Annotated in this window: 59 protein-coding genes and 1 riboswitch (2 of these 60 only partly in view); of the genes, 23 read left to right on the top strand and 36 right to left on the bottom strand. The window is 64.2% G+C overall.

The window, feature by feature from the left end; translation table 11 throughout:
• Positions 1 to 159, top strand: partial view of an HPr family phosphocarrier protein gene (locus AC1DJB_RS14075; protein WP_441433040.1) — the 3' portion only. 120 nt of this gene lie to the left of the window's left edge; the window shows 159 of its 279 coding nt (coding positions 121-279); its start codon lies beyond the left edge, outside the window; its stop codon occupies positions 157 to 159.
• 209 nt (positions 160 to 368) lie between these two features.
• Here the strand turns inward: AC1DJB_RS14075 and AC1DJB_RS14070 are convergent, their stop codons facing one another.
• Positions 369 to 1,625 (bottom strand): acyl-CoA dehydrogenase family protein, encoded by a 1,257-nt coding sequence (locus AC1DJB_RS14070; protein WP_441433054.1) that lies wholly within the window; start codon positions 1,623 to 1,625, stop codon positions 369 to 371.
• Positions 1,626 to 1,738: 113 nt separating this feature from the next.
• Complete coding sequence (locus AC1DJB_RS14065; RefSeq protein WP_476910544.1) at positions 1,739 to 2,515, bottom strand: TetR/AcrR family transcriptional regulator; 777 nt, start codon at positions 2,513 to 2,515, stop codon at positions 1,739 to 1,741.
• A 60-nt stretch (positions 2,516 to 2,575) separates the two neighbouring features.
• Here AC1DJB_RS14065 and AC1DJB_RS14060 point away from each other — a divergent pair, with 60 nt between their 5' ends.
• A complete protein-coding gene (locus AC1DJB_RS14060) occupies positions 2,576 to 2,971 on the top strand; it encodes a helix-turn-helix domain-containing protein (RefSeq protein WP_059388722.1) in 396 nt (131 codons plus the stop codon).
• Between the two features lie 5 nt (positions 2,972 to 2,976).
• Here AC1DJB_RS14060 and AC1DJB_RS14055 read toward each other — a convergent pair whose 3' ends face one another.
• The gene (locus tag AC1DJB_RS14055) at positions 2,977 to 3,597 is read right to left on the bottom strand and encodes a TetR/AcrR family transcriptional regulator (RefSeq protein ID WP_441437720.1); all 621 of its coding nucleotides are present in this window, start codon (positions 3,595 to 3,597) and stop codon (positions 2,977 to 2,979) included.
• 70 nt (positions 3,598 to 3,667) lie between these two features.
• On the opposite strand from AC1DJB_RS14055, the gene AC1DJB_RS14050 reads away from it, so the two are divergent.
• Together AC1DJB_RS14050 and AC1DJB_RS14045 are read left to right on the top strand one after the other, a co-directional pair.
• On the top strand, positions 3,668 to 4,762 hold the full coding sequence (locus AC1DJB_RS14050) for a flavin-containing monooxygenase (RefSeq protein WP_441437719.1): 1,095 nt from the start codon (positions 3,668 to 3,670) through the stop codon (positions 4,760 to 4,762).
• Positions 4,763 to 4,846: 84 nt separating this feature from the next.
• Positions 4,847 to 4,992: riboswitch (cyclic di-AMP (ydaO/yuaA leader) on the top strand.
• A 2-nt stretch (positions 4,993 to 4,994) separates the two neighbouring features.
• On the top strand, positions 4,995 to 6,122 hold the full coding sequence (locus AC1DJB_RS14045; RefSeq protein WP_441437718.1) for a hypothetical protein: 1,128 nt from the start codon (positions 4,995 to 4,997) through the stop codon (positions 6,120 to 6,122).
• A gap of 158 nt (positions 6,123 to 6,280) precedes the next feature.
• Here AC1DJB_RS14045 and AC1DJB_RS14040 read toward each other — a convergent pair whose 3' ends face one another.
• The gene (locus tag AC1DJB_RS14040) at positions 6,281 to 7,495 is read right to left on the bottom strand and encodes a PucR family transcriptional regulator (protein WP_306963614.1); all 1,215 of its coding nucleotides are present in this window, start codon (positions 7,493 to 7,495) and stop codon (positions 6,281 to 6,283) included.
• Between the two features lie 220 nt (positions 7,496 to 7,715).
• Here AC1DJB_RS14040 and ald point away from each other — a divergent pair, with 220 nt between their 5' ends.
• Positions 7,716 to 8,834, top strand: coding sequence for an alanine dehydrogenase (ald, locus tag AC1DJB_RS14035; protein WP_284988959.1), 1,119 nt, complete (start codon positions 7,716 to 7,718; stop codon positions 8,832 to 8,834).
• Positions 8,835 to 9,154: 320 nt separating this feature from the next.
• On the opposite strand, the gene AC1DJB_RS14030 is transcribed toward ald, so the two are convergent.
• The 5 genes from AC1DJB_RS14030 to AC1DJB_RS14010 form a co-directional block, all read right to left on the bottom strand.
• The gene (locus tag AC1DJB_RS14030) at positions 9,155 to 9,883 is read right to left on the bottom strand and encodes a hypothetical protein (RefSeq protein ID WP_306963617.1); all 729 of its coding nucleotides are present in this window, start codon (positions 9,881 to 9,883) and stop codon (positions 9,155 to 9,157) included.
• Positions 9,880 to 10,431, bottom strand: coding sequence for an RNA polymerase sigma factor (locus tag AC1DJB_RS14025; protein ID WP_059388725.1), 552 nt, complete (start codon positions 10,429 to 10,431; stop codon positions 9,880 to 9,882). The genes AC1DJB_RS14030 and AC1DJB_RS14025 overlap by 4 nt, the downstream gene beginning before the upstream one ends.
• 133 nt (positions 10,432 to 10,564) lie before the next feature.
• Positions 10,565 to 11,236: a hypothetical protein gene (locus tag AC1DJB_RS14020; protein WP_059388726.1), complete on the bottom strand. Its 672-nt coding sequence runs from the start codon at positions 11,234 to 11,236 to the stop codon at positions 10,565 to 10,567.
• Positions 11,237 to 11,372: 136 nt separating this feature from the next.
• Positions 11,373 to 12,419, bottom strand: coding sequence for a Gfo/Idh/MocA family protein (locus AC1DJB_RS14015; protein ID WP_476910543.1), 1,047 nt, complete (start codon positions 12,417 to 12,419; stop codon positions 11,373 to 11,375).
• 42 nt (positions 12,420 to 12,461) lie between these two features.
• The gene (locus AC1DJB_RS14010; RefSeq protein ID WP_476910542.1) at positions 12,462 to 13,073 is read right to left on the bottom strand and encodes a TetR/AcrR family transcriptional regulator; all 612 of its coding nucleotides are present in this window, start codon (positions 13,071 to 13,073) and stop codon (positions 12,462 to 12,464) included.
• Between the two features lie 123 nt (positions 13,074 to 13,196).
• On the opposite strand from AC1DJB_RS14010, the gene AC1DJB_RS14005 reads away from it, so the two are divergent.
• The 3 genes from AC1DJB_RS14005 (at position 13,197) to AC1DJB_RS13995 (ending at position 15,112) form a co-directional block, all read left to right on the top strand.
• Entirely contained in the window at positions 13,197 to 13,760 is a 564-nt protein-coding gene (locus AC1DJB_RS14005) for an NAD(P)H-dependent oxidoreductase (protein ID WP_306963624.1), read from the top strand.
• Between the two features lie 80 nt (positions 13,761 to 13,840).
• Positions 13,841 to 14,239, top strand: coding sequence for a DUF1801 domain-containing protein (locus AC1DJB_RS14000; protein ID WP_306963626.1), 399 nt, complete (start codon positions 13,841 to 13,843; stop codon positions 14,237 to 14,239).
• Between the two features lie 486 nt (positions 14,240 to 14,725).
• Positions 14,726 to 15,112 (top strand): GerMN domain-containing protein, encoded by a 387-nt coding sequence (locus AC1DJB_RS13995; RefSeq protein ID WP_441433033.1) that lies wholly within the window; start codon positions 14,726 to 14,728, stop codon positions 15,110 to 15,112.
• Positions 15,113 to 15,121: 9 nt separating this feature from the next.
• On the opposite strand, the gene AC1DJB_RS13990 is transcribed toward AC1DJB_RS13995, so the two are convergent.
• The gene (locus AC1DJB_RS13990) at positions 15,122 to 15,949 is read right to left on the bottom strand and encodes an isocitrate lyase/PEP mutase family protein (protein ID WP_284988951.1); all 828 of its coding nucleotides are present in this window, start codon (positions 15,947 to 15,949) and stop codon (positions 15,122 to 15,124) included.
• A gap of 114 nt (positions 15,950 to 16,063) precedes the next feature.
• Here AC1DJB_RS13990 and AC1DJB_RS13985 point away from each other — a divergent pair, with 114 nt between their 5' ends.
• The 3 genes from AC1DJB_RS13985 (at position 16,064) to AC1DJB_RS13975 (ending at position 18,290) form a co-directional block, all read left to right on the top strand.
• A complete protein-coding gene (locus AC1DJB_RS13985) occupies positions 16,064 to 17,371 on the top strand; it encodes an aminotransferase-like domain-containing protein (RefSeq protein ID WP_441437714.1) in 1,308 nt (435 codons plus the stop codon).
• Positions 17,368 to 17,796 carry a universal stress protein gene (locus AC1DJB_RS13980; RefSeq protein ID WP_059388730.1) on the top strand — a complete coding sequence of 143 codons (429 nt, stop codon included), beginning with the start codon at positions 17,368 to 17,370 and terminating at the stop codon, positions 17,794 to 17,796. Before AC1DJB_RS13985 ends, AC1DJB_RS13980 begins: the two co-directional genes overlap by 4 nt.
• A 155-nt stretch (positions 17,797 to 17,951) precedes the next feature.
• Positions 17,952 to 18,290: a hypothetical protein gene (locus tag AC1DJB_RS13975; protein WP_113990649.1), complete on the top strand. Its 339-nt coding sequence runs from the start codon at positions 17,952 to 17,954 to the stop codon at positions 18,288 to 18,290.
• On the opposite strand, the gene AC1DJB_RS13970 is transcribed toward AC1DJB_RS13975, so the two are convergent.
• The 5 genes from AC1DJB_RS13970 to AC1DJB_RS13950 all read right to left on the bottom strand — a co-directional run bounded on the left by AC1DJB_RS13970 (position 18,287) and on the right by AC1DJB_RS13950 (position 23,859).
• Positions 18,287 to 18,751: a phosphatase PAP2 family protein gene (locus AC1DJB_RS13970; protein WP_441437713.1), complete on the bottom strand. Its 465-nt coding sequence runs from the start codon at positions 18,749 to 18,751 to the stop codon at positions 18,287 to 18,289. The two genes, AC1DJB_RS13975 and AC1DJB_RS13970, sit on opposite strands and share 4 nt — an antisense overlap.
• On the bottom strand, positions 18,744 to 20,351 hold the full coding sequence (locus AC1DJB_RS13965) for a dihydrolipoamide acetyltransferase family protein (protein WP_476910541.1): 1,608 nt from the start codon (positions 20,349 to 20,351) through the stop codon (positions 18,744 to 18,746). Before AC1DJB_RS13965 ends, AC1DJB_RS13970 begins: the two co-directional genes overlap by 8 nt.
• A 57-nt stretch (positions 20,352 to 20,408) precedes the next feature.
• Positions 20,409 to 21,389, bottom strand: coding sequence for an alpha-ketoacid dehydrogenase subunit beta (locus tag AC1DJB_RS13960; protein WP_284988948.1), 981 nt, complete (start codon positions 21,387 to 21,389; stop codon positions 20,409 to 20,411).
• A complete protein-coding gene (gene pdhA, locus AC1DJB_RS13955) occupies positions 21,389 to 22,597 on the bottom strand; it encodes a pyruvate dehydrogenase (acetyl-transferring) E1 component subunit alpha (protein WP_476910540.1) in 1,209 nt (402 codons plus the stop codon). The genes AC1DJB_RS13960 and pdhA overlap by 1 nt, the downstream gene beginning before the upstream one ends.
• Before the next feature lie 143 nt (positions 22,598 to 22,740).
• Positions 22,741 to 23,859: a histidinol-phosphate transaminase gene (locus tag AC1DJB_RS13950; RefSeq protein WP_441437711.1), complete on the bottom strand. Its 1,119-nt coding sequence runs from the start codon at positions 23,857 to 23,859 to the stop codon at positions 22,741 to 22,743.
• Positions 23,860 to 23,979: 120 nt separating this feature from the next.
• Here AC1DJB_RS13950 and AC1DJB_RS13945 point away from each other — a divergent pair, with 120 nt between their 5' ends.
• Complete coding sequence (locus AC1DJB_RS13945) at positions 23,980 to 24,405, top strand: phage holin family protein (protein ID WP_441437710.1); 426 nt, start codon at positions 23,980 to 23,982, stop codon at positions 24,403 to 24,405.
• A 52-nt stretch (positions 24,406 to 24,457) separates the two neighbouring features.
• On the opposite strand, the gene AC1DJB_RS13940 is transcribed toward AC1DJB_RS13945, so the two are convergent.
• Positions 24,458 to 25,828 (bottom strand): hypothetical protein, encoded by a 1,371-nt coding sequence (locus AC1DJB_RS13940; protein WP_441437709.1) that lies wholly within the window; start codon positions 25,826 to 25,828, stop codon positions 24,458 to 24,460.
• Complete coding sequence (locus AC1DJB_RS13935) at positions 25,828 to 26,136, bottom strand: hypothetical protein (RefSeq protein WP_306964618.1); 309 nt, start codon at positions 26,134 to 26,136, stop codon at positions 25,828 to 25,830. Before AC1DJB_RS13935 ends, AC1DJB_RS13940 begins: the two co-directional genes overlap by 1 nt.
• Before the next feature lie 192 nt (positions 26,137 to 26,328).
• On the opposite strand from AC1DJB_RS13935, the gene purB reads away from it, so the two are divergent.
• From purB to AC1DJB_RS13920, 3 genes are all read left to right on the top strand, one after another.
• Complete coding sequence (gene purB / locus AC1DJB_RS13930) at positions 26,329 to 27,771, top strand: adenylosuccinate lyase (RefSeq protein ID WP_284988944.1); 1,443 nt, start codon at positions 26,329 to 26,331, stop codon at positions 27,769 to 27,771.
• Between the two features lie 50 nt (positions 27,772 to 27,821).
• Positions 27,822 to 28,481 (top strand): histidine phosphatase family protein, encoded by a 660-nt coding sequence (locus AC1DJB_RS13925; protein WP_059388738.1) that lies wholly within the window; start codon positions 27,822 to 27,824, stop codon positions 28,479 to 28,481.
• Between the two features lie 124 nt (positions 28,482 to 28,605).
• On the top strand, positions 28,606 to 29,109 hold the full coding sequence (locus tag AC1DJB_RS13920) for a GNAT family N-acetyltransferase (protein WP_059388739.1): 504 nt from the start codon (positions 28,606 to 28,608) through the stop codon (positions 29,107 to 29,109).
• Between the two features lie 33 nt (positions 29,110 to 29,142).
• Here the strand turns inward: AC1DJB_RS13920 and AC1DJB_RS13915 are convergent, their stop codons facing one another.
• Positions 29,143 to 30,036, bottom strand: coding sequence for a cytochrome c oxidase assembly protein (locus tag AC1DJB_RS13915; protein ID WP_332602846.1), 894 nt, complete (start codon positions 30,034 to 30,036; stop codon positions 29,143 to 29,145).
• Positions 30,037 to 30,262: 226 nt separating this feature from the next.
• Here AC1DJB_RS13915 and AC1DJB_RS13910 point away from each other — a divergent pair, with 226 nt between their 5' ends.
• Complete coding sequence (locus AC1DJB_RS13910) at positions 30,263 to 30,697, top strand: acyl-CoA thioesterase (protein ID WP_441437708.1); 435 nt, start codon at positions 30,263 to 30,265, stop codon at positions 30,695 to 30,697.
• Between the two features lie 178 nt (positions 30,698 to 30,875).
• On the opposite strand, the gene AC1DJB_RS13905 is transcribed toward AC1DJB_RS13910, so the two are convergent.
• The 5 genes from AC1DJB_RS13905 to AC1DJB_RS13885 are packed head-to-tail and all read right to left on the bottom strand — an operon-like array spanning position 30,876 to position 35,603.
• Positions 30,876 to 31,625, bottom strand: coding sequence for an SDR family oxidoreductase (locus tag AC1DJB_RS13905; RefSeq protein ID WP_059388741.1), 750 nt, complete (start codon positions 31,623 to 31,625; stop codon positions 30,876 to 30,878).
• A gap of 57 nt (positions 31,626 to 31,682) precedes the next feature.
• Positions 31,683 to 33,023, bottom strand: a complete 1,341-nt coding sequence (locus tag AC1DJB_RS13900) for an MFS transporter (protein WP_441437707.1) — start codon at positions 33,021 to 33,023, stop codon at positions 31,683 to 31,685.
• A gap of 57 nt (positions 33,024 to 33,080) precedes the next feature.
• On the bottom strand, positions 33,081 to 34,094 hold the full coding sequence (locus AC1DJB_RS13895) for a 5-oxoprolinase subunit C family protein (RefSeq protein WP_441437706.1): 1,014 nt from the start codon (positions 34,092 to 34,094) through the stop codon (positions 33,081 to 33,083).
• Entirely contained in the window at positions 34,091 to 34,813 is a 723-nt protein-coding gene (locus tag AC1DJB_RS13890) for a 5-oxoprolinase subunit B family protein (RefSeq protein ID WP_307053205.1), read from the bottom strand. Before AC1DJB_RS13890 ends, AC1DJB_RS13895 begins: the two co-directional genes overlap by 4 nt.
• A 1-nt stretch (position 34,814) precedes the next feature.
• Entirely contained in the window at positions 34,815 to 35,603 is a 789-nt protein-coding gene (locus AC1DJB_RS13885; protein ID WP_059388744.1) for a LamB/YcsF family protein, read from the bottom strand.
• 611 nt (positions 35,604 to 36,214) lie between these two features.
• Between AC1DJB_RS13885 and AC1DJB_RS13880 the strand changes: the two genes are divergently transcribed.
• Both AC1DJB_RS13880 and AC1DJB_RS13875 read left to right on the top strand, forming a co-directional pair.
• A complete protein-coding gene (locus AC1DJB_RS13880; RefSeq protein WP_059388746.1) occupies positions 36,215 to 37,141 on the top strand; it encodes a LysR substrate-binding domain-containing protein in 927 nt (308 codons plus the stop codon).
• 141 nt (positions 37,142 to 37,282) lie between these two features.
• Positions 37,283 to 37,504: a hypothetical protein gene (locus AC1DJB_RS13875; protein WP_059388747.1), complete on the top strand. Its 222-nt coding sequence runs from the start codon at positions 37,283 to 37,285 to the stop codon at positions 37,502 to 37,504.
• A gap of 112 nt (positions 37,505 to 37,616) precedes the next feature.
• Here AC1DJB_RS13875 and AC1DJB_RS13870 read toward each other — a convergent pair whose 3' ends face one another.
• Both AC1DJB_RS13870 and AC1DJB_RS13865 read right to left on the bottom strand, forming a co-directional pair.
• Positions 37,617 to 38,291, bottom strand: coding sequence for a 4-carboxy-4-hydroxy-2-oxoadipate aldolase/oxaloacetate decarboxylase (locus AC1DJB_RS13870; RefSeq protein ID WP_306964606.1), 675 nt, complete (start codon positions 38,289 to 38,291; stop codon positions 37,617 to 37,619).
• A 45-nt stretch (positions 38,292 to 38,336) separates the two neighbouring features.
• Positions 38,337 to 39,545 carry an aspartate transaminase gene (locus AC1DJB_RS13865; RefSeq protein WP_284988939.1) on the bottom strand — a complete coding sequence of 403 codons (1,209 nt, stop codon included), beginning with the start codon at positions 39,543 to 39,545 and terminating at the stop codon, positions 38,337 to 38,339.
• Positions 39,546 to 39,839: 294 nt separating this feature from the next.
• Between AC1DJB_RS13865 and AC1DJB_RS13860 the strand changes: the two genes are divergently transcribed.
• Positions 39,840 to 40,370: a hypothetical protein gene (locus AC1DJB_RS13860; RefSeq protein ID WP_284988938.1), complete on the top strand. Its 531-nt coding sequence runs from the start codon at positions 39,840 to 39,842 to the stop codon at positions 40,368 to 40,370.
• A gap of 1 nt (position 40,371) precedes the next feature.
• On the opposite strand, the gene AC1DJB_RS13855 is transcribed toward AC1DJB_RS13860, so the two are convergent.
• The 7 genes from AC1DJB_RS13855 to AC1DJB_RS13825 form a co-directional block, all read right to left on the bottom strand.
• A complete protein-coding gene (locus AC1DJB_RS13855; RefSeq protein WP_284988937.1) occupies positions 40,372 to 40,806 on the bottom strand; it encodes a hypothetical protein in 435 nt (144 codons plus the stop codon).
• Between the two features lie 117 nt (positions 40,807 to 40,923).
• A complete protein-coding gene (locus AC1DJB_RS13850; RefSeq protein WP_441433024.1) occupies positions 40,924 to 41,760 on the bottom strand; it encodes an HpcH/HpaI aldolase family protein in 837 nt (278 codons plus the stop codon).
• Positions 41,745 to 42,530, bottom strand: a complete 786-nt coding sequence (hpaH, locus tag AC1DJB_RS13845) for a 2-oxo-hept-4-ene-1,7-dioate hydratase (RefSeq protein WP_441433053.1) — start codon at positions 42,528 to 42,530, stop codon at positions 41,745 to 41,747. Before hpaH ends, AC1DJB_RS13850 begins: the two co-directional genes overlap by 16 nt.
• A 53-nt stretch (positions 42,531 to 42,583) precedes the next feature.
• Positions 42,584 to 43,672, bottom strand: coding sequence for a 3,4-dihydroxyphenylacetate 2,3-dioxygenase (gene hpaD, locus AC1DJB_RS13840; protein ID WP_441433023.1), 1,089 nt, complete (start codon positions 43,670 to 43,672; stop codon positions 42,584 to 42,586).
• A 147-nt stretch (positions 43,673 to 43,819) separates the two neighbouring features.
• A complete protein-coding gene (gene hpaE, locus AC1DJB_RS13835; protein ID WP_284988934.1) occupies positions 43,820 to 45,343 on the bottom strand; it encodes a 5-carboxymethyl-2-hydroxymuconate semialdehyde dehydrogenase in 1,524 nt (507 codons plus the stop codon).
• 55 nt (positions 45,344 to 45,398) lie between these two features.
• A complete protein-coding gene (locus AC1DJB_RS13830) occupies positions 45,399 to 46,073 on the bottom strand; it encodes a GntR family transcriptional regulator (protein ID WP_441433022.1) in 675 nt (224 codons plus the stop codon).
• The gene (locus AC1DJB_RS13825) at positions 46,066 to 47,523 is read right to left on the bottom strand and encodes a fumarylacetoacetate hydrolase family protein (protein WP_441433021.1); all 1,458 of its coding nucleotides are present in this window, start codon (positions 47,521 to 47,523) and stop codon (positions 46,066 to 46,068) included. Before AC1DJB_RS13825 ends, AC1DJB_RS13830 begins: the two co-directional genes overlap by 8 nt.
• Before the next feature lie 206 nt (positions 47,524 to 47,729).
• Here AC1DJB_RS13825 and AC1DJB_RS13820 point away from each other — a divergent pair, with 206 nt between their 5' ends.
• Together AC1DJB_RS13820 and AC1DJB_RS13815 are read left to right on the top strand one after the other, a co-directional pair.
• Entirely contained in the window at positions 47,730 to 49,646 is a 1,917-nt protein-coding gene (locus AC1DJB_RS13820; protein WP_441433020.1) for an FAD-binding monooxygenase, read from the top strand.
• Positions 49,647 to 49,720: 74 nt separating this feature from the next.
• Positions 49,721 to 50,425 (top strand): alpha/beta fold hydrolase, encoded by a 705-nt coding sequence (locus AC1DJB_RS13815; protein ID WP_284988930.1) that lies wholly within the window; start codon positions 49,721 to 49,723, stop codon positions 50,423 to 50,425.
• Here the strand turns inward: AC1DJB_RS13815 and AC1DJB_RS13810 are convergent, their stop codons facing one another.
• Positions 50,426 to 51,367, bottom strand: coding sequence for an NAD-dependent epimerase/dehydratase family protein (locus tag AC1DJB_RS13810; RefSeq protein ID WP_441433019.1), 942 nt, complete (start codon positions 51,365 to 51,367; stop codon positions 50,426 to 50,428). It lies immediately after the preceding gene.
• A 177-nt stretch (positions 51,368 to 51,544) separates the two neighbouring features.
• Between AC1DJB_RS13810 and AC1DJB_RS13805 the strand changes: the two genes are divergently transcribed.
• Positions 51,545 to 52,699, top strand: coding sequence for a hypothetical protein (locus tag AC1DJB_RS13805; RefSeq protein ID WP_441433018.1), 1,155 nt, complete (start codon positions 51,545 to 51,547; stop codon positions 52,697 to 52,699).
• A gap of 62 nt (positions 52,700 to 52,761) precedes the next feature.
• Positions 52,762 to 53,205, top strand: coding sequence for a hypothetical protein (locus AC1DJB_RS13800; protein WP_441433017.1), 444 nt, complete (start codon positions 52,762 to 52,764; stop codon positions 53,203 to 53,205).
• A 71-nt stretch (positions 53,206 to 53,276) separates the two neighbouring features.
• Here the strand turns inward: AC1DJB_RS13800 and AC1DJB_RS13795 are convergent, their stop codons facing one another.
• From AC1DJB_RS13795 to AC1DJB_RS13785, 3 genes are all read right to left on the bottom strand, one after another.
• Positions 53,277 to 53,591, bottom strand: coding sequence for a carboxymuconolactone decarboxylase family protein (locus AC1DJB_RS13795; protein WP_307053193.1), 315 nt, complete (start codon positions 53,589 to 53,591; stop codon positions 53,277 to 53,279).
• Positions 53,592 to 53,838: 247 nt separating this feature from the next.
• Positions 53,839 to 54,117, bottom strand: coding sequence for a hypothetical protein (locus AC1DJB_RS13790; RefSeq protein WP_284988926.1), 279 nt, complete (start codon positions 54,115 to 54,117; stop codon positions 53,839 to 53,841).
• Between the two features lie 183 nt (positions 54,118 to 54,300).
• Positions 54,301 to 54,479 carry the 3' portion of a MarR family winged helix-turn-helix transcriptional regulator gene (locus tag AC1DJB_RS13785; RefSeq protein WP_284988925.1) on the bottom strand. 253 nt of this gene lie beyond the right edge of the window, so 179 of the gene's 432 nt are visible here — the last part of the coding sequence; its start codon lies off the right edge, out of view; its stop codon occupies positions 54,301 to 54,303.

The following is a 54,479-nucleotide window of genomic DNA, read 5'->3' as shown; positions in this document are numbered from 1 at the left end:
CCTGACGATGACGCGCTCGACGCCGCCAGCATCCTATCGCTCATGACGCTCGGCGCGGCGAAGGGCGACGTCGTCGTGCTTCGGGCCGAGGGCGACGGCGCCGACGCTGCCCTCGATTCCCTGGTGACACTGTTGGAAACGGACCTCGACGCGGAGTAGGCGCCTCCCGCCAGACGCTCGCTCACATACAGTGGCTTCCGGTCAAACGCTCGCTCACATATGGTGGCCTCCCCTGAAACGCTCGCTCACATACGGTGGCTTCCCGCCAGACGCTCGCTCACCGTTGATTAGCGAGCGAGCGTTACGTCGATTGCGCTCATATCTGAGCGAGCGTCTGGGGGGCCGCGCCGGGGGCGGGGGATACCGCCTTAGGCGAAGGCGGAGATACCCGTGATCGAGCGTCCGATGATCAACGCTTGGACAGTCTCTGTGCCTTCATAGGTATGGATGCCCTCTATGTCGGCGAAGTGCCGGGCCACGCGGTTGGCCAACAAGATCCCGTTGCCACCGAGCAAGTCGCGCGCGTTCGAGGCGATGCTGCGGGCAGTGCGAGTGCAGGTGAACTTCGCGAGCGCCGCCTGCGCGGGAGTCAGCACGCCCTCATCGTCCAGCTTGGTCATCTGCATGACCATGAGCTGCATGGTGGCGAGCTCCGAATGCATCCGGGCAAGTCGCTCCTGCACAATCTGCGAAGCGGCCAGTGGGCGGCCGAACTGCCGGCGTTGGGCCGCGTACTGCACCGCGGTTTCGTAACAGGCAGTGGCGTGCCCGACGGCGGACCAGGCCACTCCCAGCCGGGTCGCCAAGAGCACCCGGGCTGTGTCCTTGAAACTCCGGGCACCCGGGAGCGCGTTTTCCGCCGGGACGAAGACATCCTCAAGGCGGATGTGTGCCTGCCAGATTGCCCTGAGTGACAGCTTGCCTTCAATGGTCGTGGCGGAGTACCCGGGGGAATCCTGGGGGACGAGGTATCCGTGAACCTGCCCGTCGTCGCCACGGGCCCAGACGACGGTCAGCCCGCCGATTGAGCCGTTGCCGATCCATTTCTTTTCACCGTTGAGCACATAGCCGCCATCGACGGCGGTCGCAGTCGTCTCGAGTCCCACCGAATCGGAACCGTGCGCGGGCTCGGTCAAGGCGAAAGCGCCATATTCCTCGGCGCGGGAAAGCACGGGAAGCCAACGGTCCTGCTGCTCTGGGGAACCGCATTCCGCCACGGACCGCAAAGCCAAGCCGCCCTGGACAGCGACCACCGTGCCGATGGAGCCGTCCCCGCGGCTCAGTTCCATGGTGACCAGTCCGGCGGCGGTTTTGCTCATGGCCGGGAACCCGTCGACGTTGATTCCGTCGCGCAGCAGATCAAGTTCACCCAGGCGCTTCACCAGATGGAGCGGATACTCCGCGCGCTCCCAGTACCCCGCGATGACCGGGAGCACGTCGTCCTGGACAAAGGTCCGCGCGCGGTCCCAGTAGGCGCGGTCTTCGCGGCTAACGTCCTTGAAGACGGAGGCCGGGTCCGGGTCCAGGGATTCGTTCAGGACATACTCGGGCTCCATGGTGCCAGCCGGAAAAGCTGCGCCGACCGGGAATATGGCATCCAGTTCCTCGGAAGCGCTGTTGGACATCGTCGTCATGGGGGATCCTCGCTCGGGGTTGCGATCTACGACTCCCAGCATGCGCTGACACTCAGTTTCATGTCAAGGAACTCAGTTCCAACCATGGACTCTGCTGGATCGAACTAAGCCAGCGCGTCCCGAACCGCTTGAATGATCTCTTCCGTACCCGCTGCCGGATCGAGGACAGCAACCACGACGGCGGGACGGCCGCCTTGCGCGGACGCAGCACCGGCTGCGTCGCTACCCGCCTCGCCGGTTGAAACACGGGCGAACGTGTCCGCCAACGCGCCCAATTCACGCCCGAGCCTGGTGGCCAACTCCCCGGCTTCAGCTTCCCGCCCGTCGCGCTCCGCGCCCGTGACGCGCTCCGCATCCGCCTCGCGTTCGCCAGCAGAAACCGCCCGCAGCCATTGGCGCAGGACGCTGTTGTGCACAGCAACCACCGAAGCGGCAAAGGCCACGGCCGTGACCTCGCGGCTTTCGCCCTCGGGCAACGCGGAAAGAAGATGATTCCGGAAAGCCCGTTGATAGCGATGCGTCATGACAAGTTCACGATCACGAAGGGCCGGCACTTGATGCAGAAGCTCGTAGCGGGCGAGGGAGGTTCTCCAGTTGCCCACATGGTGGCCAAAAACCAAGAGCGCGGCATCCACGACGGCACGCAACGGATCCGCCGTCGTCCGCGCAAGGAGGTCCTGGACCCGCGCCAGAATACGGTCGTGATCAGCGAAAACAATGTCCTCTTTGGAGCCGAACTTGCGGAAAAACGTGCTCCGGCTGATCCCTGCGGCATCGGCAAGGTCGTCCACGGAGGTCGCGTCATAGCCTTGCCGCACCAGTAGATCGATTGCCGCGGCCACGGCGAGCGCGGGATCCGGATTGGCGGGGTAGTTGACCATAGGCGTGAATCTAACACGGCGGCGTAACCGCACAGCCTTGAGCGCGACTAGGCTTCTGCCATGGCATTGATAGCTCCCCGCGTGACGCCTGGCTTGCCCGCGGACGACGCCCGTAACCTGGCGCGCTCACTCCAGGACAGCAACGACATCACCGTCTTCGTGGATGGCACGGTCCACCGGCTGCCGGATGAGGCGAGGGACGCCGTCGTCGACCTCCTTGGCAGGCTGGGCCGAGGTGAAGCTGTGACGGTGAGCAGCGTCGAGGAAATGCTCACGACGTCGAGGGCGGCCGAACTCGCGGGAATCTCGCACACCTACCTGCGGAACATGACTGACCGTGGCGAAATCCCGGTGGAATACCGCGGCACGCATCGGCGCATCAGGCTCGCGGACATCATGACGTGGCTGGAAACCCAGAAGAAGACGGCCGCGGCGGAAGAGGAAAGCAACAAGTAGAAAAGCTACGCGAGGGCCGCCTTGAGCGCAGCGTGGACCCAATCCCGGTAGCGGTCCAATCCCCAGGCGAAGTCCAGCACGAGTGACCGGTAGGTGTCCGGATGACCCACCGACCAGATCACGGCAGCGGCTTGCTCGTCGCTCATGCCGGAGCTCAGTGCCCCGCGCCGCCTGAGCGCGGCCGCAGCTTCCGCATAGTTCCGTAGCCGGGTTTCGGCCCGGTCCCGCTCCACTTTTGCGGCTTCGGCGTCGACGGCGGAGGCCTGCCGCATGACGGTGAACAATTGGGTGCTCCGCGGATTCACCTCGGCAAACCAGTCGGCCAACAGCGCCAGGACCGCTCCGGCGTCGGCGGCTGCGGCAGTCCGCTCGCGCATGGTCTCCGGCACGGAACGGGGAGCATCCGGACCCGCCGCCGTCGCGTCGACCACGGCCGAGAGCAGCGCAGCCTTGTTGCCCACGGAGTTGTAGATGGTCTGGACGGCCACACCTGCTTGCTCGGCAACGGCCCCGATAGTGGTGGCCACATACCCTTTGCTCAGAAACAGCTGACGGGCGGCCTCCACCACGGCAGCTTTGGTTGCGACAGCTTGAGCTAAGCGCCTGTCATTGTGCCGGATTTCCACGAAAAAAGAATAGCATTCCAGTGACTGGAATGCTATTCTAATCACCTCGGACACCTCAGGAGGCTTCGCGATGGACAGCAATGAGGCAGTGAACACGGTAATTGTGGGCGCAGGGCAGGCGGGGCTCGCCACCGGATACCACCTGAAGAAACACCTGCAAGATTTCCTCATCCTGGACTCGCAGGCCCGCGTCGGCGACGTGTGGCGGAGCCGATGGGATTCCTTGCGCCTCTTCACCCCGGCGCAGCACGATTCCCTTCCCGGCCTGCCATTTCCAGCCGCCCGGGGGACCTTTCCCGGCAAAGACGCCATGGCCGAATACCTCGAGAATTACGCCACGAACTGGGAACTCCCGGTACGCCATGGCGCCCGCGTCGTCGGCATCGAGCGGGAGGACGGCCGGTTCCGGGTGCAGTCGAGCGCCGGGTCGATCCTGGCGAGAAACGTTGTTGTTGCCACGGGCCCGAATACACAGCCACGGGTCCCGGCGTTCGCCAGGGATCTCGATCCAGGCATCCACCAACTGCACGGAGCGGAATACTCCAACCCGGACTCAATTCCGCCCGGAGATGTCCTGGTGGTCGGCTCCGGCACCTCCGGCGTCGAAATCGCCCTGGAGCTCGCACCCACGCACCGCACCTACATCGCAGGAAACCCTCCGTTCCACATTCCGGGCCCCGTGACGCGATACGCCGGCGGGCTTTGGTGGCTCTTCATCCACAAGGTGCTGAACAGATCCACCCCTATCGGCCGCAAGGTCGCGCTCGGGTTCACCCAGCACGGCGCGCCACTGATCCGGACCTCAACGCGGGAGCTCGACGCCGCGGGAGTCACCCGCCTACCACGCCTGAAGGGCACGCGCGATGGCCAACCCCTGACCGATGAAGGCCACGCGATACCGGTGTCCACGGTCATCTGGGCTACTGGTTACCAACCGGACTTTGGCTGGATCCAAGGACTTCCCACGGATGGGGACGGCTGGCCGCTCACCCTCCGGGGCGCCGTAGAACAACTCCCAGGACTGTTCTTTGCGGGCATGCCCTTCCAATACGGGTTGACCTCCGGCCTCGTGGGCGGGGTCGGCCGCGACGCCGAACACGTCGCGGGACTCATCGCCGGCCAGGCCGGGCAAAAACGGGTCACCGCGCCCGTTATTCAAATGTGACTTTGCATGCCGGCTGTTGTAACGTCGAGGGGCGACCCAGTCCCCAACCGGGCCGCTTCCGGGTTGACGCCGAGCTCTGCCGCAACCCGGAATCCGCCAGACCCGCGGCAGAGACGGGGGACCCAGAGTCTCCGGGCCCACTTCAGGCCCTTGGGGTGAAGCCGCCACGCGCGGCCGGACGGCCTCGTCCGAACCCGACAGCTAACCTCGAAGGCGTTGAGAGGCAATCACCATGTCCCCAACCATGGATCAGCCTCGCCGTGCCCAAGTGGCGGGCGAGAGCACCAAACCAACCGGACGTCGTCGGGCCACAGACAGCGAACCGTTCATCGCTGCGCCGGCTTCCGAACCTTTGAGTTCGACGGCGGCACCCACCACCGCCGCAACCCCGACGACGGCGGCACCCACCACGCGCGCGGCCGCCCGGGCGGCCGAACGGAAGCGGGCCTCAGAAGCCAGCGAAACTGCGGCCATTCAAACAGTGCCTGCCGCGGCGACAGAACCTGCCACCGCGGCCATACCGGCTGTCGCTGCCGAGACCGCGGCTCCTGCGACAGCTGAGCCGGCCACTGCGGCCATACCGACGGTGTCTGCTGCGACCTTGGCTCGCGCGACAGCAGAGTCGGCCAAAACCGAGCACGCAGCCACAACGGCACTTCCCGCGGCAACCCGCGCCGGCGCCGGTCCGGCGACCCTTACCGGTTCCTCCTTCAGCCGTGAACCACACGCCGTCCTCAAGAAGGCCGCCGCCGTCCGGACGATGAGCAACCGAATGGCAGTGGTGACAGGTGCCCTAGGCATCTTGTTGGCCGCCGGCTCCCTGGGACAAGCCCTCGAGTTGCCCTTCTTCGGCCAGGAATCCCGTGCCCAGGACGCTGCCAGCGCAGACAGCCAGGACTCCACGCAATCCGGCGCTCCTTCCACGACGCCAAGCACCTCCCCCAGCGCTGCGGAATCACCTTCGGCAGCTACCCCGAGCGCCAAGTCCGGCCAGGCCGGGGACCCGGCGCAGCATTCGCCGCAAGGACCGGTAGCTGTCGAATCGTCGAGCGTCCCTGCACCGTCGATCTCCGTTCAGGTTCCTGCCCTCCCGTCAGCGCTGCCCCCAAGCCTCACCCCGGCGCCTGTTCCTTCCACCCCGGTTCCGGCCCAGCCTGCGCCGGCTCCCAGCCCCGGTCCGACCGGACCCGCTAGCCCAACCCCGACACCGGATCCGACGGATCCAGCGTCTCCGACTCCCGCACCCACAGGTTCTTGGAAGCCACGGACCCCGGCCAGCCCCACACCGACGCCACCGCCTACCCAACCGGGCGTCGATCTTGGGTCGATTCTGGACGCAGCAACCAAGGCACTGCAGTGAGGATGGGAGGGCATCGAGCATTTGCCGTCGAGTGGCACGGACGATGCTGCCGGAACACCTGGACGCAGATGATTCAGCACCGCCCGGACCGCTGGCGCTGCAGCCTTCAGTTGAGGCAGTTCAACAAGTAGGCCAGCGCGGTTTCCGGTACCTGCGCTTCAAATCCGCGGTCGGCCAGCCCAGCGGCGCGCCTTGAGCGTTGCGTGGAGTTCGAGCCGGGTGGCGCCATTCAGCGGATCCGCTCCGATAAGCTGGCGGACCCTGGCCAGTCGGTTGTAGATGCTGCTGCGGTGCAGGTGGAGCTTCGAGGCCACATCCTGAACGGAGCCGTCGCTGTCGTAAAGCAGTTCGAGCACGGGCAGCAGCTCGCCGTTGCGGTCGGCGTCCTCGATCTCCTGGAAGTGCACGGAACCCGAATCGTCCCACCCCCCGGGCGCCTGTAGCCGTTCGAACAACTGATAGATCCCGGCCGAGCGGCTGTCCACGAGCTCGCCGAGCGGAGGATCGACGGCGGCAGCCTGGGCCGCGAGCTTCGACTGCCGGTACGCCCGGCCCAGTTGGCGAATAGCCGCAAACGGCTCGCTGATGCCAAGAATGACGCGGTCCACTTTTCGGCCGGCGCGCTTGGCGAGTTCCAGCTGATAGTGGACCAGGACCTGGGCATGCTCTGCCCGTCCGCCCGTTTCGCGGAACAACAGGACCGAGTGCGTCTCAGTCCCGGCGCTGAAAAGCACGGAATCGACCCCGATAGTGGCCTGCAGTGCGGCGGAACGGTGTGTCAGGGTCGCCGCGATCGGATCAGAGACACCGCCACTGTCCGCAGCATCGAGCACGGTAACCAGCTGCCACGGTCCCCTGCCTTGGATCTCCTTCCATCCCGCCACGGCCGCCACCGCGTTGGACTCGCCTTGGCATGCAGCGAGGAATTCCTGCTCACGGCGGCGCCGGAACTCCGATTCCGCCGTATTGGAATCGAGCAGCAACCCCGCGAGGAGGTCCAACTCGTCCCGGACACCAGGCAATTCGGCGAGTATCGCCGTCGCGGTCTGCTCGTCAAGGTCCTGCTGGACCCAGAGGTATCCCACACGGAATCCGCGCACCAGCAACGGGACGCAAACCCGCCCGACCATCCCGAGTTCTTCATTGGCGGGTACGACGACGGGACGCACCGCGGTTGCGATGCCGTGCGAGAGCTGCCAGGCGCTGACGTCCACCGGGACACGCTTGCTCAGGAGGAAATTCACGCGCACACGGTCGGCGTGGGACTGGTTGGAACTGTAGGCGAGCAGCACGCCGTCAAGGTCTTCCAAGGAGAGGCCACGGCCCAACTTGAGTGCTACGTCCTCGACGATTTTCTCCACGTCTTGCTGCATGGAGAAAACACTACTTTGCCCCACGAACATCAGGCGACACCTGACGCCCTCAATATCGACAAATGTCGAGTCGAGGGCGGCAAAAACCGCGGAATTCCGGGGAAGTCGGCAACCGTGACGATCGCCTTTCCTGTCGGCTGGCTCACAGCGGATTTATTCTGGAAGCACAGTCCCCCGCAGAGAAAAAGGCCGTTGAAGCCTTTCGAAGATGGAGCCCAAAATGATCATCGGTGTCCCCAAAGAGATCAAGAACAACGAATTCCGCGTTGCCATCACGGCCGCGGGCGTTCACGAGTTCCGCACCCACGGCCACACCGTTCTGGTGGAACGGGGCGCAGGCCTGGGCTCCGGTATCACGGACGAGGAATACTCGGTTGCCGGCGCTGAGATCGTGGCCGAGGCCGACGACGTCTGGGCACGCGCTGACATGGTCATGAAGGTCAAGGAACCGATCAAGGCCGAGTACCACCGCTTCCGCAAGGGCCTGATCCTCTTCACCTACCTGCACTTGGCCGCCGAGGCCGAGCTGACCCAGGAACTCATCAACTCCGGCGTCACGGCCATCGCCTACGAAACCGTCCAGGACGGCCGCGCGCTGCCTCTGTTGGCACCCATGTCCGAGGTTGCCGGCCGCCTGTCGGTCGTCGTCGGCGCTTCCTCCCTCATGGCTCCGGCCGGTGGCAAGGGTGTGCTGCTGGGCGGCGTACCCGGCGTCCGCCCGGCCAAGGTTGTTGTCCTCGGCGCCGGTGTTGCCGGTACCAACGCCGCCGCCATGGCCTTGGGCCTGGGCGCCGACGTCACCATCCTGGACATCAACATCAACCGCCTCCGCGAACTGGACGCCCTCTACCAGGGCCGCCTGAAGACGGTCGCCTCCAACGCATACGAGATCGAGAAGTCCGTGGTCGACGCCGACCTCGTCATCGGTTCCGTGCTGATCCCGGGCGCCAAGGCCCCCAAGCTGGTCACCAACGAGCTGGTTTCCCGCATGAAGCCCGGCTCCGTGCTGGTGGACATCGCAGTGGACCAGGGCGGCTGCTTCGAGGACACGCACCCCACCACGCACCAGGAACCCACGTACAAGGTCCACAACACGATCTTCTACTGCGTCGCCAACATGCCGGGCGCCGTTCCGAACACTTCCACTTACGCCCTGACCAACGTCACCCTGCGCTACGCGGTGTCACTGGCCAACCTGGGCGTCAGGGCTGCATTCGACCGCGACCCCGCACTGGCGGCCGGCCTCAACATCGCGGCAGGCAAGGTCACGCACCGCTCGGTTTCCGAGGCGCACAACCTGCCCCTCGTCGCCGATTGGCACAACCTGGTCTCGGCATAGTTTCCTCTCCGCCCCTCACCGGGGCGGCTTAGCGATCACGACGGCGGGGTGCGGCTTCCACGGGAAGCGGCACCCCGCCGTCGTGGTCCCCACCGACGCTCGCTCACTTTTAGGGCATTTCGGCCCGACGCTCGCTCACTTTTAGGGCAATTTGGCCCGACGCTCGCTCAGATCTTCTGAGCGAGCGTTGAAGGTATCAGGCGTATTGGTGAGCGAGCGTCGGGTGAAAATAGGCCATATCTGCAGGAGCGTCTAATGGAGTACCCCCGGCCGCCTGAGCGGCTCGTCCGAGCACGACGCCGGACACTCCACGACGCCAGTTACGGCTTGACCGGGCTGCCCGGAAGAATCTCGGACGGAACCGGTTGGGGCAACGGCAGCGTGGGGGTTGGGACCTCCGGCGTCGGGATCGTGATCTGTCCCGGGCGGCCCTTGGCGATATCGTGCAATCCATTGCGCGGATCCGACTCGGACCCCGGCGCAGTAGTGCCGGGAGTGGCGTGCGGCGAAGGATGCGCGGTGTTTTGGGCCCCAGGCGCAGAGGACTCCGGAGAGGGCGATCCGGGAACGTTTGTTTCCCGGGTGGGCATAGGGACCGGCTCCTGGCGGGTTCCTTGCTGTTGTGGAGCGTTGCCGCCCGATCCAGGGGTGAGCTGCGAAACAACGGATCCCACCACGGCGCCCAAGTGTTCGATCGTTCCCGGAATGCCGCCGTCGGACGCAGCCGCGGCGGTAGCTCCGGCGGCAAGGGAGGCCGCAACGGCAAGAGCCGCAATGCCGGCGCGGCGCTTACGACGGCGACGAGCGGCCAGTTCATCAACAGGGGTGGCCGCGGCGCGGGCTAGCGGGGTTGTGGCCGCGACAGGAGCAGCCGCAACGCCCGCAGGTGCCATCAAAGCCTGCACAGCCGCCGATGGCTGCGGCCGGGTGCTCGCAAGGGCGCGCAGTTCCAGCAGCTCGGTCCGGATCTCGTACGCTTCGTCGAGCCCGGCTTCAGCAAGCAGGCGGTCAACGCCTTGCTCGCCGAAGGATGCGGATTTTTCGCTCATGATGTGCCATTCCTTAGTAGTGCACGTTCTCTCAGTGCACTCAATGCCCTGCGCTGCAACTGCTTCACGGCTCCTTGGGACTTGCCCATGATGTCCGCTGTTTCTTCCAACGAAAGGTCCGCCACGACCCGTAGTGCCAGGACCTCCCGGTAGTCGGGATTGAGGTCCGCCAGTAGCTCGGTTACACCCAGGCCTGCGCCATGCCCGAATGCCTGGTCCTCGGCCGAAGGCGCGCGCCGCGAATCCAGATCGGATTCATAGGGCGCGGAATCAGGGGTGCGTTCCCGCTTCCGGTAGTGATCCACCATTCGCGCGTGCGCTATGGAGAAGAGGAGGGTCTTGGCTCCCTGGAGACCTCCGCGGAGGGAATCCAGTTTGGGATAGAGGGCCAGGAACACGTCCTGGGTAACTGCTTCCGGATCGTCTACGCCGCGGGCTCGCAGGTATCCAAACACCGGTCCGGAAAATTCGTTGTAGGCAGCCGTGAAGAGCAGGGCGGGATCTTCCTCGTCCGCCTGCAAATATTCGTCAGCCAAAGGGTCAAGCACCCGCGACCCCTCCATCCCACGCAGCACGGTCATCGTCCCTGGCCTAGGAAATGACCACTGCCGCCGTCTGTTGCGTCGCGGGGCTCCTTGTCATTTAGCCAAGGAGCCCCGCCGTTCAAGCGTAGCCGCAGTGTTACGGGCTGACAGAATCGGACGGCACGTGCACCGGTGCGGTCGGCACGTGGGACGGCACAGCCGGGACGGCCGGTACAGCAGGAACGGCCGGTGCAGACGGCACGGCGGGAACAGCCGGTACGGCCGGCACTGCGGCGTTTCCATCGGCGTCGGCCTTGGCGGAAGCAGATCCGTCAGCGTTCAGGCCGGCGGCCTTGCCTTCGCTCACGACGGTGGCGCAGTGTGCGTTGACGTTGGCCTCGCCGCCAGCGGCGACTACCAGTGAGGAGTAACCGGGTACCTTGGCGTCAGCCTTCAGGCCGCCGTTGAGGAGGGCGGTGCAGAGGCCGAATGCCTCAGGCGAGGTGGCTTTGGCTGAAGCGGCTGCCGCTGCGGCCTTGGACTTTGCGTCGTCGACGGCGTCCGTGGCCTTGGACTTGGCATCGGCAGCGGCGTCAGTTGCCTTGGACGTTGCCGTCTGGGACGCGTCGGCAGTCTTGGACAGCGCGGACTCGGCTGCTTTGGACGCTACCGGAGCCGGGGCGCCGAGCAGCTCGTGGGCGCTCTTCTGCAGATCGTTGGGAAGTGCTCCGTTGAAGGCTGCGACGCCGGTTCCGCCGACCGCTACAGCTCCGGCAGCGAGGACGCCGGCGGCGATTTTGCTAGTGGCAAGGACAGTGAACAAGGACATGAAACCCTCCGACAAACGTTTTGGGACTACTCCGGCAGCGGCTTTGTCGCTACTGGATGATCAGTGCGGACGTTGCCCACACTCCCCTTACATCGCTGGCGGTCCCGTCGAAGTTACGCCCTTATCCAAAAAACTTTCAGGCGAGTGTCCGGGCCCGCTCAATCAGCTTGAGTACCTCGACTGGCCCGGCCGGATCCACGGGGAGCGGCAAAGCGGAGGCGGCACCGCCGTCGGCGATCTTCTCCGCAAGGATCCGGTAGAACTCCTGGTAGGCGCCGCGCTCGGTGGGTACCGTGGTCCGCACGCCGTCGATTTCCAGGGTGCCGTAGTGGTGCGGATCGTCGACGCCGTAGGCGCCATCGGTGGGCCGGCCGCCCGCCACGATGAACGGTTCCTGGGGGTCGATTCCGAACTTCACGAATCCACCCTTGCTCCCCAGGATGCGGAAGCGCGGTGCGTGAAGCTGGCTGTTGACGTTCATGGCGACGTGGCTGAGCACTCCGGAAGCGTGTTGAAGGACCAGGAAGACGTCGTCGTCGGCTTTCTCCCGGGGCCTTCGGGCAAGGATTTCGGCATGGATGACTTCGGCGGGACCGAACATCTGGAGGGCAAGGTCAAGCAGGTGGGTTCCCAGGTCGAAGAGCAGCCCACCGCCGTCGTCGGCCGTGGCGCCGGCCTTCCACGCCTTGCTGATTTCGGGCGCCCACCGTTCCATTGACGCCTCGCAGCGCATCACGTCGCCCAGCGTCCCGGCGTCGAGCAGCTTCTTCACGGTGAGGGCGTCGCCGTCCCAGCGGCGGTTTTGATAGACGGTGAGCACACGGCCCAGCTTCGCGGCCAACTCGATCAGCTCCTGCCCCTGCGCGCTGGTCACCGCGAACGGCTTGTCGACGACGACGTCGAGCCCGGCTACCAGCGCGGCTTTCGTGAGCGGGTGATGGGTCGCAGGCGGTGTGCCGAGCACCACGAGGTCGAGGTCACCGGCAAGCGCCAAGACGTCATCCGGACTGTCCACGACCCTCGTGCCGGGATACCGTTCCTGCGCTTTGGCCTTACGGCCCGCGTCCGAAGTGGCGATGACGTCGAGGGAATACGCGGGATTGGCTGCGATAAACGGCGCGTGAAAGACGCTGCCGGAAAGGCCAAAGCCGACGACGGCGGTACGGATCGGTGTGTGGGTCATGCCGCTACGCTACCGGGCGAAGATGGCCCGGCGAAGGTTATGTCAGCAGTCTTTCAGTAGGCGAGTGACGAGCTCGCGCCACGACGCAGCCAGGCGTTCCGGCGCAACTCCGTGAACTCGGAGGGAATGGAGCATGCGCTCGGGATCCAGGGTGGCGCCGAGGGAAAGAGCCAGAAGCCAAGGATCGCTGTCCAGGCCTGCTTCCCGCAACAGCATCTCGATGTGCCGGTGCCACAACACCACCGGCGGGGCGTCGTGCCGATTTTGCGGGGAATGTTCCGCCGCGGCACGGGCCAGCTCGCCGTACTCTTCGACATATTTGATACGCGCTTCGCCGAAGGCGATGAGGCGCTCGAGCGGGGGCGCTCCCGGGCCCAGGGGCGGCGGACCGAAGATGAACTCGCGCTGGAATTCCGCCTCGGCATCGCTCAGGAGGGTCATCATCAGTCCGGCCCTGCTGCCGAAACGGCGGAAGACCGTTCCCTTCCCGACGTCGGCCCGGCACGCGAGCATGTCCATCGTGACGGCGTCCACTCCGTGTTCGGCCACGAGATCCCTGGCAGCTTGAAGGAGCCGTTCGCGGTTACGCGCGGCGTCGCTGCGCTCCGGCTGCGTCCCGAAAGGCGAACCGGGCCGGATGGGGATGAGGCTCACAGAAACATTCTAGCCTTGGGAATATTAAGCGGACCGCAGTCCGTTTAGAATCTACGAAGGCAGCAAAAGCCTCCAAAACCGAGCGCCTGCGGCACCGTCCGCGGCCAGACCCAAGGAGTTCCCATGTCCAAGAACACCGTTCTCGCCCTTGTTGGCAGCCTCCGCGCCGATTCCCACAACCGCAAGCTCGCCGAAGCCATCCAGCTCAACGCCCCGGAAAACGTCGAAGTACAGATCCACGGCTCCCTCGGCAACATCCCGTTCTACAACGAAGACATCGACGTCGAAGGCCAGGTTCCGGCCGAAGCCGCAGCCCTCCGCGCTGCCGCCGCCGAGGCAGACGCCATCCTGCTCGTCACACCGGAGCACAACGGCACCATGCCGGCGTCGCTCAAGAACGCCATCGACTGGCTGTCCCGCCCGTTCGGCGCCGGCGCGCTGGCAGGCAAGCCGACCGCCGTCGTCGGTACCGCCTTTGGCCAGTTTGGTGGCGTCTGGGCACAGGACGAGGCCCGCAAGGCCGCTGGCATCGCCGGCGCCAAGGTCCTCGAGGACGTCAAGCTTGCCGTTCCCGGCTCCATGATCCGCTTCGCTGAACTGCACCCGAAGGACGACGCCGAAGTTGTGGAGCAGATCAAGGGCATCTTCGAGCCGTTGACCGCCGTCCAGGAAGACGTCGCAGCCTAGTTCCCCCGCTCGCCGCGAGAACGCCCCCGTCCAGCCGTTGAGGCGTGGGCGGGGGCGTTCTTTGTCGATACGATGGCGGCATGGCCGATTACAACCGCCATCCCGACGTCGATGCCTACCTTGAGGCCCTCCCGGACTGGCAGCGCGCCATCGGAGAGCAACTACGCGATCTCATCCACGAAGCCGAGCCTGAAATCGTCGAAACGATCAAGCGCCGCACCCGGCCCTACTTCGTCCTCGAGGGCAACGTTTGCGCGTTGCTCGCAGCCAAGGACCACGTCAACCTGTTCCTCTACGACGGTGCGATTGTTCCCGACCCGGACAACATCATCACATCGGGTCACGACAACAAGACCGCCCGCATGATCACCTTCCACCAGCACGGGCCGATTCCCCGCGCGCCCCTCATCACCATGCTGCGGCAGATCGCAGCGAACAACCGTGCCGGCGGTTGGCGGAAGATCAAGGGAACGGACTAGCCGGACCTCGCTTCGGAACGGAAGCGCGTCGCCGCGCCGCTACCATTCCGTGACTGAGCTGAGGCCGAACCGTCATGGACGGAGCGGCCCACACCCGATCGGCCAGCCGTAACGTTGAGTTACAGGCACCAGGAGTGATCAGGGCAAAGCGCGGGGGCTTTCATGCGGGTCGGACGCGGCGTGAAATGCACGACGACGGCGGTCGCCGCGCTGTGCCTATCCCTCGCGCCCTGCCTGGCTGGCTGCGCTTCCCCCGGCGGCACCGATCCGGGCGGCTCACTCTCCACACAACCGGCCTCACCGGGCTCCGTCCAGGTGACGCAGGAGCCGGTAGCTGGCCCGATTCCCATGCCCCTCCCGGCGCCTCCCCCGTATATCAACCCGCCGCCGGCGGCTCCGCGGCCGACCGCTGCGAGCCCGCAGGCGCCCATAGCAGCGCCGGTTCCCGCGCCCCTCCCGACCGCCGGAGAAGCGACTGGGACTTTCGTGTATTTCGTGGCAATCGGCGACGGCGGCAGCCGCGGCGTGCGGTTCGGCTGTGACGACAGCCTCGTGGCCGTCCACGTCACCACCCCTCCCGGCAGCGACCGCTTGGCAGGGGCAATGGCGCAGTTGCTGGCGCCCGACGGCACCGCGTCCCGGGCAGGTTTGTACAACGCGCTCTCGGGTTCCGCGCTGCGCTACGTTTCGGGCTACCTCGACGGCACCACCGCCGTCGTGAACCTGAGCGGTTCACTTCGCCCTGGAGGCGTGTGCGACAACCCGCGGATCGAGACTCAGCTGGCGCAAACCGCGGTGGCGGCTACGGGAGCATCCCAGGCAGCGATCTACATCGACGGGAATGCCCTGGCGGACGTCCTGAGTCTGCGCTGAGGTGGCCAGTCACTCGAAGAGCGCATCCATGTCTGCGTAGCTCCGGCTTCCGGCGAGGCCCGACCAGTTCCCGTCGCCAAGAACTTCCATGGCCAGCCTGGAGACCTTCGCGTAGGCCGCCCTGGCAGTACTGCCGCCGATGCTGATCCGCCGCACGCCGACGTCGTGCAGTTCTCCGGGCGACGGCGAACCCAAGCCGGCCAACGCATTGAGCGGTACGCCGATCCGCCGGGAAAGTTCGTGCAGGACATGGAGGTCCGCCAAGCCGGGCACGAATATTCCGTCCGCCCCTGCCCGCTGATAGGCATCCGCCCGGCGCAGCGTTTCCTCATATGCAGTGTCCGGGAACTTTCCAGACCAATAAGTGTCCGTTCGCGCATTGATGAACAGCCGGACGCCCGCGTCCTCGGCGGTCTGCCTGATCAGCGCGATGCGCCTGGACTGTTCAGTGATCTCGCTCAAGGGCTGGTCCGCCGAGTCCTCGATGTTGATCCCGACGGCGCCCGCGTCCAGCACCGCTCGAACCGTGGCCTGGAGTTCTTCATCTGCGCGTCCGTACCCGGTCTCGATATCCGCGGTCACGGGCAAGCGGGTGGCCTTCGCTATCCGGGCGAGCGCCTCCATTGCGAGGTGCCGCGGAAGGTGGTCACCGTCCCGGTACCCCAGGCTCCAGGAGACAGCCGAGCTGGAAGTCGCCACCGCCGTCGCGCCCGCTTCCTCGACCATCCGCGCAGATGCGGCATCCCACGCATTCACCAGCACCAACGGCGCATGCGGCACGGCATGGAGCTCGTGGAAGCGGAGGGCCTTGGATTCGAGTTCGGGGTGCGTCGTCATTGCTCTATTCCAGCCTTCCTCTGTCCGGACGTAAAGCGCTTCGCACCGCGAATCCAAAAAATGGGATGAAACATCCGTTGCCCAATTGGCAACTCCGGGGAGTATCCTTTCCATGTGACCCACGAAACATTGGACGCCGGGCCTGAATTGCCCGCGGAAGCAATCGACGCAATAGAGCGAGCAGCAACTGCCGCACACCGCCACGAGGAACTTTTCTCGGAGCGCGCCGCCAACATCAAGCAGTCCGCTGTGCGTGACGTCTTCGACATTTCAATGCGGCCGGGACTCGTGTCCCTCGCTGGCGGAAACCCCTATCTGCAGTCCCTGCCCCTCGAGAAGCTCGGCCAGACCGCGGCCCGCATCATCGCGGAAGAAGGCATGACGGCACTGCAGTACGGCGGCGGTCAGGGCACCGAGGAACTGCGTACCCAGATCTGCGAGATCATGGCCGCGGAGGGCATCATGGACGCCCGCCCGGAGAACGTGGTGATCACCGCCGGTTCCCAGTCGGCCCAGGATGTCGCCACGAAAGTCTTCTGCAATCCTGGCGACGTCGTCCTCGTGGAAAACCCCACCTACGTGGGTGCCCTGAACACCTTCGAGGCCTACCAGGTCCAGGTTGAGGCCGTGGACATGGACGACGACGGCTTGGTTCCGGAGCTCCTCGAAGCCAAGATCGCTGAGCTTCAGGCCGAGGGCAAGACCATCAAGTTCCTCTACACGATCCCCAACTTCAACAACCCCTCCGGCATCACGCTTGCTCCGGCGAGGCGTCAGCGCATTGTCGATATATGCCGCAATGCGAATATTCTGGTGCTCGAAGACAACCCTTACGGTCTTTTGCGCTTCGACGGCAAGCCGTTGGAACCAATGCGTGCCGCGAATGAGCACGACGTCATCTACATGGGCTCGTTCTCCAAGATCTTTGCCCCGGGACTGCGCATCGGGTGGGCCCTTGTACCCGAGCACTTGCAGCGGCGCTTCTACCTGGCTTCGGAAGCCGTGACCCTATGCCCTCCCACCCTGAACCAGATGATCATCTCCGCATATCTTCGGGACTACGACTGGCGCGGGCAGATTGACACCTACCGGGCCCTGTACGAGGAACGCTGCAATGCCCTGCTGGTGGCGCTGGAAGAGCACATGCCTTCCGGGCTCAGCTGGACCAGGCCCGAGGGCGGCTTCTTCGTCTGGGTCACTTTGCCCGACGGCGTCGACACGTATCCGTTGCTCAAGAGGGCAATCGCCGCGGGGGTCGTGTTCATCCCCGGCGCGGCGTTCACGCACTCGGACGAACCATCCAACAAACTGAGGTTGGCTTTCAGCGCAGTGCCACCGGAGTCCATCGCCGAAGGTGTCCGCCGATTGGCGCCGGTTTTGCAAGAAGCCATTGATGTCATCAGCAAAGGAGCAGATATATGAGCGGAATAGTCCTCGTCGGAGTCGACGGCAGCGTAACAGCGAGAAGGGCCGCCGATTCGGCAAAGAATTTGGCGACCGCACTGGGCGCGGAACTCCGCGTCATCACCGCTTTTGAAGGCGCCCACGTGGAGGTCGTCGAAAGCGGAGGGGACAAGTGGATTCTCTCCGACGCCGACGCCGCGGAGAAGGTCGCCAGCAAAGTCGCCGCAGAACTCGCCTCCGAGCAATTGACCACCAGCTACGGGGCCGTCTTCGGCAAAGCCGGAGAGGCCTTGGTCAAGGAAGCCGAACGAGTGGGTGCCCAAGTGATCGTGGTCGGTAACCGCCGTATGCAGGGACTGGCAAGGGTTCTCGGCAGCGTTGCGAACACGGTGGCGCACAACGCGCCGTGCGACGTCTACATTGCCAAGACGGACGAACCGTAGGGAACACGCCGACCCCTGGACTTTGACGGGGATCACGCGTTGTGGTGGGCGGTCTCACCCCGATTTTGGCCGAGCGGCTAGGATGCCGCCGATAAAATTGAAGTGGCCCCCAAGGGCGCGAGCCGCCCATCACATCAACCCGTAGGGGATCCCTTTTGCTTACTCTGCAGCCGCGCCAACGCGTCGGACACGACATTCTGCTCGCCCGCCATGGCAACCACATCAGTTCCATGCGCTTCGACCGGGCGAATGACCGCATCGTGGCACTTCTCGACGACGGCTCGGTGGACAGTGCCCCGAACATGATCTCCCCGTTGCTCCAGATGCCGGAGACCTTCCGCAGCATCCTTCGTTCCGACTGGAAATTGTTGCTTGTGGTTGCTTCCGCGATGCTCGCCGTCGGAGCCCTGGCGATGGTGCTGTCATTCGGAATGATCGGCAGCATGAGCGATCAGCAATTGCGCGACCTCGCGCTCAGCTACACGTCCTACTAGCCCGCGGAAATTGCCGAGGCATGGCCGCTGATTTTCCACGCGAGGCTGACCGCGGCCAACACCGTGATGCCGCCAATCAGTGCAAGGATCATCGCTGAGACGCTCGTCGGGGCGTGGATGAGATTGAGGACCACCAGCCCCACGACCACGGACACGAGCGCAAGCATCAGCAACGGCGCCCGCTCCTTGCGATCACTGACGTGGTGGTCGCTGAGTTTGCCGAGCCACACCATGAGCAGGACGTAGGCCAGCGGCAGCACGCAGACAAAGAGCGCCGCCAGGACACCGAACCATATCGTGCCCGGGAAGCCTGGTTCCACCGCAGGGCTCAGGAGCAGCAGGACGGATACGACGGCGGGCGGCTGGAAGACTTCCGTCAGGACCCTGGCAACGCGGTGCCGCTCTCCCCTAACGCCGCGCTGCCCGCGCCGCCCGTCCTTGATGCCGCGATGCTCAGTCAAGCAGCAGGGCAGGTTCTTCGAGGATGGATGCTACGTCGGCCATGAAACGGGCAGAGAGGTCGCCGTCCACCACGCGGTGGTCGAACGAACCGCCAAGCGTTGTGATCCAGCGGGGGATGACCTCGCCGTCGAGCACCCACGGCTTTTGCTTGATGGTGCCGAACGCGACGATTGCCACCTCACCGGGGTTGATAATAGGCGTTCCGGTGTCGATGCCCAGGGCGCCGATGTTCGTGATGGTCAGCGAGCCGCCCTGCATCTGCGACGGCTGGGTCTTGCCGGCGCGTGCCGTGCTGGCAAGCTCATTGAGGGCGAGGGCCAGTTCCTTGAGGGAAAGATCCTGGGCATCCTTGATGTTCGGAACCATAAGCCCTCGGGGCGTCGCCGCGGCAATACCCAGGTTCATGTAGTGCTTGACGTGGATCTCCGCGTTTCCGTTGCCATCGGCGTTCTCCACCCAGGTCGCGTTAACGCTCGGATTGCGCGCCGCGGCCCAAATCACAGCCTTCGAGAGGATCAGCAGCGGCGATACTTTGATTCCCTCAAAGTCCCTGGAGGCCTTGAGCCGCTTGACGAATTCCATGGTGCGGCTGGCATCCACGTCAACGAAGATACTCACGTGCGGCGCCGTGAACGCCGACTCCACCATGGCCTTGGCAGTGGCCTTGCGGACGCCCTTGACCGGGATCCGTTCCACTCGCTGATCCTGCGGCTTCTTGGACGCACCCCAGAACTTGTCTGCTTGGTCCACCTCGGCATCGCGCTGCGACTGGTAGCTGACCAGATCCTCACGGGTCACTTCGCCGCGGGCTCCGGTGGGAACGACGTCGGCCAGGTCAATCCCAAGTTCACGGGCGATCTTGCGCACGGGCGGCTTGGCCAGCACCCGGTTGACGAGGCCACTGACCGTTGCACCGATGCCGGTGAGACCCGGCGCCTGGTTTGCGGATGTCTGGCTTGCGGATGTCTGGCTTGCGGATGTCTGGCTTGCGGTTGCGGGCTGTTGTGCGGCAACGGGCGGCAGGGCCGGAGCGCTGGGCTCTGCCACTCGCTCGACGGCGGTCTCGACGGCGGCGGGTGCCGCGCTCGGCGCCGCGGCGGGTACCGAAGCAGCACCTTCCGGGCGCTTGCGCGGGCGGCGCTTGACCGCGTCGGCCTTGGGACCGGAGCCAACCAGCGGGCCGCCGGCCGGACCGCCGTCGGACGTTCCGGCGTCGTCGGGCAACTTGCCGTACATCGAGGCTTCGAAGACCTGTTCCGCTGCAGGCGCGGCGGCGGGCGTCGCGGCGGCGGTCGGAGCCGCAGGCTGCTCGGCGAGCGGCGCACCGGGCGCTGACGCGGGCGCGGTGTCACCCGGCGCATTGTCCGAAATTCCGATAATCGCGGTCCCTACTTCAACCGTGATGCCTTCGGCAACGAGCAATTCCGCCACGGTGCCGGCATACGGGGACGGCAATTCCACGAGGGACTTGGCGGTCTCGATCTCGCAGATGACGTCGTTGATGGCCACGGTATCGCCGGGCTTGACCTTCCAGGAGACGATTTCCGCCTCGGTCAGGCCTTCGCCGACATCCGGCAGGTTGAATTTCTTAACAGTCACTTAGGTCCTCGATCTCGGCTGGCCCGTCCGCGTGGCGGCGGGTGCAATCAGGGGCGGCTAGTAGGCCAGGGAACGGTCCAGGGCTTCGAGGATCTTGTCGATGTCCGGCAAGTAGTCCTCTTCCACCTTCGCCACGGGATATGGCATGTGGAAACCGCCCACGCGGATGACCGGAGCCTCCAGGTGCAGGAAAGCACGCTCACTGATCCGCGCAGCGATCTCGCCGCCGATCCCTCCGAACGTCGGTGCCTCGTGGGCAACGATCAAGCGGCCGGTCTTCTTGACGGAAGCCGTGACGGTGTCGAAGTCGATGGGGGAAATCGAGCGCAGGTCGATCACTTCGATGCTGTGCCCGTCCTCTTCCGCGGCCGCTGCTGCGGCCAGCGCGACCGGTACCAGCGGCCCGTACGCCACGATGGTGGCGTCGGAACCTTCGCGCAGGACGTGCGCTTGGAAGGGGTCCGAAGCCAATCCGGCGTTCTCGGTATCCACCTCGCCCTTGAGCCAGTAGCGGCGCTTGGGCTCGAAGAAGATGACCGGGTCCGTGCAGTCAACGGCCTGCTGGATCATCCAGTAGGCGTCGTGGGCGTTGGACGGGGTGATGATGCGCAAGCCGGCGGTGTGGGCGAACAGTGCTTCCGGTGATTCCGAGTGATGTTCGATCGAGCCGATGCCGCCACCGTAAGGAATGCGGATGACTACGGGGACAGTCAACTTGCCGCCGCTGCGGGAGTGCATCTTGGCCAATTGGGTGGTGATCTGGTTGAACCCGGGGAACACAAAACCGTCGAACTGGATTTCGCAGATGGGACGGTAGCCGCGCAAGGCGAGGCCAATAGCCGTGCCGACGATGCCGGACTCAGCCAGTGGGGTATCCACCACCCGGTCTGCGCCGAACTCCCTGATGAGTCCGTCGGTCACGCGATAGACGCCGCCCAGCGGGCCGATGTCTTCGCCCATGAGCAAGGACTTCGGGTTATTGGTGAGCGAGGCACGCAGGCCTTCGTTGATGGCCTTGGCAATGGTCATAGTGGTCATCAGTTGCCTGCCCCCTCTTCCTCGTTGCCTTCGAATCCGGCGGAGTATTCCTCGAACCAAGCAAGTTCCTCGGCCACCAAGGGGTGCGGCTCGGCATAGACACCCGCGAATGACTCGCGGAAGTTGGGACCCTGCAGGCCTTGCGTGGTGCTGCGGACGTGAGCGGCGAGCTTGTCGCCGTCGACCCTGACTTGCTCAAAGAAAGCTTCGTCGGCGAGGCCCTCGTTGCGGAGGTACTTCTCAAGACGATCCAAGGGATCCTTGCCCCGCCATGAAATCTCCTCGGCGGATTCGCGGTACTTGGTGGGGTCGTCCGCCGTCGTGTGGGCACCAACGCGATACGTGTATGCCTCAATGAGCACCGGGCCGCGGCCTTCCCGTGCGTGCCCAAGCGCCCACTCGGTGACCGCATGGACTGCGATGACATCGTTGCCGTCAACGCGGATGCCCGGGAAGCCGTATCCCTTGGCCCGGTTGAACAGCGGAACCTTGGTCTGGACCTCGGTAGGGACGGAGATGGCCCAGTGGTTGTTCTGGCAGAAGAACACCACGGGAGCATTGTAGGAAGCCGCGAAGACCATGGATTCGTGGACGTCGCCTTCGGAGCTGGCACCGTCGCCGAAGTAGGCCACCACAGCAGCCTTCGGGTCGTTGGAACCATTGGCTTCCGCAAGCTTCTGGTCGCGCTGGATTCCCATGGCGTAACCGACGGAGTGCAGCGTCTGGGCCGCAAGGACGAGGGTATAGAGATGGAAGTTGTTCTCGGTGGGATCCCAGCCACCATTCGAAATTCCGCGGAACAACTTGAGGAGTTCCGCCAGGTCCACATCGCGGGTCAATGCGACGCCGTGTTCCCGGTACGTGGGAAAAATGTAGTCCTGCCGTTGGGTAGCCCGCCCGGAACCGATCTGGGCGGCCTCCTGGCCGGTGAGGGGAACCCAAAGTGCCAGCTCGCCTTGGCGCTGGAGTGCAGTGGCCTCCTGGTCGAAGCGGCGGACCTTGGCCATGTCGGCATAGAAGCCCCGGAGTTGCTCAGGATCAAGGCGCTTGGCGTAGTCCGAGAAGACTGGATCTGTCCCTAGCTTGCCGTCCGGCCCCAGCAGCTGGATCATCTCGGCAGCGGGATCGCTTGAAGCGCCTCCCGCAGGAGACTGCTGATCCAGTCCCGTTCCGTTGATCCCGGGGGTGGGCAATTGAGTTGCGCCCATTCCGTCTCCTTGCCTGCCACAGCCGATGCTGAGCAATATTCGCTGATATATGCCGATTCCGGAATGCATTCCGGAATCGGCATATCTTGGCTTTCGTCCCTTACTTTATCCGCAGTAAGGGACGCAGGGGCATTTGTTAACCGCTAGGAAGGCAGCGGCGCTTTTGTATAGGACGCACAGAGTTCCAGGAATCGAGTATTGGCCTCGACCTCTCCAATGCTGACCCGGACACCTTCGTTGCCGAAGGCCCGCACGGACAACGCCCGCTCGCCTGCCAGTCCGGCAAATTCGGCGCTATTCTCGCCAAGATTCAGCCATACGAAGTTGCCTTGGGCCTCGGGCACGAACCATCCGAGCTCGCGAAGTCCCGCGGTAACCCGGTCCCGCTCGTCCACCAGGCTTTGTACCCTTTCAACAACTTGGTCGAAATTCTCCAACGAAGTAATGGCGGCGCGTTCCGCAATCTGCGAGACAGCAAATGGGGTGGCAGCGACGCGCAGGTGCTGGGTGAGATCCGGACCGGAGACGCTGTATCCAACGCGCAGCCCGGCAAGGCCGTGAGCCTTGGAAAAGGTACGGAGGACCACGACGTTAGGGTACTTGCGGTACAACTTGATGCCGTCCACGGCGTTCTCGTCCCTGACGAACTCCTGGTAGGCCTCATCGATGACCACGACGACGCCCGCCGGAACCGACTGGATGAACCGTTCAGTTTCCTCGGCCGTGAGGATGGGACCCGTGGGATTGTTCGGCGTGCAAAGCAAGATCACCTTGGTGCGGAGGGTCACGGCGGCCGCCATGGCCTCGAGATCGTGACGCCCATCGGAAAGCAACGGGATCTGGACGCTCTCGGCACCGGCCAGTCCTACGGAAATGGGGTAGGCCTCGAAGGAACGCCAGGCGTAGATGACCTCATCAGACTTGCCGTCGTGGTTCTGTCCGGCAAAGGTGGACAAGATTTGGTTGAGGGCCCCGAGGCTTCCGGCCCCGGTGACGACGTCGTCAGCGGGAATTCCCAGGAAGTCAGCGAGCGCCGTGCGCAGCTTGGTGGACAGCGGGTCCGGATACCGGTTGATGTCCGACTGATCAGCGATCGCCTCGAGTACGGCGGGGATCGGGGGTAGCGGGTTTTCATTGGACGACAGTTTGTAACTGGTCAGGCCCTCAATCGCGGCGGGCGGCTTGCCTGCGGCATATTTGGGGAGCCTGTCCACCACCGGGCGGGGACGCACGCCCTCCGGTGCGTTGTCAGAAGAATTCATGGCACCAGCCTACTTGCAGGGCTTCGGGCCATGCTCGAAGCCCCTTGGCCTGTGCACATGAAAACCGGCGCATGTGAAAACGATCGCGTGTGAAACCGGCGCGTGTGAAAGCATGGGCGTATGGGTTCATTCATTGTGCGTGTCCTGATCAACGGACTGGCCCTCTGGGTTGCCAGTTGGATTCTGCCCGGGATGGATATTTCCACGTCGGCAACTACCAATGCGGTAAGCAACGCGGGGGTCACTCAAGGGGGCGACACTTTGGGCGTGGTTCTTGCCTATCTCTTCATAGGGCTCATTTTTGGCATCGTCAACGCCTTCGTGCGGCCTCTGGTCAAGCTGCTCTCCCTTCCGATCACGATCCTCACCCTCGGCTTGTTCACGATTGTCATCAACGCGGCCATGCTGTCCCTGACAGCCTGGCTCAGTAGCTACACGCCGGTACACCTCACCATCGACCGTTTCCTCTGGACCGCAGTTCTCGCGGCGATCATCATCAGCCTGATCTCCATGGTGGCCAGCTGGATTCCAGGCGGTAGGCGGTAACAGGCCGTGAGAGGCCGTAAGTGGCCTTCGCCAGCATGTTCCTCGGCTTTCCTCACCGCCCTCCCCGAGGGGCCGGGGGCGCTTCGCGGTTCAGCTTGAACCGGCTCACCTTGGCCACTCCTCCGGCGCCCAGTATCCCGCCCAGAGCGGCAGTGGAAGCGGCCAGTGAAGGATCGGAACTGAGCTGCACCAGCTTCGCCCCTTCCTCATAGCGTGAGAGCTTGTGTGCCGGCCCAATGCCTGGGTCCTCACCGGGTTCCAGGATCACCGGACTGGTCATGGTGACCGTGACTCTGTCCTTGGTGTCCGGATTCGCTTTGCCTTCCGCGCCGGGTACCCAATCCTGTTCGTGCTCCAAGTGCAGGCTCCCGATGCGGGCCTGCGGGGTAATCCCGCCGACGGGCGATCCAGCTGTCACCACAAACTTGAGGTCATACTCGGCGAGGAACGCTTTGTCCTTGCTCAGGTTCATGGCGTGGATTCCGCCTTGGCTGTGGCCGACTGCCACCACCGTTTCGCCGGCCGCGGCGCCAGCCTCGAGCAACGCCTGACGGATGGCCTTGCTGGTTTCCATCGAGTTGTAACCCAGCGCTTCGGCAATCCCGGCCTCGTCCAATGGATTTCCCCCTCCCGGCGGGTTGCCTGGCTGGGTGCCCGGAATCAGCACCACCCACGCCCGTTCGCCGCCCTTATCTACCTGCATCACTTCAATTTCGCCCTCCGACGTGGCGCCGACGTGATCCAGTTCCCTGAGCATTCCTGCTGCCGACAGGTCCACGCTCTTGGTGGTTGCCTCTCCCCGGCTGACCGTAATGGGACGTGGCTTGAGGAAAGCCAATGCGGGAATCGCGACGATCGCTCTCAGGACTGCACCGACATCAGTGGGCCCGACGATTGCCCCTGCAAGGTTGGCCGCGGCCGGCGGTATCCCCACCAGCAGCTCCAATATCCGGGTCAGGTCCCGCACGGCTCCTTCGGTGGCGCCCCTCAAGCCAACGTCGAGGGGAGCAGGACCAGTCGCAGGACCTGGCATTCCCAATCCCATCCGCAACCTGATCGCCGCATGTGATTCCGCAAACTCGTATTCACGATGGCTCGCCCTGACCCCGTTGCCGATCCGCTGAAGCTGTTCGCGGACGCGTCCAATGTCCCGGCCGCTCTCACCAACGGCGATGATTGCGTTGCTGCCGCTCGCGTAGGACGAGGCCTGGTGCGGGAAGAGAGCCACCCTCACCGCTTCAGCCTCCACTTCAATGGCCTGCAGTTGGAGCACCAGTGCGTCCAGCGCGGCGGCGCCAGCAAGCAGCTCTTCGAATTGGAAATGGATTCCCCCGACTCCGCCGCGTATCCGCAATGTGCCATCCGGCTCGGGTGCTCGGGGGTGGGGTGTTCCGCCCGCGCCGATAGGAGCGACCTCGGCCATCAGAAGCCAGGCTGGAGTTTCGTAGCCACATTTTGGGCATGGCGAAGGGTCGCTTCAGCTGCCTCATGCAAGGCATCACGCCCCCTTCGAAGGGAGGCGGCCTGCAAAGCCAGCGTGGTCCGGTAGGCACGGCCGGCCGGCGACTCCCATTGCTCGAGTTGCAACTGAGCAAGCCTTGCAAGAACGGCATCGGCTTGGTCGGCGCAGATCCTCATCCGCCATCCGAGCCTCTGGATCTCCGCGCCTCGTGAAATACACTGCTGCGAATCCAGATCCGTTCCTCCGGCCGCCATAAGAATGCCGCTCAAGACGTTGCCCTCCTCCGTGTCCATTGATGTTGTGGCACCGACGCTACGTTGTGCCCCGACGGCTCGGAACCGCCGTGATGGGCTATGTGGATAACCTGTAGGAAACGTGGTCGGGGAGGGGAAGCTGCGACGCTATTCACATAGAGAAGTCCGGCTTAAGGGCGCGAGCCGAGTTCATGAAAGAATTGCCCCATGCCTGAAACCGTCGCCGCCGCTGTTACCCGTACGCCCTCTGGACGCCTGGCCCTCGCCGCGTCGCCGGAGCCGATCGCCCTGGGCCCGCTGGACGGCCGGTACCAGTCCGCCGTCGCTCCCCTGGTCGACTACTTGTCCGAGGCCGCGCTGAACCGCGACCGCGTTGCCGTCGAGGTCGAGTGGCTCATCCACCTGACCAGCAACAACGTACTTCCCGGCGCCGGACCCCTCACCGCCGAGCAGCAGGAGAAGCTGCGCGCCATCGTCACCGAGTTCGACGCCGCTTCGGTCACGGAACTCGCTGAAATCGAAGCCGTCACGGTCCACGACGTCAAGGCAGTCGAGTACTACATCGGCCGCCGCCTCCCGGCGATCGGTATCGAGAAGCTGACCGCGATGGTGCACTTCGGCTGCACGTCGGAAGACATCAACAACCTTTCCTACGCCCTGGGCGTCAAGGGCGCCGTGGAAGATGTCTGGCTCCCTGCAGCCCGCGCCTTGGTGAAGCAGATCGAGGCAATGGCCGAGGAGAACCGCGCCGTCCCGATGCTTTCCCGCACGCATGGCCAGCCGGCCACTCCCACTACCCTTGGCAAGGAACTGGCCGTCATCACGCATCGCCTGAGCCGCCAGCTGGACCGCGTTTCCAAGACCCAGTACCTGGGCAAGATCAACGGCGCTACCGGCACGTATGCTGCGCATGTCGCTTCCGTTCCCGGCGCCGATTGGCAGGCCGTAGCGCAGTCCTTCGTTGAGGGACTGGGGCTGACGTGGAACCCGCTGACCACCCAGATCGAGAGCCACGACTGGCAGGCCGAGCTCTACGCGGACGTCGCCCGCTTCAACCGCATCCTGCACAACGTCTGCACGGATATCTGGAGCTACATCTCGATTGGCTACTTCCGCCAGATCCCGGTAGCAGGCGCCACCGGCTCCTCCACCATGCCGCACAAGGTCAACCCGATCCGCTTCGAAAATGCCGAGGCCAACCTGGAGATTTCCAACGGCCTGTTGGACACCCTGGGCGCCACGCTGGTTACCTCCCGCTGGCAGCGAGACCTGACCGACTCTTCTTCGCAACGCAACATCGGCGTCGCATTCGGACACTCGCTCCTTGCGATCTCGAATGTCGCCAAGGGGCTGAAGGCCCTGGACGTTGCCGAGGACGTACTGGCGGCCGACCTCGACACCAACTGGGAAGTCCTGGGCGAAGCGATCCAGATGGTCATGCGCGCCGAGGCCATCGCCGGGGTCGCTGGAATGGAAAACCCGTACGAGCGGCTCAAGGATCTCACCCGCGGCCAGCGCGTCGATGCCGTCCGCATGCAGGAGTTCGTCTCGAGCCTGGGATTGTCTCCCGAAGCCGAGGCACGCCTCCTGGCGCTTACTCCAGGCAAGTACACGGGCATCGCGGACCAGTTGGTGGACCACCTGAAGTAGCGGCCACATGGGCCCTGCGTTTCCGAATCGACGTAAGGAATTGTGTCAGCATGAGGCTCTTGCTTATCCGCCACGGGCAAACCCCTGGAAACGTCTTGGGGCAGTTGGACACGGCGTTTCCCGGTCCGGGACTGACTGAACTTGGCGAACGCCAGGCCGCTGCGCTCCCGGAGTCCCTCGCCAACGAAGACATCACGGCCATCTATGCATCCACGCTGGTCCGCACCCAGCTGACCGCCGCCCCGCTTGCAAAAGCCCTCGGGCTCGAGGCCACTGTATTGGACGGCCTGCAGGAGATTGAGGCCGGGGCCCTGGAGAAACTCACCGACCACGAGTCGCACCACCGGTACATGAGCACCGTTTTCGACTGGACCGACGGGGAACTCGACGTCCGCATGCCGGGAGCTGGTGATGGACACGAGTTCTTCGCCCGCTACGACGCTGCCATTGCCAAAGTGGCAGCGTCGGGCGACGAAACCGCCGTCGTGGTCAGCCATGGTGCCGCGATCCGCTGTTGGGCAGGCCGCCGTGCCGTGGATGTTGGCCGTGAGTTCGCCGCCACCCACCAACTGCAGAACACCGGAATCGTGGTGCTCGAAGGCGATCCGGAGACCGGGTGGCGGCTGCTGCACTGGGACCAAAGCCCCGTAGGCGGACTTGCCGTGGCCGACCGGACGGTCGAGGATCCCACCGGCGACGCCGTCGAATAGGGGCTGGTTGGGGTCAGTTCCGCCTCACCGGTATTTCTCCGGACGCTTACGCGGAGGAAACACCGCGGTAACCCCCGCTTCTTAGGCTTGATAGGCATAACCCCCTTCGGCGAAAGAGGTTCCGATGCAGACAAATCCGCGGCTCAACATCAGACAGGTCACCTGGGCAAACCCGGTGGGTGCGGACCTCCGCGCAGCGCAGCAAGCGGAACTGGACGCACGTTTCGGCAACTCGGACCACGAGCCCGGACCCGCGCCGTCGGAAGCAGATACCGCCGTCTTCGTTGTAGCCTACGAAAAGTGTTCCGGCCAGCCCCTGGGTTGCGGAGGGCTAAGGATCCTGGATGCCGAGACGGCCGAAATCAAGCGGCTATACGTCGTCCCGTACGCCAGGGGTTCAGGAGTGGCCAGTTCAATCCTTGCCGCGTTGGAGGCGCAGGCACATGCCCACGGTTTCAGCATGATCACCGCGGAAGCGGGCTCGGCCCAATCGGACGGCCGCAGCTTCTACGAAAGCGCCGGGTTCGCTGCGGTGCCAAATTTCGGCCCCTACATCGGTGTCACCCACTCGCAGTGCTACGCCAAGCCGATCGATTCGCACAGCGCATCGCACACCGCAATGGCGTGAGGCACAGGGGGATGGCCTAAGGACGGGACCGGATCAATCCAGGCTGCGTCCGCCTTGGCCCAGATGCGCCCGATTCAGAGCTTCGATTTCTTCGTCGCTCAGGTCGTCGAAGCTCTTGGCCTCGTGTTTGTCGCTCCGGGAGAAGCGGACAAACATCAGGATGATGAGGGGAAGATCCACAATCTCTGCGAGGAACCACATCAGGTCTCCCGCGAGTTGCTGGTCGCGCAAGGGTGAGGGGAACCAGCCTGGCTGATTGCCCAAAACTGACGTGGCGCCGTCGAGAATTTCCGGGCTGAGCCGCATCAGGACCCCAGGCACTGCGTCGGCAAGTAGCTCAATGAATACAAAGATGAACTCGACCACAATGAGCGATGAGGTGCGTCCTGCGCCGTCTTCCATGATCGGTACGGTCATGAGGAGGCCCATGACGGGCACGAGCAACGTCAGGATGACGTCGGCGGCGGGGTTGGTCCGCAGCACGTAGAAAAACGGGGTCAGGAACACTGTGAACATTGCGAGCCCCAGAAGCGCCGCCACGAGCGTGTTGCTGAGCATGCGAACGAGCCGGTGCCCAAGCACAGCTTCCACCCTCGCCGCACCCGCGGGGCCAAGGGTCTGCCTGGCAAGGGTTAGCGGCTTGCCCAGGCCAACCAACAGCGGGACCACAAACAGATAGGACGTCACTTTGAGGGTGAATGCCCACCTCAGGTCGTGGCTGTAGGTTCCCGGGAATCCAAAGCTCAGTGCCGCGAAGCTGCCCAGGCCGAGGGCGAAGAAGGCAAAGGAGTTCCACAGGGGCCAGCGGATATCACGGCGCTTGGCAGCAATCAGGCCCTTTGAATACAGGGCGACTGCGGCAATAAGAATGACCAGGGCAGGCCAGTTCATGGACCAGGCGCCCAATACAGCGTCCAACGGTGGCATGGTCAGTGATCCAAGGCGGAAGGCCGGGCGCTCAGCCAGGCGCTACGGCGGGTTTTGTCGATCTTCATGGTGTTCCTCCAGCGCGTTCCCGGTGTACCGCATGGTGCGCGAATCGGCGTGTCGTGTTGTGCCCTGAACCGGGTGCACCGTATCCATGTTACGGAGTCGCGCCAAGCATGGCACGCCGCAGGAGACGCAGGCGCCCGGCCTCGGCTAATCTCGCATTATGGAAAAGGCTGACATCACGTTCCGGACGCGCAAGTGGATACGCCCGGAGGACCTCAACGCCAACGGCACGCTGTTCGGTGGAAGCCTGCTGAAATGGATCGACGAGGAAGCGGCAATCTACGCAATCCTCCAGCTTGGAAACGGCCGCGCCGTCACCAAGTACATCTCCGAGATCAACTTTGTCAGCTCGGCCGTCCAAGGCGATCTGGTGGAGATGGGCCTGACGGCGGTCCGTTTCGGCCGGACGTCACTGACCATGCGCGCGGAGGTGCGCAACATGATCACCCGCGACAGCATCCTGACCATCGAGGAAATCGTGTTCGTCAATCTCGGCCACGACGGCCGCCCGGAACCGCACGGCTACACGGAAATCACCTATGACCGTGACCGCATCCCCACGCACCATCTGACGCAAGCCCTCAACGAGGACTGAGCGCCCGACGTCGGGCCCTCCCTAGCGGGCGGGCCCGCACCAAAGCTCCTTTCCCCGGAAACGGGTGCTGGCGGCCGCGAAATTCGCGGCCGCCAGCTTGTATTTCCAGCAACGGGAGTGATGTCACTGGAACTTCGGGGCGCCCAGACGGGCGCGACGCCTCAAGGGAGGCGGGGGGTCAGCGCCTGTCGAAGGTGAGACCACCGGGGACCTGGAACGTCGGCATAAGTTCCAGCATGCCCACATTGACGTGGCGCGGGGTTTCGATGGCGTAATCGAGCGCGTTGACGATGTCGTCAGTGGTCAACGACTCGTAGCCTTCGTAGTACGTCTTCCATGCTTCTTCCATGGCTTCAGGCGTGCCGCCCATGTTCCGGCCGAAGATCTCGGTTTCCACACGCCCCGGGCAGATCTCGGTCACGCGGATGCGCTTGCCGACCGTATCGTTCCTGAGCTGGCGGGAGATCTGGTGCACGGCGGCTTTCGTGGCGTGGTACACCGTGTGGCCATAGAAGTTGTAGACGCCTGCGATCGAGCTGATGTTGATGACGTGGCCAAGGTCGCGCTCCACCATGCCCGGCAGGACCAGCCGCGTGAGCTGAAGCAGGCCGCGAAGGTTGACGTCGATGAGCTCGTCGATGTCCTGCTCGGACGAGTCCAGGAGGTTCCCGGGCCGGGAAACTCCGGCGCAGTTGACCAGGACGTCGACCTTCAGCTCGCTCACGACGGCGGTCAGGGCAGCTGTGTCGGTCAGGTCAACTACGTGCGGGATGGCACCCGTACGATCGGCCAGTTCGCTGAGGCGTTCCTCGTTGCGGGCCACGGCGTGAACGGTCAGGCCCCTTTTGGCCAGGCGCTCCGTGATCGCGGCACCCATACCGGTTGACGCTCCGGTGACGAGGGCGGTGGTGTAGTCGGAAAAAGACATCGGTTCTCCAAAGAGTGGAAATGGAAGGCACGAAGTGTGCCCGGAGGTCAGCGGCGCCTAAGCGTCGCGCAGGGGTTCGTGTGCCCGGTCCTTGACCGTGCTCACGGCTGCGAGCGTGCCGAGTGCCGTGACGACTGCGTAGAAGGCCGGCATGTAGATGTTGCCGGTGCTGCTGATAAGCCAGGTCATCAGCAACGGAGCGGTTCCGCCGAAGAGCGCGGAGGAGATGTTGTAGCCGAGGCCGTAGGCGGAGTACCGAACCCGGGTGGGGAACAGCTCAACGATCAGGATGTGGATGACTGCCGTGTGGCCGGCGAAGACGATGGCCATGATCGAGGCGCCAAGGATAGCCAGGCCCATGTTTCCCGTTGCGATGAGGGCGTAGGACGGAATGCCCAGGATGGTCATGGCGATGGCGGAGCCGGCGATGACTTTCTTGCGGCCGATGCGGTCGGAGAGGGCACCCATGAAAGGAATGGCGATGCAGATGACAACCAGGCTGCAGGCGGTGATGAACAGTGCCTCGCCGATGGTGAAGTTGAGCTGCTTGCCTTTGAGGAACGTAGGCATGTAGGAGAACAGGACGTAGTAGCCGGAGCCGTTCATGAGCGGGATGAAGAGGGCAAGAACCATGGCCCGGCGGTGCTCAGCGGACTGGAAGGCTTCCTTGAGCGGGTTCTTGGAAAGGCCGCCTTCTTCCTTGAGCTTGGTGAAGTTGGGGGTGTCCGCGATGGCCTTGCGGATGTACCAGCCGATGACGCCCATGGGAACGGCGACCAGGAAAGGAATGCGCCATGCGAAGGAGCCGAAGCCACCGCCGTCGATCGCGGCCTGGGTGAGCCACGGAGACATGGAGAACGCCACAAGGGTGCCGGTGAGGAGGGCTGCGAACGAAGCGATCTGCGCGTAGGAAGTGATGATGCCGCGCTTGCCCTCGGGGGCATGTTCAGCGAGGAAGGTCATGGCGCCGGCGGCTTCGCCGCCGACCGAGAAGCCCTGCAGGAGCCGCAGTAGGACGAGCAGGATGGGAGCCGCAATGCCGATGGCCGCGTACGTGGGCAGGATTCCGATACCGGCTGTGGCGACGCTGATCAGCAGAATGACGAAGACCAGTAGCTTTTGTCTGCCGATCCGGTCGCCCAGGTAGCCGCAAACAACCGCGCCGAGGGGCCGGACGAAGAACGAGACGGCGTAGCCGGCGAAGACGAACAACAAGGCGTTGTCCGGGTTACCGGGGGCGAGGAATACCAAGGCAAGTGTTCCGGCCATAAACGCGAAGATGCCGTTGTCATAAAGTTCCACGAAGATGCCAACGCAGCCTGCGGTGACAACCTTGCGCGTTTGACGGCCTGTGAGCCGTTCATGCTGCACTTGTGCAGCGTTGGTGTTAGCGGTCATGACATTTCCTTCTTGATGTTGAGCGTAGCAACGCCTATTGGTTTTGACGACAGGTTTTTAGCTGCATGCCGCAACCGGGAGGTCCTGCCACTGGGGTCGGCATCCAATGCCAAGTAGTCCGAAGACTGTGTTGACGGATTCGCGGAGGGTTTCAAGCTGCGCCCGCGAGCGCCGGTGGGCGGAAGTTGCCTCCGCCACTGTTGTTTTCCTGAAGCGGACCTTGTCGCCCGGGCGGGCTTGGGCAAGGACGTCCAGGCCATTACTGGTGACCACGGCGAGGACTGGATATCCGGCGGTGACGCCGCGTCCCCGGTGCAGTACCAGCAACTCTTCCCGGGAAGGAACCTCGACGGCGCCCACTGGGACCCCGCGTGAAAGCACTTCACCGTTTGAGGTTCTTTCCGGAAGTTCGCCGCCAAGCCTCAGGCCGATGTGATTGCTCCGGCCACTTACGGCGTATTCCGAGGTGAAGAGCAGCTCGGCGGAATCGCCAAACTCGGCGACATCCGGACCGTCAGTCACATCGACCATCAATTCCTGCCCCATGTCCGGCCGTTCAAGTCCAAGCCGGAAGAGCGGAAGGTCGAAGTACGGTTGGCGAACAGGGCCCACGCTGCGGCGGGTCAGGAGGGTGGTTCCTTCCTTGAGCTGCAGGCCGAAGCCCACAACGGTGTCCGGGGCACAACTACCCAGCAGCGTCGGTGCCTCCACGGAGCCGTGGACGGCCAGGTAGGCACGGAGGCCCCGGTTGATTCCCCGGATGGCCACCGTCTCGCCCGCTCGGACCGAAACCGGTTCCCATTGGCTGCACGGACGCCCGCCGACGGTGAGCGTCAGCGGAGCCCCCGTGACTGCGATCAGGATGTCGGAGTGCGCCTTCATCCTGAAGTCGAGGGCCGTGATCTCCACGAGGGGATCGTTGTCCAGATTGCCGGCCAGGATGTTGGCGGCCCGGGCCGAATACTGGTCCAAGGCGCCGTTGACAGGCAATCCAAAGCGAGGTCCACGGAACCGGCCAAGGTCTGTGACCACGGCGTTGCCGGGTTGCTGAATGAGGATGTGCCCGCTCATGGCCTTGGTTCCAGTTCCTTGCCGACGTAAGAGCCGAACTCTCCGGCCTCGATGCGACGGAAACGGAGAATGTCTCCTGGCTTGTAAGGGACAAGTGGTTCACGGCGAATGTTCAGGACAGTCAAAGGGGTCTGACCGATGACGCACCAACCACCCGGTGCGGAAGCGGGAGCGATGACGGCTTGGCGTCCGGCCACGGCCACTGCCCCGGCCGGGACGCTGAGCCGCGGATCCTTGAGGCGGGGCACAGGCTTGGGGAAGGCGGGACCGTCCATCATGGGCGAGCCGGCAGGAGCACCCAGGCAGCGGACGGTGTAAGTCTTCTCGGTGTGGACGCGGATGACTTCCTCGGTGGAGATGCCCTGGTATTCGGCTACTTTCTCCAGGTCGGGACCGTATTCGCCGCCATAGACCACCGGAACATCAAATTCACGGGGTGCCTTTGCGGCACCGGCGGACCGGCCCATTTCGAGGAGTCCCAGCTTGACGAACGCGCGCACCTGACGGGCCGACACCAGGACGGGGTCGAATTCCACCAGCACGGAATCGTAGGTGGGTACCGCGCCGTGAAGGCCCTCGGCGCCACAGCTCTCCAGCCAGTCGGCAAGACGGTGGACCGTGAGCCAGTTGTCCTCGCTTGCTTCGGCAAGGGCGACGACGCGCAATGCGGAGTCTCCTGATTCGTAGATCTCGGTGGGAGCCGCCATGAGAACGGACATGTCAGGCCGCCTTCCTCTTGGCATCCATGACTTCGGTCAACGGGGCAATGCGGACGCCGGCCGAAACGAGCTCCGAACGGATCAGCCGGGCGAGCTCGACGGCGCCGGGGTTGTCCCCGTGAAGCAGGACGGTGTCCGCGGAGATGTCGATGTCAGTGCCGTTGGCGCATCGGATCTTGCCCTCGCACACCATGCGGACGGTTCGCTCGACAATAGCCGAGGGATCGTGCAGCACGGCGCCCGGCTGGCTGCGCGGGACCAGGGTCCCGTCTTCCTGGTAGGCACGATCGACAATGCCCACAATCGCCACGTCCAGGCCGGCGGAACGTGCCGCCTTGGCCAACTCGCCCTCCTGCGCGACCACGATCAGTTCGTTGTCCACGCGGGCAGCGGCCTCAGCCACGGCCTCCGCGTAATCCGCCCGGACGGCGACGAGATTTCCCAGCCGGCCGTGCGGCGCGATGTGGGTCACCTTGGTTCCGTGGAAGGCAGCGAAGCCGTTCAGGGCGCCCAGTTGGTAGAGCACATCCGCACGCACTTCGTTGGCAGTCAGGCCCATGTCCCGGCGGCCGAAACCACGCAGGTCCGGGAAGCTCGGGTGGGCTCCGATTCCCACTCCGCGGCGAACGCATTCGGCGACCGTGGCGTCCATGATGTCCGGATCGCCCGCGTGGAACCCGCAAGCGATATTGGCACTTGAAACGATCTCCAGAAGATCGGTGTCGCTGCCTATGGTGTAGGCACCGAATCCCTCTCCAAGATCCGCTACAAGATCAATTGTCGGGTTCACGTGGTTCTCTTTCCGTGGTTCTGCATTGGGGTCCGGCAATTCCGCTCGAACGGCTGGAATATCCGGTAAACTCAGTCGCCTTTTCGATTGAAAGTGTTTAGCTAAAATTCTTCAATCCGGGGAACTGTCGGTAATTCTTTGGTGATAGAAGTCTCGCACCCACGAACTTCGGGCACAAAGACCTATTCCCTATCACGGGATAGCTCCCGGTTATGACCTACGGCACACATGCTGGTGGCGGAGACGGCATGCTGCCGGGCCGCCGTCGTCGTCCTCCGTGCTGAAGGTCGACGACGGCGGGCGGCGGCGCGCGCGGTGGACCTGCCGCTGTTGCCGGAGGGCGATGTGCCCGAAAGTCTCATGGGGTGCTCTTTGCATGACGATCGATTTGTGAGGCAGCGTCCCGAATGCGTCTATATTTGGGTATCGGGACAATTCGGATGATGGGGAGTCAACGAACTGTCAGTAAATGGTTGGGAAACGCCACCATGGGGATGTGGATCTCAAATTAGTCGCTGAGAGACAGGTCACACAAAGACGGATTGTGTGTCCCTACATAGAATTTCCTTATGGCATCCAGGCCCCAAGTGGACTTGGAGGAAGGCAGACCGATGGATACGCGGAAGCTCTCATATTTTGTAAAGATCGTCGATTCGGGGAGCATCACCAAGGCCGCTGCAGCGCTCCACGTCGCCCAGCCTGCCCTCAGCCAGCAGGTGTCGGCACTGGAAAGCGATTTGAAGCAGCGCCTGCTGATCCGCAGTAAGCAAGGTGTCGAGCCGACCGCCGCGGGGCACACACTCTACCGCCATGCCCAGACCATCCTGCGGCTTGTTGAACAAGCGCGGCAGGACGTAGCGACATCCGGGGCCGCACCATCGGGCAGGGTGTCCATCGCCATCGCACCGTACAGCATGGCCTCCAGCCTCACACCGCAGATCATCCGGGAGGTCGGCCGGCGATACCCGGACATCGTGGTGCATTTGACCGAGATCTTCGGGGGCGTGCTGAGCGAAGCAATTAAGAACGGGCGCCTCGACATGGCCCTGATCTACGAGCCGGGGAAGATCCGCGGGGTTCAGTTCACCACCATGATCGTGGAAGACCTGCACCTGGTCACCCACGAAGACGTCGATGTTGCCCAGGGCCGCACTACTGTCACTCTTGAAGAAGCCAGCACCCTTGGACTGTTCCTCCCCGAAAAGAACCACACCCTGCGCCAGATCATCGAAAAGGGACTGGCCGAGCACGGGTTGCCCCTGCGGCTCGTAGGAGAAGTGGAGTCGGTTCCGTCGCTTGTCCGGCTCATCCGCGCAAACCTCGGGGCCACCGTGCTGCCGAAATCGGCTGCCGATGCGCTCTTCCCTGATGAGAACTTCAAGGTCCTGCGGATCGTCGAACCGGCCCTGCAGAGCAAGATCGCCCTGTGCACCCCCGACCACGAACCGCTGTCAGAGGCCGCCTCTGCCGTGCTCATCCTGGTCAAGGAGATGCTGCAGCAACAGTTGATCAGCAAGTACGCGGCCGATCCATCCTAGGGTTGATCCATCCATAACATTGCCTTATCCGGACAGACATCTTTGGTCTTATTCACGGGCATTTTTATTTCCTATTATCGAATTAGCAAGTAATTCGAAAGCGGCTCGCGGATTCCGTGAACCCAATCAAAGGAAACAGCGGTGAAAAAGATCAGCCAGACCCGGTGGGTTTCGAATCCAACCCTCGGAACGATCAGCGCACGGACCGGATTCCACTGCCCTAGGAACGGTTTCTGGCGTCCTTTGGGCGGCGTGGGCGAGCCCCTCTTCGTCTTCGAAGGAAGCCTCATGCCGCCCCATGCCGGACACAGCATCGAGTGGTACCTGGTCGACGCACGGCCAGGACACCCCGGACTGGACTGACTCGACTAACCACCCAAGGCGCCTTGCCCCAGGCAAGGCGCCTTCTTCGTGCCCGGAAACGGGCGCGCAAAAGGCCGGCCACCGCATTCGGTGACCGGCCCCAGCGTGACAATCAGTCTTCGACCAGCAGTCCCTTGGCCTTCAGCTTTTCCGTTAGTCCGCACAACTCGATGGTGGTGCCTCCGGCGTGGTAGGCCTTGATGAGGTCGCGTTCGGCGTCGTCCCGGGCCTGGGAGAGCGCGATGACCTCCTCCGCTTCCTCACGGCGGACGACAACGACGCCGTCAGCGTCACCGCGGAGGATGTCTCCGGGGTAGATGATCTCATCGCCGAACACCAGGGGGTGGTTGATGGGTCCGAGGGTTTCCTTGACCGTGCCTTTGATGCAGACGCTGCCCGAGAATACCGGCAGGCCCAATTCAATGAGGTCCTGGGTGTCCCGCACGCCGGAATCCGTCACCATCGCCGCAATGCCCTTGGCTTTCATGGCATTGCCCAAGACGTCGCCGAACGTTCCGGCGTCGGAAAATTCCTGGGCACCGACCAGGACCACGTCGCCGGCCTGGGCGTAGTGGATGGCAACCTGCAGCATGAGGTTGTCCTGCGGGGCACAGGCCACGGTCACGGCCGGGCCGCAGAAGGACATCGAGCGGTCGATCGGCTTGATCTTGGAGCTCAGGGCGCCGCGGCGGCCCTGGGCTTCGTGGATGGTCGCGGAGGAGAACGCCGCGAGGCGGCTGACGACGTCGGCGTCGGGCCTCTGGAACTTGGTCTTGACGTGGATCATTTCCTGAATCTTTCTCTTGGCTGGCTTCTGGGGTGCCCGTGGGGCTTAGTTGAGGGCGCTGACTGCCTTGCGGATCGAGTCCACGCCGGCGTTGATGGTCTCCAGCGATGTGGCGAAGGAGATCCGGAAGTAGGGGCCAAGGCCGTAGGCCGAGCCCTGGATGACGGCGACCGCAGCCGCGTTGAGGAGGTACAGCGTGAAGTCCTGGTCGTTCTCAATGACCGTGCCGTCCGGAGCGGTCTTGCCGATGACGCCGCTGCAATTCACGTAAGCGTAGAAGGCACCCTCGGCCGGCGCGACGGAAAGTCCGTCTATGGCGTTGAGGCCTTCGACGGCGACGTCCCGGCGCTTGCGGTACACCTCCACGCTGTCCCGGACGAACGACTGGTCGCCGTTCAGGGCGGCCGCCGCAGCTGCCTGGCTGACCGAGGACGGGCAGGATGAGGTCTGCGACTGCAGCTTGTTCATCGCTGCGATCAAAGGCGCTGGACCTACGCCGTAGCCAAGGCGCCAACCGGTCATTGCGTAGGCCTTGGAGACTCCGTTGACCAGGAGGATGCGGTCGCGGAGGGTCGGAACGGCAGTGACGAGGCTGGTCACCCGGCCGTCGCCGAAGTGGATTTCGTCGTAGATCTCGTCCGTGAGGATGTAGACATGCGGGAATTCCTCAAGGACGGCACCCAGGGCCTGGAGTTCTTCGCGTGTGTACACGGCTCCCGTCGGGTTGGACGGAGCGTTGAGGATGAGCCATTTCGTCTTGGGCGTGATGGCTTCGCGGAGGGCGGCTGGTGTGAGCTTGAAGCCGGTGTCTTCTCCGCAAGCGACGATCACGGGCGTGCCGTCGTTGGCGAGGACCATGTCCGGGTAGGACACCCAGTACGGTGCGGGGACGATGACCTCGTCGCCCTCGTTGAGCGAAGCCATGAGTGCTACGTAGAGGACTTGCTTGGCACCGCCGCCGATGGTCAGCTGGTTCGCTTCGTAGCGCACGCCGGTGTGGCTTTCAATCCGGCGGAGGATGGCGGTCTGCAGTTCCGGCGTTCCAGTCACCGAGGTGTACTTGGTCTGGCCGGCGTTGATCGCTTCGATCGCTGCCGCCTTGATGTGGCCGGGGGTGTCGAAGTCCGGCTCGCCGACGGTCAGGTCGATGATCGGGATGCCTTCGGCTCGTAGTTCACGGACGCGGGCGGCGGCCGCAACGCTCGCTGAGGACTTGATGCGTGTGACCCTCGACGCCGGCAGGTACTCGGACATTTGTCTTCTCCAGAATCGTGAAACTCAGGATTCGGGTGTCGAATCCCCAATTTCGAGACTAGGCACTGCCGGGCGCCGTGGATAAGACCTAATGTGCGTGGATCAATAAGAGGCCCTTATGACCACCTGATCTATATAGGGATTCTGTGGTCGTTTAGGGACATTTCAACCCCATATGGGAATCTTCCATGCACTTCGCTTATGGGTTCACGCGGTATTGGTATTTCCGCGGCTCTGCGAACACCGCCTAGATTTCATAGATCAGAAGTTCGCGAAGAGTCCGAAAGGGATCCAATGCCAGCCCAATCCGGGTCCCTTCCGGGCCCGTCAACCACCGGCAGGTATACCTACCGGGCCAAGGTTCCAGCCCGGTCCCAAACCGTGGCCAAAGGAGAGCGTGCCAAGCTCACGCACGCCCTCGCGGCGCACAGGCAACTCCTGTCCCATGCTTCGAGCGCCATCCGCACATTGACCGCTGCCCGCAACGAGATGATCGCCCAGGCCCTTGAAGACGGGCTCACGTTGGCCACAATTTCGGCGGTGACCGGGGAAAACATTCGGGCTGTCCGAACCATCGGTTTGGCTTATGACGACCTTCACCCGAGCGGGCTCACGCGAGGCGCGCATGTGGATGGCCTGAGGGCGAAAAGCGAGCAACTCAAAGCAGCCGAAAGGCATCGCGACCGGATCGTTAATCAGCGGGAAGCGTTGATTGTCACGGCGCTCCGCACCCAAGCCTGCGATGACCTTGAACTTGCCTCGCTGACCGGTCTCACACCCGAGCATATCCGCCGGTCAACGCGGGGCATCGCGCGCTCCGCCTAGCTTACTTCGTTGCGTCTTTCTTTTCCGGGGGCGTCCTGCAGCTAAACAGTTCCTGTGTTCCCGTTTTCCTCGCGATGAGCACCGTTAATGCGCGGGCCGACGTCGAGATCGGTTCAAAATGCTGGATCGACCGCGCACCAACGTTCCAAATGCGCTTCACGCCCAGCACCCGGTCGTGCTCATCCGTCGCAACCAAGGGCGGACTTCCCTGCCCTGCCATGGGCCTGCGTTTCCAGCACAGACTGACTACCGTCGCGTGCTCCCAGAATTCCACGGCGGTTACAAAGAATTCGCGCCCCTCATCGTCCAGGAACAGCCCGGACTGCGGGACGTAAACAGCCCGCAGATCGTACTCCACGGGGCCTGGACGCCGTGCAGCCGGCGATTCGGCGATGGCTGCGGCTTGTTGAGGATTGAGATCTGGTTGCGGGACCACGGCATGCTCCATTGAAATTGCGGCCGACCCCCTCCTCGACCGCCCCCGAGCGGCCTCGGGATATCCAATGTAGCTCCGTCCAAGGACCTCCGGAAGAGTACCGACTACCTACCTAGTTCAGTAGCTCGACGGGGCGTCACCTGTCCCGCCTAAGGCCGCTCCGCCGTCGGGGTTTGTTGGGATGAACTTGTCGGCGAGGGCTTCGGTGCCGCGCGCTAGGAGCGCGACGTCGGCGCCGACCAGCAGGAACGAGGCACCGGCGTCCATGTAAGCACGGGCCGTGGCCTCGCCGAAGGCGTTGACGCCGGCCGGTTTGCCCGCGGTCTTTGCCGCGGCGAGGCAGTGCTCGACGGCGGCGCGCACCGTGGGGTGTTCCTGTTCGCCGAGGAGGCCCATGGACGCCGCGAGGTCCGAGGGGCCGAGGAAGATGGCATCGACGCCGTCGACCGCGAGGATCTCCTCGACGGCGGCGACGGCGGCCCCGGTTTCGATCTGGACGGTGACGCTGATGGTTTCGGCGGCGCGGGCGAGGTAGTCCGGGATGCGGTTCCAGCGCGAGGCGCGGGCCAGGGCGGAGCCGACGCCGCGGACCCCGTGCGGCGGGTAGCGGACGGCGGCGATGGCGGCCTGTGCCTCCGCGGCGGAGTTGACCATGGGGATGAGCAGGTCCTGCACGCCCAGGTCCAGGTATTGCTTGAGGAGCACGGTGTCGTTGACCGGCGGGCGGACCACGGCTTGGACGGGGTAGCCGCGGACGGCCTGGAGCTGGGCGAGGATGGATTCGAGGCCGTTGGGGCTGTGTTCGGCGTCGATCAGGAGCCAGTCCAGCCCGGCCCCGGCGCACAGTTCGGCGATGAGCGGGCTGCCGGAACACACCCACATCCCGGCGAGTGGCCTGTCCGCGGCGGCCAGGGCTTGACGGAACGTGCGGTCTGGTTCTACTCGAACCGGCATGTGACAACTCCCAAGGGACCGTAGTCGGCGTGGACGGTATCGCCTTTGTATACCCAGAGGGGGCGGGTGAAGGAGCCGGCGAGGATGATCTCCCCGGCCTTCAGCCCGTCACCGTGCGGGGCGATCTTGTTAACGAGCCAGTGCACGCCGTTGGCGGGGTGGTCCAGGACGCCGGCGGCGACGCCAGTTTCCTCCACCACCTGGTTTTTGTACAGGATCGCCGATACCCAGCGGAGGTCGATGGCGTCCGGGCGAACCGGGCGTCCGCCGACCACCATGGCACCCATGGCCGCGTTGTCCGAGATGGTGTCCACGACGGTCCGGCCCTCCATCTCGATCCTGGAATCCAGGATCTCAAGGGCCGGAACCACGTAGTCGGTGGCGTTCAGGACGTCGAAGATGCTGCAGCCGGGCCCGGAGAGGTCCTTCTTGAGCACGAACGCCAGTTCCACCTCGACCCGGGGGTGGGTGTACTGGTCCCACGCCACCGAGCACCCGGTGTCCAGGACCATGTCATCGAAAATCGCGCCATAGTCCGGTTCCGTGATGCCCGTGGCGGCCTGCATCGCCTTGGACGTCAGCCCGATCTTGCGGCCCACCAGCTTCCGGCCGGCGTCCTCGTTCCGGCGCCGCCATAACTGCTGCACGGCGTAGGAATCCTCCACCGTCATCTCCGGGTAGCGGGCGGTCAGGCGCGGAACCGGGGTCCGGCTCCGGCCTGCTTCTACTAGTTCGTCGGCAATGATTTCTATCGTCTTCGGGTCAAGCATCTCCACACTCCGTTCGGCCATCCTGCGGTCAGCATACGTTGAGGGCCGCCGGCCTAGAGCTGCGAGCCGACCTTGAAGCCCTTCTTTTCCCCCGCGGGGCCGTCCTCGGGCTGGCGCGTGTACGAGAAGCCGTCGGCACCCACGGTGACCGCCATTTCGCTCTTTTCCTCGCGGACGGCGACCGGCTGCGGGTTGCCGTCCAGGTCCAGGACGAGGGAGGCCTCGGTGTACCAGGACGGGACCACGGGGTTGCCCCACCAGTCGCGGCGCTGGTTGTCGTGGACGTCCCAGGTGACCGTGGGGTTGTCCGGGTCACCGGTGTAGTAGTCCTGGGTGTAGATCTCGATGCGGTGCCCGTCCGGGTCCAGGATGTACAGGTAGAACGCGTTGGACACGCCGTGCCGGCCCGGGCCTCGTTCGATCCGGTCGCTGATGCGCAGGGCGCCCATCTTGTCGCAGATCTGGATGATGTTGTGCTTCTCGTGCGTGGAGAAGGCGATGTGGTGCAGGCGCGGGCCGTTGCCCCCGGTCAGGGCGGTGTCGTGCACGGTCTGCTTGCGGTGCATCCACGCGGCGTACGTGACGCCGTCGGAATCCTTGATGTCCTCGGACACGCGGAAGCCCAGGTCCTCCAGGTAGGCCCGGCCGCGGGGAACGTCCGGGGTGACCTGGTTGAAGTGGTCCAGGCGGACCAGCTCACCGGCGGAGTAGAGGTCGTAGCGCTGGGTGAGGCGTTCGACGTGCTCCACCTCGTAGAAGAACTCGTACGGGAAACCCAGCGGGTCCTCGACGCGGACGGAGTCGCCGACGCCCTTGGTGAAGCCGTCCTTGCGGCGCTCCACCCGGCAGCCCAATTCGCGGTAGTAGGCCTCGGCGGCGTCGACTTCGGCAGGGGACTTCACCCGGTACGCGAACGCTGCCGCGGCGGCGACGGGTCCCTTGCGCAGGACCAGGTTGTGGTGGATGAACTCCTCGAAGGAGCGCAGGTAGATGGTGTTCTCGTCTTCCTCGGTGACGTGCAGGCCGAGCAGGTCCACGTAGAACTCGCGGGACTTGGCGAGGTCCGTGACCACGAGTTCAAGGTAGGCGCAGCGGACGATATCCGGCGCCGGGACGGTGGGGGTCGGGACGAAGTTGCTCATGGGGTTCTCTCTTCTTTGAAAGGGTCTGTGGTGTTCGACGGCGGGATGCTCGCCTTTGGTGCCGGGTGCCGCCCAACTGACTCGCAGTAAGTGTCGTTTTGGAGCCCCATAACGACAACAAGTGCGAGGTAGTTGGGCTGGGCGGGGTCAGGCGCCGAACTTCGGGGTGTGCACAGCGCCGAGGGTGATGTGCACGGCTTGCTGGTCGGTGTAGAAATCGATGGAGCGGTAGCCGCCTTCGTGGCCCAGGCCCGAGGCCTTGACCCCGCCAAAGGGGGTGCGTAGGTCCCGGACGTTGTGGCTGTTGAGCCACACCATGCCAGCCTCGACGTTCTGCGCGAAGTTGTGCGCGCGGGTCAGGTTCTGGGTCCAGATGTAGGCCGCCAGGCCGTATTTGGTGTTGTTCGCCAGGGCGAGGGCTTCGTCGTCGTTCTCGAACGGGGTGATCGCGACGACAGGACCGAAGATCTCCTCCTGGAAGATCCGGGCGTCGGGCGCGACGTCGGCGAACACCGTCGGCGCGATGTAGTTGCTGTTGTTGAGCCCTGCGGGCAAGTCTTCCGGGCGTCCCCCGCCGGCGAGCAGCCGGCCTTCGGACTTGCCGATCTCCACGTACGAGGCGACCTTTTCGTAGTGCTCGGGGTGGACGAGTGCGCCGACCTGGGTCTTGGGGTCGTGCGGGTCGCCGACGACGATATTCTTCGCGCGGGCGGCGTACTTCTCGCAGAACTCGTCATAGATCGCGCGTTCGACGAGGATCCGCGAACCGGCGGTGCAGCGTTCTCCGTTGAGGGAGAAGACCCCGAATAGTGCCGAATCGATCGCGGCGTCCAGGTCGGCGTCGGCGAACACGACGCACGGGGACTTCCCGCCCAGCTCCATGGACAGGCCCTTGAGGTTGGCGGCGGCGTTGCGGAAGATCGTCTGGCCCGTGGTGGTCTCACCCGTGAAGGAGATCAGAGGCACGTCCGGGTGCTTGACGAGGGCGTCACCGGCTTCCTCGCCGAGCCCGTTGACCAAGTTGAACACGCCGTCGGGCAGGCCTGCGTCCTTGAAGATCTGCGCCCAGAGCGAGGCCGAGAGCGGGGTGAACTCGGCCGGCTTCAGGACCACGGTGTTGCCGGTGGCCAGGGCGGGGGCGAGTTTCCAGGACTCGAGCATGAACGGGGTGTTCCACGGCGTGATCAGGCCCGCGACGCCGATCGGCTTGCGGTTCACGTAGTTGATCTGGGAGCCCGGGACCTTCATGGCGTCGTCGAACTGGGCCACGATCAGGTCCGCGAAGAAGCGGAAGTTCTCCGCCGCACGCAACGCCTGGCCCTTGGCCTGGGTGATCGGCAGGCCGGTGTCGAAGGTCTCCAGTTCGGCGAGGCGCTCCTCCTGGGCTTCGACGGCGTCGGCGATCCTGTTCAGGACGCGGGCACGTTCGCGCGGCTTCATCTTCGGCCACGGGCCGTTCACGAAGGCTTCGCGGGCCGCGGCAACGGCGAGGTCGATGTCTTCCTTCTGCCCGGCCGCTGCGGTGGCGTAGTTGGTGTTGGAGACCGGGTCCAGGACGTCGAAGGTCTTCCCGCTGACCGAGTCAACGAATTCGCCGTTGATGAAGTGCTGGATGTGGGTGGGAAGGTCCTTCGGGACGTAATGGGTGGTTTCTGGTGCAGTGAACGTCATTGTTTTCTCCTTTGCTATTGGAACGCGGGGTCACTTACGGCCCATGTTGGGCCCTCTAATGGGCGCTAAGTGACCCCGCGTTGGTCTGTGCGAGGTATGCGTCGAGGGTGGCGCTGCGGTGGCGGCGGGCGGCTTGTTCGATGGTGTCGGCGTCGGCGTTGCTTTCGATGAGCTGAAGCAGCGCCTCGTGCTCTTTGACGGATTCCTGCGCACGGCCAGGGACGAAGCGGAATGTCGAGGCCCGGATCGAGGCCAGCCGGTTCCAACCCCGGTGCACGAGGTCCAGGATGTGCGGATTGGGGCAGTGTTCAAAGAGCACGCTGTGGAAATCCTGGTTCAGCGCCGTGAAGCGGACCGGATCGAAATGCTCCAGGCAGTCGCGCATCTCGGCATTGACCGCACGGGCCCGGGCAATGGCCACGGAGTCGATCAAAGGTGCAGACAGCGCTGTGGCCGCGCCCTCGATGATGCTCAGGGTCTGCATCGTGTACAGGTACTCGGTCGGATCGATCCCGGAGACCGTGGCGCCGACGTTGCGCTCGAACGTCACGAGCCCCTCGGCCTCCAGGCGGCGGATCGCCTCCCGGACCGGAACCACGCTCACGCCGAGGTCCTCGGCGATCTTGGCCAGCACCAGCCGGTATCCCGGCGTGTAGGTGCCCTCCACGATGCGCGCCTTCACGGCGGCATAGGCCTGCTCGGACTTGCTCCCGACGGCGGTTTCAGTCACCTTGGGCTCCTTCCCACTCCTGGTAACGGGCACGCCACTGGGCGTTCATCGGGTACAGACCGTCCACGCTGTTGCCCTGCTTGACCATCTCGAAGATGAAGGCCTCTTCCTTCTCCTGCGCGATGCACTCGTCCACCAGTTCGTCGGCGATGGCCGGCGGAATCACGAGGATCCCGTCCGAATCGGCCACGATGATGTCCCCGGGCTGGACCGTGGCCCCGCCGCAGGCGATGGTGATGTCCGTGTCCCACGGGATGTGCCGGCGGCCCAGGACGGCGGGGTGCGGGTTGGCGAAGTAGGTGGGCATGTCCAGCCCCGCCACCGCGGAATAGTCGCGCACGCCGCCGTCGGTGATGATCGCGGCGGCGCCGCGCATCTGGGCACGCAGCGCCAGGATGTCTCCGACGGTCCCGGTGCCTTTTTCGCCGCGGGCTTCCATGACCAGGATTTCGCCTTCGTTGACGGAGTCGATGGCGCGTTTCTGGGCGTTGAATCCTCCGCCGTGGGTCGTGAAGAGGTCCTCGCGGTTGGGGACATAGCGCAGCGTCCGGGCGAGCCCGACGACGCGGCGGTCCGGGCGGGTGGCCTGCAGGCCGTCGATGCTCACGTTGTTCAGCCCGCGCTTGCGCAACTGGCTGGACAACGTCGCGGTCGCCACGCTTTCGAGCTTCTTCTTCAGCTCCGGGGTCAGGACAGGCACGACGGCGGGAAGCCCCGCTGCTTCCCGAGAACCGTATGCTTCCTCCCGCTGCGTGTCGTCGGATTTGGGCCGAGCGCCGAAGTCCGCGAACGCCGTCGTACCTTCCGTCACGGTGGTGGCCAAGCGACCGCTGCTGAAGTCGCCAGCGGTGACTTCAACCTCGACGACGTCGCCGGGTTGGGCGACGGAAGCGCCGGCCGGGGTGCCGGTCAGGATGATGTCCCCGGTTTCGAGGGTGAGGAGCTGGGACAGATCGGCGACGAGGCGCGCGAAGGGGAACAGCAGGTCTTCGGTGGTGTCGTCCTGGACGAGTTCGCCGTTGTGCCAGGTGCGGATCCGCAGCCCGGAGGGGTCGACGTCGGCGGCCGGAATGAGCGCGGGGCCTACCGGGGTGAAGCCGTCGCCGCCCTTGGACCGGAGGTTGGAGCCCTTGTCCGCGTAGCGGAGGTCGTAGACGCCGAGGTCGTTGCTGGCCGTGACCCATTGGACGTGGCTCCAGGCGTCTTCCAGACCCACGCGGCGGGCGGGCGTGCCGATGACCAGCGCGATCTCGCCCTCGTAGCCGAGGAGTTCACAGCCAGCCGGACGCTCCACCGTTGAGCCGCTGAGTGCCAGGGAGGACGACGGCTTCAGGAAGTACGACGGCTGCTCCGGCGTACGGCCGCGCTGGGCTGCCCGGCTGGGGTAGTTGATATGCACCGCGATGACCTTGCGGGCCGCGGCCAGGGTGTGGTCGGTGACCTGTTCCAAGTTTCACTCCTCATCGAGTACGAAATCGTATACGATAACTATGACCCTGGAGTTTCGGGACGTCAACCCCCTGCATCCCCGGACGGATCGTGAGGCCCTTGTAGCCCCCGTCACGCCTGCCGTACAGTATGAATCCAAACAAAGGTTCAAATAAAGAATTCACAGTTCTATAATTGAACAACCGCACAATGAAGTGAGGAAAGCCCATGCAGTTCCACCACCACGGTTATGTATCCGGCGACCCGCGTGTCCAGGCGGCCGCCGGCGTCGGCATCAACAGACCCACTGATCTTCCCGACGAGATCGACGTACTCATCGTCGGCAGCGGGCCCGCCGGCATGCTCGCCGCCGCGCAGTTGTCCCAGTTCCCGGGCGTCACAACCCGTATCGTGGAGCGTCGCCCCGGCAGGCTCGCGATCGGGCAGGCCGACGGAATCCAGGCCCGGAGCGTGGAGACATTCCAAGCCTTCGGATTCGCCGAGCGGATCATTGCCGAGGCGTACCGGATCACCGAGATGGCGTTCTGGAAGCCGGACCCGTCAGACCCTTCACTCATCATCCGTACCGCGCGGGCCCTCGACGATCCGACCGGGGATATCAGCGAATTCCCGCACCTGATCGTCAACCAGGCGCGCGTGCTGGACTACTTCGCCGAGTACATGGCGAACTCCCCCACCCGCATGACCCCCGACTACGGATACGAGTTCCGCGGCCTCGAGGTCACCAACGATGGCGACTACCCCGTCACCGTCACGCTCCTCCACACCGCCGGACCCAAGGAAGGCCAGGAGCGCATTGTCCGGGCCAAGTACGTCGTGGGCGCGGATGGGGCGCGGAGCAAGGTGCGCGAGTCGATCGGCTGCACCCTCGCCGGCGACCAGGCCAACCACGCGTGGGGCGTCATGGACGTCCTTGCCGTCACGGACTTCCCCGACATCCGCACGAAGTGCGCCATCCAGTCCGGCACGGGCGGCAGCATCCTCCTGATCCCGCGCGAAGGCGGCCATCTCTTCCGCATGTACGTCGACCTTGGCGAGGTGGATCGGAACGACAACCGCTCCGTGCGGAACACCACCATCGAGGAGATCATCTCCAAGGCCAACGACATCCTCCATCCCTACACGCTCGATGTGCGTAACGTCGCCTGGCACAGCGTGTACGAAGTGGGCCACCGCCTCACGGACAGGTTCGACGACGTCCTGCCGGACGAGCGCGGCACGCGCACACCGCGCGTGTTCATTGCCGGCGACGCATGCCACACCCACAGCGCGAAGGCCGGACAGGGAATGAACGTCTCCATGCAGGACGGCTTCAACCTGGCATGGAAGCTCGGACACGTACTCGAAGGCCGCAGCCCGGAGAGCCTCCTCTCCACGTACTCCGCCGAGCGCCAAGTCATTGCCAAGAACCTCATCGACTTCGACAAAGAGTGGTCCACGCTCATGGCGAAGAAGCCCGAGGAATTTGAGGACCCCACCGAGCTGGAGAACTTCTACGTGAGCACCGCAGAGTTCCCTGCCGGCTTCATGACCCATTACGCTCCCTCGCCGCTGATCGCCGAGCCAACACATCAAGGCCTGGCCACGGGATTCACGATCGGTAAGCGTTTCAAGTCCGCGCCCGTGGTGCGCGTCTGCGATACCAACCCGCTACAGCTCGGCCACCAGGCCAAGGCTGACGGACGGTGGCGCATCTACGTCTTCGCGGACGCTGCGGGTGCGGGAACGGCACAGGGGGGAGCGTCCGCCGTCGCCGACTTTGCCGAGTGGATCGCGAACTCGCCGGACTCGCCGCTGGCCGCAACGCCGTCGGGCGCTGACCGGGACGCGTGGTTCGACGTGAAGGTGATCTACCAGCAGGAGCACACGAGCGTCGACATCGGAGCGGTGCCGGAAGCATTCAAGCCGGAGGTCGGACCGTTCAAGCTCACCTACCTTGAGAACGTCTACGGCACCGATCCTTCGGCAGACATCTTCGAGCTGCGTGGCCTCGACCGCGACGGCGTCGTGGTGGTGGTGCGGCCGGACCAGTACGTGGCGAACGTCTTGCCCTTGACCGCGACGGCGGAACTGGCCGCGTTCTTCGCGCCCCTCCTTCGATCGGGACGGACCGCAGCGGTCTGAGCTGTTGGCGCGTTCCGGCGTGCGGGACCAACGCAAGGGTTCATTCTGTCGGTGGCCCGTCGTAGGGTACCGGCATGGACATCATCATGGTTCCCGGATTCTGGTTGGACGCTTCTTCGTGGTCGGAGGTCACGCCGCCGCTCGTTGCTGCGGGCCACACGGTCCACCCGCTCACGCTGCCTGGGCTGGAGGCAATTGACGCCCCGAGGTCCGGTATCGGCCTCAGGGATCACATCGAGGCAGTAGTGGCAGCCGTCGACGCCGTTGGCAGTCCTGTTGTACTGGTCGGCCACTCCGGTGGAGGTGCCATCATCCACGGAGCCGTCGACGCCCGCCCGGACCGGGTGGTCCGGGCGGTCTACGTGGACAGCGGACCGCTTGGCGAGGGCGGCGTCATCAACGACGAACTGCCTGTCGAGGGCGATGCCGTGCCCTTGCCGCCATGGGAGCTGTTCGAAAACGAGGACCTCGTGGACCTCAACGAGGAGCTGCGGGCCGCGTTCCGGGCACGCGCCATCCCGGAGCCAAAGAACGTGACCACAGATAAGCAGCGCTTGCACGATGTGCGCCGCTACGACGTCCCCGCCACCATCATCGCGTGCGAGTTCCCCTCCAGCCTGCTCGGCGAGTGGATCGAGTCCGGCCACCCCTTCGTAGCTGAGCTCGCGCGCATCAACGACGTGGAATTCATGGATCTGCCCACCGGACACTGGCCCCAGTTCACGAAGCCCCATGAACTCGGCGAGGCCATCCTTGCGGCGGTTGAGCGGACGGGTTAGTCACCGCACCGAATGGCTCGTTTCGGGCTTGCGGTAGCTGTCCACAGTGACCTCCAGTGCTTGGTCCCACGATGTTGCCTTAACACCCAGCATCTTCCGCGTCTCCTCGGAGTCGATCACGAAGGGCATCGTGAATTGGTAGCTGGAAGCTGAGATCTCGCGCATGATCGGAATGACGGTGCCGAGGGCTTTAAGTGACCACTGCGGGATCGGGGCCACCCGGCCATTCACGCCCCAACGCTCATTCACCTGCCGCGCGATTTCCGAGCGCGGGACGGATGCACTCGGCACATGCCAGGCCCGTCCCCATTCGCCCGGGTGGTCTGCGGCCGCGATAAGTGTCGCGGCGATATCGGGCAGGAAGCTCCAACTGTGCTCCAGTGCGGGGTCCCCCACGACACGCGCCGTTTTGGAGGCCAGGAGTGGTTGAAAAAAGCCGCCGCCAAGATGCGTCGACATCCCCGCCGCCCCAGGACCGAAGTAGTCGCTCGCCCGAACCTCCACGGCCCGGATTTCACCGCGTTCGTGCGCGGCAAGGACTTTCTCCCAACCCGCTTTGCGCACGAGGCCCTTCTTCTCGGTGGTGGCGAGCTGTGAATGCTCGGTCATCGGACCGTCCGGCGGGCCGTACGCATAGAGGTTGCCCATGAGCACAAGACCGGCCCCGGAGTCACGCGCCGACTTGATCACGGCGTCGAAGATCGGAGGCCAATCGGCTACCCAATTGGTGTAGGGCGGATTGGTGCAAACGAAGATCGTGTCGGCTCCACGCGCAGCCCGTGTCACGTCGGCCGGGTTGCTCGCGTCCAGTTTCACGGGAGTCGCCCCGGGGACCGTAGTGCCGCTGCGCGTGCCGAGAGTTACCTGGTCTCCACGGGCGGAGAGCTGCCTCGCGAGCGTCCCGCCTACGAGTCCGGCGCCGAGGATAAGATGGCGTGCCACGATGGTTACTCCCTAACTCTCCGGCGATGCTTTGCTAGTGACGTCGCACCGAAGTACGGCGCAGCCGCTTACCCTTGACAAGATCCGAGGGTGGAATGAATGATACGAGCCTCATCAGCTTTGTACCTACCGATGGTCAATAGCTGAATTGGTGTCTAATAATGTCGAAAGAGCACATTGACTGTATTCGTGTGGGCATGTTTTTCAGTCGGGTTGCTTGCGTTGCTCCTGAACTGGATGAGCGTGATCGGAACGCTGATCGTGCCACGCCCGCTGCACAGCAACCTTTCACGGATGACCCATTTGGTCACTGCGAAAATCTTCTTTGTCATCACTAAGCCCGTCTCCTCGTACGAAGTACGTGATCGGATCCTTGCCTGGCAGTCCCCCATGGCGCTGTTCGTCCGGCTGCTGGTTTGGGTGATCGTGTTCGACTTGTCGTTCAGTCTCCTGCTTCTTCCCTTCGTCGACGGTGACCTCTGGCAAGCCGCAAGCGAGGCTGGCTCCGCGATGTTCACTCTTGGCTACGCTGCTCCATCGAATGTCGGCAACACCGTGTTGGTTTACGTCGCCGCCTATACCGGGTTGATCGTGATCGCTCTGCAGATCGGTTATCTGCCAACGCTGTATGCAGCTTTCAACAGGCGGGAGGCGGAGGTGACCCTCCTCGTATCGAGGGCAGGCTCACCCTCATGGGGACCCGAGCTTCTGGTGCGCACACGGTTTGGGATGGCCGCCCAAACCAGCACCAGCGAGCTCAGCGAGCTTTACCAAAGGTGGGAGCGATGGGCCGCGGATGTCGCCGAATCACACAGCACCTACCTGACGCTGGTATGGTTCCGTTCGCCTTCACCGCAATCGAACTGGCTCAACTCCCTCCTCAGCGTCATGGACGCGGCCGCGTTGCAGCTTTCCCTGAGTCCGGGGTCCGCCCCGAGCACCCGGGCTCGGCTGGTCATTCGGATGGGATTCACCTGCCTGAACCAAGTGGCCCGGGCCATCCGGATCCCGGTCGACGAAGACCCCGATCCCGATTCCGAACTCGATGTGACCTTTGAAGACTTTCAAGCGGCCGTGGAACTCATGCGGACCGTCGATTACCCGATTGAGGTAACGGCGGAGCAAGCATGGCCACATTTCAGGGGCTGGCGCGTCAACTACGAAAGGGTCGCATACGCCCTTGCCTACGCGATCGATGCCCCTCCATCAATGTGGAGCGGCCCGCGACGCTTCGCATCCGAACCGATCATGCCGCACAGGCCGAAGAACCGCACTTCCAAGGACGTCAAGCCGGACGATCCGCAAATGATTGCCCAGAGGAAGACACGGTGACAGCAAGGTGCAAGGATGGCAACGCACATGACGGTTGAACTGCATCGAAGAGGAGAAGCACCATGCCCATGATCGACGTGTACGCCACCGCAGGGACTTTCGCAGACAAACACCAGCTCGCGATTGACCTGGCGTCGACGGTGATGCGTGTGGAGCAGGTGCCGGATATCCCGATGTTCCGCAAGAACACGGCGGCATTCATCCATGAATTCCCGGCGGGGGATCTGTCGAATGTCGACGGCGACAGCAATTACGTGCGCGTCCAGGTGCTCACGAACGCGGGCGCGCTGAACCGCGAAAAGCAGCTCGCCGTTGTCGAACGACTCACCGCGCTCGTCGCGACGGCGGCCGCGGACCCGACGCTGCCTGATCGAACCTGGGTCCTGCTCACGGAAGCGCCCGACGGCGGCTGGGGCCTCAACGGCCACGCCAACACTAACGAGGAACTCATCGCAGCCGCGCGTGCACAGATTGCCTCACTCCAGGGGCACACCCCGCAGGCCTGACTTCCGGCAGCAAACCGGGCTAGGGGCGCCAAGCGCCCCTGACGCGGACTTGGCTACTCGCGCGGACTTGGCTACTCGGCAAACACCTGCTTGGCGACCGCCATGGCGGACATCGCCTTGGGCCAGCCCGCATAGAACGCCAGGTGCGTAATAGCCTCGCTCAATTCAGTTTCGCTGAGTCCGTTTGCCTTCGCGAGACGCAGGTGGCCAAAAAGCTGTTCAGTGCTGCCGCTTGTCACGAGACAGGCAACAGTAATGAGGCTCCGGTCCCGCTTGGCCAATTCGGGGCGCTCCCAGACGTCAGCGAAGAGAACGTCGTCGGTGAGTGAGGCAAGTTTGGGCGAGATGTCTCCGACGAGTTGCTGGGCACGGGATGGTTCGGTCATGGGGTTCTCCTTGTTAGTGAAAGCTTGTCGACTTGCTTTCAATCCTAGGAATGGCCACCGGAATGAGGCAGGGTCCGCTATTACCTGTTTCCCGATGAACTCCGCGGGCCGGGGTTAGAGCGGCGGATATCTTCTGAGGCCTACCACTCCGCCTGCGGCGATGAGGGTTCCGCCGAAGGCCAACAGGATTCCAGCCACTGAAACGCTTGGAGCAATGGGATGGTCACTCTGGGCGGGGGCGCCCGGGTCAATCCGGGTAGCGGTCGCCGCAGAGGTTGAATTTTGCGTCGAGGGGCTCGGGCTGGAAACGATCGGCGAAGGCACTGTAGCTGTGGTTGCCGCCGGTGGCGCGGCCTGAGTTGGGTCCGCCCGCACGGTCACCGCCGTCGAAGGCGTTGAAGCGCCACCGGACGGAACCGCGACGCCGGGATCCGGCTGGGGTTGCGGTTGTACAGGCGGGATAGCCGTGGCCGACGGAGTGGGTTTTTCCGATGGCCGGGGAGATGGGGAGTTGGCGGGAGAGCACATGCCAACCACCCCCAGAAGCCCTTGCGAATCGCAGTTTGCGGCCCCCGCTCTCTCTGCTGGCGCAAGTGCGATCAGGCACAACGCGAAAGGGAGCGCGACGAGGGCAACTGGAACCTTCCGGCGAGTCATGGCTTCGACTCTACCTACTCTGCGGCAACTTGGCAGGCGGGCGGCGTTCGCTTCAGTCCCCGAGCTGACCCAGAATCCGGGCCAATTCGGCGCGATCTTCTGCGCTGAGCCGGGCAAAGTACTCGGAAGACTTGCCACGCCTTTCAGCGCTGATCTTCGCAAAGAGTTGCTGCCCGTCCCTGGTGGCGGCGACGAGGGTGGCGCGCCGGTCCGTGGGGTCCGGATCGCGGC

The organism is Arthrobacter sp. 01T428 (assembly GCF_056398685.1).
The sequence above is the reverse complement of the archived record's forward strand: the minus strand, read 5'-3'. Positions and strand labels throughout refer to the sequence as shown.

Bases quoted from the DNA above. Each gene is read 5' to 3' on its own strand.
- AC1DJB_RS13890 (WP_307053205.1), bottom strand. From the start codon at position 34,813: ATGTCCGTTCTCATGGCGGCTCCCACCGAGATCTACGAATCAGGAGAC.
- AC1DJB_RS14000 (WP_306963626.1), top strand. From the start codon at position 13,841: ATGGCCGATTACAACCGCCATCCCGACGTCGATGCCTACCTTGAGGCC.
- AC1DJB_RS14070 (WP_441433054.1), bottom strand. From the start codon at position 1,625: ATGTCCAACAGCGCTTCCGAGGAACTGGATGCCATATTCCCGGTCGGC.
- AC1DJB_RS13945 (WP_441437710.1), top strand. From the start codon at position 23,980: ATGGGTTCATTCATTGTGCGTGTCCTGATCAACGGACTGGCCCTCTGG.
- AC1DJB_RS14045 (WP_441437718.1), top strand. From the start codon at position 4,995: ATGTCCCCAACCATGGATCAGCCTCGCCGTGCCCAAGTGGCGGGCGAG.
- hpaD (WP_441433023.1), bottom strand. From the start codon at position 43,672: ATGAGCAACTTCGTCCCGACCCCCACCGTCCCGGCGCCGGATATCGTC.
- AC1DJB_RS13900 (WP_441437707.1), bottom strand. From the start codon at position 33,023: ATGACCGCTAACACCAACGCTGCACAAGTGCAGCATGAACGGCTCACA.
- AC1DJB_RS13950 (WP_441437711.1), bottom strand. From the start codon at position 23,859: ATGAATTCTTCTGACAACGCACCGGAGGGCGTGCGTCCCCGCCCGGTG.
- AC1DJB_RS13850 (WP_441433024.1), bottom strand. From the start codon at position 41,760: ATGCCGGTTCGAGTAGAACCAGACCGCACGTTCCGTCAAGCCCTGGCC.
- AC1DJB_RS14040 (WP_306963614.1), bottom strand. From the start codon at position 7,495: ATGCAGCAAGACGTGGAGAAAATCGTCGAGGACGTAGCACTCAAGTTG.
- AC1DJB_RS13795 (WP_307053193.1), bottom strand. From the start codon at position 53,591: ATGACCGAACCATCCCGTGCCCAGCAACTCGTCGGAGACATCTCGCCC.
- AC1DJB_RS13870 (WP_306964606.1), bottom strand. From the start codon at position 38,291: ATGATCCACGTCAAGACCAAGTTCCAGAGGCCCGACGCCGACGTCGTC.
- AC1DJB_RS14065 (WP_476910544.1), bottom strand. From the start codon at position 2,515: ATGGTCAACTACCCCGCCAATCCGGATCCCGCGCTCGCCGTGGCCGCG.
- AC1DJB_RS13980 (WP_059388730.1), top strand. From the start codon at position 17,368: ATGAGCGGAATAGTCCTCGTCGGAGTCGACGGCAGCGTAACAGCGAGA.
- AC1DJB_RS13920 (WP_059388739.1), top strand. From the start codon at position 28,606: ATGCAGACAAATCCGCGGCTCAACATCAGACAGGTCACCTGGGCAAAC.
- AC1DJB_RS14020 (WP_059388726.1), bottom strand. From the start codon at position 11,236: ATGTCCTTGTTCACTGTCCTTGCCACTAGCAAAATCGCCGCCGGCGTC.
- AC1DJB_RS13905 (WP_059388741.1), bottom strand. From the start codon at position 31,625: ATGTCTTTTTCCGACTACACCACCGCCCTCGTCACCGGAGCGTCAACC.
- AC1DJB_RS13990 (WP_284988951.1), bottom strand. From the start codon at position 15,949: ATGACGACGCACCCCGAACTCGAATCCAAGGCCCTCCGCTTCCACGAG.
- AC1DJB_RS14060 (WP_059388722.1), top strand. From the start codon at position 2,576: ATGGCATTGATAGCTCCCCGCGTGACGCCTGGCTTGCCCGCGGACGAC.
- AC1DJB_RS13940 (WP_441437709.1), bottom strand. From the start codon at position 25,828: ATGGCCGAGGTCGCTCCTATCGGCGCGGGCGGAACACCCCACCCCCGA.
- purB (WP_284988944.1), top strand. From the start codon at position 26,329: ATGCCTGAAACCGTCGCCGCCGCTGTTACCCGTACGCCCTCTGGACGC.
- ald (WP_284988959.1), top strand. From the start codon at position 7,716: ATGATCATCGGTGTCCCCAAAGAGATCAAGAACAACGAATTCCGCGTT.
- pdhA (WP_476910540.1), bottom strand. From the start codon at position 22,597: ATGGGCGCAACTCAATTGCCCACCCCCGGGATCAACGGAACGGGACTG.
- AC1DJB_RS13925 (WP_059388738.1), top strand. From the start codon at position 27,822: ATGAGGCTCTTGCTTATCCGCCACGGGCAAACCCCTGGAAACGTCTTG.
- AC1DJB_RS13820 (WP_441433020.1), top strand. From the start codon at position 47,730: ATGCAGTTCCACCACCACGGTTATGTATCCGGCGACCCGCGTGTCCAG.
- AC1DJB_RS13865 (WP_284988939.1), bottom strand. From the start codon at position 39,545: ATGTCCGAGTACCTGCCGGCGTCGAGGGTCACACGCATCAAGTCCTCA.
- AC1DJB_RS14030 (WP_306963617.1), bottom strand. From the start codon at position 9,883: ATGAGCGAAAAATCCGCATCCTTCGGCGAGCAAGGCGTTGACCGCCTG.
- AC1DJB_RS14050 (WP_441437719.1), top strand. From the start codon at position 3,668: ATGGACAGCAATGAGGCAGTGAACACGGTAATTGTGGGCGCAGGGCAG.
- AC1DJB_RS13960 (WP_284988948.1), bottom strand. From the start codon at position 21,389: ATGACCACTATGACCATTGCCAAGGCCATCAACGAAGGCCTGCGTGCC.
- AC1DJB_RS13915 (WP_332602846.1), bottom strand. From the start codon at position 30,036: ATGCCACCGTTGGACGCTGTATTGGGCGCCTGGTCCATGAACTGGCCT.
- AC1DJB_RS14005 (WP_306963624.1), top strand. From the start codon at position 13,197: ATGTCCAAGAACACCGTTCTCGCCCTTGTTGGCAGCCTCCGCGCCGAT.
- AC1DJB_RS13860 (WP_284988938.1), top strand. From the start codon at position 39,840: ATGCCAGCCCAATCCGGGTCCCTTCCGGGCCCGTCAACCACCGGCAGG.
- AC1DJB_RS13895 (WP_441437706.1), bottom strand. From the start codon at position 34,094: ATGAGCGGGCACATCCTCATTCAGCAACCCGGCAACGCCGTGGTCACA.
- hpaH (WP_441433053.1), bottom strand. From the start codon at position 42,530: ATGCTTGACCCGAAGACGATAGAAATCATTGCCGACGAACTAGTAGAA.
- AC1DJB_RS14015 (WP_476910543.1), bottom strand. From the start codon at position 12,419: ATGACCCACACACCGATCCGTACCGCCGTCGTCGGCTTTGGCCTTTCC.
- AC1DJB_RS13815 (WP_284988930.1), top strand. From the start codon at position 49,721: ATGGACATCATCATGGTTCCCGGATTCTGGTTGGACGCTTCTTCGTGG.
- AC1DJB_RS13880 (WP_059388746.1), top strand. From the start codon at position 36,215: ATGGATACGCGGAAGCTCTCATATTTTGTAAAGATCGTCGATTCGGGG.
- hpaE (WP_284988934.1), bottom strand. From the start codon at position 45,343: ATGACGTTCACTGCACCAGAAACCACCCATTACGTCCCGAAGGACCTT.
- AC1DJB_RS13910 (WP_441437708.1), top strand. From the start codon at position 30,263: ATGGAAAAGGCTGACATCACGTTCCGGACGCGCAAGTGGATACGCCCG.
- AC1DJB_RS13800 (WP_441433017.1), top strand. From the start codon at position 52,762: ATGCCCATGATCGACGTGTACGCCACCGCAGGGACTTTCGCAGACAAA.